Consider the following 55428-nt stretch of genomic DNA (forward strand, 5'->3'; position numbering starts at 1 on the left):
GCCGTATCCCATTCCATGGTGCGACCGAAGCGCGGATAAACGTCGGCCTCGGCGGCGGCGAGCAGGCAGAATTTCAGCGACGAGCCTATCGAGACGATTTCGGTGGCGCCGAGATCGCGAATGAAGGCTTCGGTTTCCGGCGTGTTGTGCGAGCGGCTGGCGACGACAGCGAGCGGCGTGCCGCCTGCCCGCACGGTGACTGGCCGACGGCCGGCGACACGATACTCGCCGTCAACGTCGATCGCTTCCGCCGTCCCCGGCCGACCGGAGAAGAAACGTCCTGTGCAAGGCGCGAACACGACGCCGACTTCCGGCACGCCGTGGCGCACCAGCGCAATGTTGACGGTGAAATCGGTGCGGCGGTTGACGAATTCCTTGGTGCCGTCGAGCGGATCGACGAGGAAGAAGGCGCCGTCGAGGTCGGGCGTGGCAATACCCGCCGCAACCTCCTCCTCGGCGACGCAAGGGATGTCCGGATAAGCGGCGCGCAGGCCGGCCAGGATAATCTTTTCGCTTTCGCGATCGGCTTCCGTCACCGGCGAAGAGTCGGACTTGCTGTCGACGGCGCAGCCTTCGTGGAAAACGCGCATCACCGCGCGGCCGGCATCGAGCGCGAGGCGCTCGAACACGCCAAGCATTGCCGCGTCGTCAGATGCCGCCGCCATCGTCATACTGCTCTTCGGCAACGTCGCGCTCCGTCAGCCAATGTTCCAACGCTTCCGCCATCTCCTCGGGCGTCCTGCCGAGAGTCTTGAGGTGGATCTCGGGGTTCTCCGGCGTCTCGTAGGGAGAATCGACGCCGGTGAAGTTCTTGATCTCGCCGCTCAAGGCGCGGGCGTAAAGGCCCTTCGGGTCGCGGCGGGCGCATTCCTCGAACGGCGTGTCGACGAACACCTCTACGAATTCCCCCTCGCCCATCAGCTCGCGCGCCATGCGCCGCTCGGCGCTGAAGGGCGAAATGAACGAGACGATGACGATCAGGCCCGCATCGGCCATCAGCTTGGCCACTTCGGCGACGCGGCGGATGTTTTCGACCCGATCCGCGTCGGTGAAGCCGAGATCGCGGTTGAGGCCGTGGCGGACATTGTCGCCGTCGAGGATGTAGGTGTGGCGGCCGGACGCGAACAGCTTCCTCTCGAAAAGATTTGCGATGGTCGACTTGCCGGAACCGGACAGACCGGTGAACCAGAACACCGCCGGGCGCTGGTTTTTCAGGTCGGAGCGGCCGCGCTTGCCGACGTCGAGCGATTGCCAATGAATATTTTCGGCGCGGCGCAGCGAATGCAGGATCATGCCGGCGCCGACGGTGGCGTTGCTGATGCGGTCGATCAGGATGAAGGCGCCGGTCGTGCGGTTCTCGGCGAAGGGATCGAAGGCGATCGGCGCCCGGGTCGACAGGTTGCACACCCCGACCTCGTTGAGGTCGAGAGACTTCGCAGCCTCATGCGCGAAATCGTTGACGTTGACGCGGTATTTCAGATCGGTGACGGTCGCGCTCACCTGATCGGTTTCGGTGCGCAGGATATAGGACCGGCCGGGCAGCAGGGCCTGCTCGTCGAACCAGACCAGATTGGCGGCGAACTGGTCGGCGACCTGCGGACGTGCGGCCGGCGATACCAGCATGTTGCCGCGCGAAACCTCGACCTCGTCCTCGAGGACGAGCGTGATGGCCTGGCCGGCAACAGCCTGCTCAAGGTCGCCGCCATGCGCGACGATGCGCTTGACCCGGGAGGCCCTGCCCGACTTGGCGACCACGACCTCGTCGCCTTTGGAAACGGAACCGGATGCAATGGTTCCGGCAAAGCCGCGAAAATCGAGGTTGGGACGGTTCACATACTGGACGGGAAAGCGGAACGGCAATTCGATCGCGGCCTCGTCGACGGACACGGTTTCCAGATGCTCGATAAGCGACGGCCCGGAATACCAGGGCGTGCGCTCCGAGCGGCCGGTGACATTGTCGCCGAAGCGCGCCGACATCGGAATCGGCACGATACTGTTGAAGCCCAGGCTTTGCGCGAAGTCGCCGTAGTCGGCGACGATCCGGTCGAACACGGTCTTGTCGAAGCCGACGAGGTCGATCTTGTTGACGGCAAGGACGATGTGACGAATGCCGAGCAGCGAGGCGATGATCGAATGGCGCCGCGTCTGGCGCAGCACGCCCTGGCGCGCATCGATGAGCACGATGGCGAGGTCGGCGGTCGAAGCGCCCGTCGCCATGTTGCGCGTGTATTGCTCATGGCCGGGTGTGTCGGCGACGATGAACTTGCGCTTCGGGGTGGCGAAGAAGCGGTAGGCGACGTCGATTGTGATGCCCTGCTCGCGCTCGGCCTCCAGCCCGTCGACGAGCAGCGCGAAGTCGATGTCGTCGCCGGTGGTGCCGTGCTTGCGAGAATCGTTCTCCAACGCGGCGAGCTGGTCCTCGAAAATCTGCTTGGTATCGGACAGCAGCCGGCCGATCAGCGTCGACTTGCCGTCGTCGACCGAGCCGCAGGTGAGAAAGCGCAGCAGCGACTTCTTCTCCTGCGCGGCCATGTAGTCGCGGATCGAATCGGTCGGGGCGAGGCTCTTGGCCAGGATGTGGCGCATGCTCAGAAATACCCCTCGCGCTTCTTCTTTTCCATGGAACCTGCCTCGTCGCGGTCGATGAGGCGGCCCTGGCGCTCGGAGGTGCGGGCGGTCAGCATCTCGCCGACGATGGCTTCGAGCGTGTCGGCATCCGATTCTATGGCGCCCGTCAGCGGATAGCAGCCCAGCGTGCGGAAGCGCACGAGACGGTTCTCGATCTTCTCGCCGGGGCGCAGTTGCATGCGGTCATCGTCCTTCATGATGAGCATGCCGTCGCGTTCGACGACCGGCCGCTCCTTGGCGAAATAGAGCGGCACGATCGGGATGTTCTCCTGCAAGATATACTGCCAAATGTCGAGCTCGGTCCAGTTGGACAGGGGAAAGACGCGGATCGATTCACCCGGCGCGATCCGGGTGTTGAAGATCTTCCACATTTCCGGCCGCTGGTTCTTGGGATCCCAGGCATGCTGGGCATTGCGGAAGGAAAAGATGCGCTCCTTGGCGCGCGACTTCTCCTCGTCGCGACGGGCGCCGCCGAAGGCCGCGTCGAAGCCGTATTTGTCGAGCGCCTGGCGCAGCGCCACCGTCTTCATCACATGGGTGTGGGTGTTCGAGCCGTGATCGAAGGGGTTGATGCCGTCGCGCACCCCGTCTTCGTTGACATGAACAAGCAGGTCGAAGCCGAGCTTCTGCGCCATCTGATCGCGAAAGGCGATCATCTCACGGAATTTCCAGGTCGTGTCGACATGCAGGAAGGGAAATGGCGGCTTGGCGGGATAGAAGGCCTTCATCGCCAGATGCATCAGCACCGAGGAATCCTTGCCGACCGAATAGAGCATCACCGGCTTGGCGAAAGAGGCCGCAACCTCACGGAAGATGTGGATGGATTCGGCCTCTAGCCGCTGCAGATGGGTGAGCGCGATGTTCATAAGCTATTGAGCGTTCTTTCATGCCGGCCAGGCCCTTGCAGCAGGCGATTGGCGCGGTTTGCTAAAACAGCCCGTCAAGCCCTGGACCCTTGTCGCGGGCGTTCTAGCAGATCGCCATCGCCCATAACAATGCAAGACCCGCGCCGGGCACAGCGCTTTGGGAATGAATTTTCCAAGTGAGCGTGATAAGTCGGAAAATTCTCCCAGACAAGCCGAGCAATTGAAAGGGGCCGAACAAACCTATTTGCTTCGATCGGCTAGGTTGACTTCCAAGAGCTTTCGTCCACGCCGCCGATTTTTGGCTGGACATCCTTCGGTCGCCCTATCGGAGATCGGAGCCAGCCGCTATACCGGCGCGGGAGCGGGCGAGGCGCGGCAGAACGGGATCGGTCAAGGCCAATTGTTCGGTACTCCGGCGGGTCTGCGCACAACCTGGAAGATTGCGAAGCAAGGCATTGAACCTGTTTACATCGCTTCGGCGCCATCTCACGCCGACACAGATCAACATCTATTTCTCGATCGTCTGCTTCTTCTCGCCGCCGGTGCTGGGGTCGGTGGTCAGCTTCGTTTTCAACGGCGGCGCGCTCTGGTCCGTGGTTCTGCTCGCCATCAAACGGCGGCAGTTCAACATCGACCGGCCGATGCTTGCCATGACGGTGGCGATCTGTGCCTATTGCGCGGCCATCGTCCTTGCTTCGATCGTCAACGGCACGCTGGCGGCGGATCTGCGGTTGTTCCTGCCGCTGATCACTTTCCTCTTCTTTCCGATCTCCTATTCGACCTGGAGCATCACGGAAAAGACAGTGCTTGTCCGCATCGTCGTGCTGGCGAGCGCCGCGGCATGTTTCGGCGCGCTGCTGCTCGCCGTCGTTCAGTATTACTGGATCGGCACCAGGGCCGAAGGCGGTGCCGGGAATGCCATCGTATTCGCGACGGTGACCTGCCTGGCCGCGGCGATGAGCCTCGCAGGCGCGCTGTCGGGGATCGAAAAGCGCTGGAAGCTGCTGACCTTCGCTGCGCTTGCGGGCAGCTTGGCTGTGCTTTATTCGGGCTCCCGCATCATCTGGCTGGCGCTGCTGCTGGCGGGCATCGCCGTGCTCTCGATCAACCGGCGCCGGCTCAGCGGGTTGAAACTCGCGCGCATTGCGCTGATTGCCGGCGGCGCCTGCCTGCTGCTCGCCGCGATCGCGTTTCCCGTCATTGCCAATCGCGCTGACTTCCTTTTCAGCGACTTGGATGCGCTCACCACCAAGAACGACCATACGACGGCGCTTGGACTGCGGGTGGCGATGTGGGAGATCGGCACGAAGGCGTTTCACGAGGCTCCGATTTTCGGACATGGCATCACAGGCAGCCGGGCGCTGATGAAACAGGGTTTTCACGATCAATTCGGCATGGACGCAGGCTACAACCATTACCACAACGGTTTTCTGACCGCGGCGGTGCAGGCCGGTTTGTTAGGGGCGTTCGCCTTGGCGGCGATCTTCGTCGTCGCGGCCTGGAACGCGGCAAGAGCGCTGCGCCGCAGCGCCGGCCCAGCGGAACGGTTCGGCGCAACGATGATCATCGTCACGGTCGTCACCTATCTCATAGGCGGGCTGACCGGTATCCTGGTCGGTCAGGACCTTCTCGATTCGGCGCTGATGGTGTTCCTGGTTTCGGGAACCTATCTGGCTTGCGGACGAACGGTGCCGCCGACCGGCAAGAGCGCAGCCATTCCTTCGGCCGCCGGCCGGCGAACATGAAGGTCTTGGTCACCGGAGCGACGGGGCTGATCGGACGCCAGGTGACCGGCCGGCTGCGTCAGGCCGGCTTCGACATACGCATTGCGTCCCGCCGGCCAGAACGACTGCAGGCTGCGGGCGAGGTCTTTGCGCTGCCCGGCGCCGATGCGCCGGACGACGCCTTCCTGGCATTGATGCGCGAGGTGAGCCATGTCGTCCACTGCGCGGCGCTGAACAACGATCGGACTTTCAGCGACGCCGACCACCAGGCCGCCAATGCGACGCTGACCGCGCGGCTGGCCAAGGCCGCGGCTGCAGGTTGCGGCGGGCGCTTCATCTATCTTTCCTCGATCCGGGCCGTGGCGGGTCCCGGCTTCAGCGGCACGATCAACGAGGCGATGGCCCCTGCCCCGCAATGCGCCTATGGCCGATCCAAACGCGAAGGCGAGATCAGGATGATCGCCGCTTACGCCGGACGCCCGGATGCCACGGCACTGCGCCTGCCGCCCGTCTATGGCGAGGGCATGAGGGGCAACATGGCGTCGCTGATGCGGCTTGCCGACACCGCCCTGCCGCTGCCGGCCGGCGTGCTGGCGGGTGTGCGCTCGCTGATCGCGTCCGACACGGCGGCGGGCGCGGTGCTGCACCTTGTCAGCCGTCCGGGACCGCTCCACCCGGCCTATGTCGCGGGCAACGCAGCTCCGCTGGCGATGTCCGAAATCCTCGCCGCGTTTCGGCGTGGTTTCGGCCGTCCGCCGCGGCTTTTTCCCATGCCCGCGATGCCGCTCCGGCTGGCGGCAAGGCTGCTCGGCAGGCAGGCATCATGGCAAGCCTTGACCGCGACCCAGATCTGCGATCCGTCGCTGCTGGCCGCGGAAGGTTGGATGCCGGAAGCCGATACGCTCGGCCGGCTTGAGGAATTGGCGCGAAAGAAGGCCGCTCAGGCCCGGTAGAATGTCCCCAGCAATATTCTGAGGTCGAGGCCGATCGAAGCGGCCTTCAGATAGGCAGCGTCGGTCTCGGCGCAGAGTTTCGGATCGGACATGTCGATGCCCTTGATCTGCGCCAGCCCGGTGATGCCCGGAAGTGCCGAAAGCACGCCCAGCCGCTGCCGGTGGCCGATCAGCTCCGTTTGCGTCGGCAGGCATGGACGGGGACCGACAAGGCTCATCTCGCCCTTGAGCACATTCCAGAGCTGCGGCAGCTCATCGATCTTGGTCGAGCGCAGCACCCTGCCCACCGCTGTGACCGACCCGGCAGGCGCCTCGTGCGTTGGCAAGGACGGGGTGTTGCGATGCATGGTGCGCAGCTTGTGGCAGGCAAAGACAGCGCCGCCCCGCCCGACGCGCGGCTGCGAAAAGATGGCCGGTCCGGACGACGTCGCCCTGACCGCCAGCATGGCGATCAGCACAACAGGCGACGTAACCGCCAGCATGACGGCCGCGATAGTCAGGTCGAAAGCCCGCTTTGCCGTCACGGCTCAGATCCGCCGCCAAAGAAAGGCAAGGTAGAGGCCGAGCGTGCCCATCAGGGTCTGCCGGTAGACGCCGCTTTTGCCGAGCAGGCTGAAGCGCCTGAGAGCACTGCCCTTGCGCGCCCTGATGAAGAGGCGAAGGCAGCGTGCTGCATCGCGTGTGACGAGGTCGCGGTTGACGGCAAGGCCTCTGAGATTGCTGTCCGTCCAGGTGGCGAACTGGCCCTGGAACAACCGCCCGAGCCTCGAAAGCCTCGCCTTCCACGAGACGTTGACGCCAACCAGGTTCGCCCCGTGCTGCCGGTATCTGACCAGCGGCCGCGGCTCGTAGCGGACCTTGCCGCCGGCGGCGGTGACCACGAGATAGGCCCACCAGTCATGGCTGACGAATTCGGTTCTTGCCGAGGCCTTCGCCAGAAGGTCGCGCGCCGCGCGGTTGAAGAGCATGGTGTTGCCGCCGGCGATGCTCTGCACCAGGGCGTTGCGGAAGGATGGCGGGCGGCGGAACAGCGGCGAATGGCCGGCCGGGACGCCGGTCTCCGAAATGGTCGCCGTGCGCGAGCAGAACAGGAGCGGCATTGCCATATCCTGTGTCTCCATCCAGCGAATGGCGCTCTCCAGCCGGTCCGGCTCCCAGACATCGTCCTGGTCGCAAAAGGCGTAGTAATCGGCATCGACGCGCGGATCGATGATCATCGAGCGGAAGTTGGCGGCGAAGCCGTTTCGCGGGCCCTGCACCAGCGTAAGGGAGCCCTTGTTCCAGCGGGACCGCCACGCCTCGAGGATCGCGAGCGTGGCGTCCGTCGAGCCGTCGTCGGAAACCCAGAGATCGACATGGGGCCATGATTGGTCGAGCAAGGATTGCAACTGCTCGCCGATAAAGGCGGCGCCATCCCTCGTGCCCATGAGAACGGCCACGCGCTGATCTTTCCCGGTCACTGTTTCAGAACCCGCAGGGCATTCGAACAGGCTTCAATAGCCAATTGCGGGAGGGCGGCACAGGGCTAACCGATCTGTCCGGCCGCTTTCGGCACCGCCCGCTCGGGCGCGCCGCCAATGCCTTGCCCTGCCCGGTTGAGCCCGGCCAGGATCGCGAGCGCCGCGGCCTTGTCCTGGTCCCGTATCGCGGCCACCAGCGCCGGCAGCGCGGCCTCGATCCTCCGCCACTCCACGACGTCGGTCCTGAGGCCGAAGATCTTGGCGATGTCGAGCTTGACGACCTCCTCGCCTTCGCCATGCAGCGCTTCGTGCAGCTTCTCGCCGGGCCTGATGCCGGTGAAGCGGATCGGAATGTCGGTATAGGGGCTTTTGCCGGCCATGCGGATCATGGTTTCGGCGACTTCGAGGATCGGCACGGGCTTGCCCATGTCGAGCATGTAGATGGCGTAGTCGTCCCTGCCCTGGCGCCGCTCGGCATCGGCGGCCGACATGATGACGAGATCTACGGCCTCGGCCACCGTCATGAAATAGCGCGTCATGCGCCGGTCGGTGATGGTGACCGGCCCGCCGGCCTCGATCTGCGCCTGGAAGATGGTCGCCACCGAGCCGTTGGAGCCGAAGACGTTGCCGAAGCGCACGGCTATGAATTTGGTGCCGGGACGACGCACAGTTGGGGTGCCGGCATGGTGGCCGTTCAGCCCGCCGGCATGGAAAGGCGACGGCTCGGCGTGCGTTTCATGCAGCGAGGAGACGATCTGCTCGGCCGCGCGCTTGGTGACGCCAAGCACCGAGCTCGGGTCGACGGCCTTGTCGCTGGAAATCAGCAGGAACTGCGGCACCCCGCATTCGGCCGCGACCTCGGCGCAGGCGAGCGTGCCGAAGACATTGGTCTCGATCGCCGCTTCCCAGTTCTCTTCCAGCAGCGGCACGTGCTTGAGCGCCGCGGCGTGAAAGATGATGGCGGGTTTGAACTCGCTGACGAGGCGCATCATGTGCGGCCGGTCGGTGACATCGACGATGCGGCTTGCCAGCCGGTCGCGGTCTTTCTCGTCGATGATCTGATCGAGCTGGAAGATGCCGAACTCGGAATTGTCGGCCACCAGCACCGCCTCGGCGCCGAGCTCCAGCGCGCGCTTGACCAGCACACGGCCGATGGAGCCGGCTCCGCCGGTGACCAGCACGCGCTTGCCGCCGACAAAGGCGCCGATGCGCGCGATGTCGGTGGCGACCGCCGAACGGCGCATGATGGTTTCCATCTCGACGGCATCGAGAACCAGCTTGCCGCCCTGCCCCAGCTCCGAAAGACCGGAGAACTGGACGACGGCGATGCCGCTGTGGCGGGCGACGCGCACCAGCTCGGCATAGTCCTCGATCTCGCGCTCGACCCCCTTGCCGAAGATCAGGAGGTCGAGGTTTTCCGTGCCCTTGACATACTCTTCCAGCACCTCGACCAGACGCGGCCGCAGCGCCACGACCGGAACGCCCTGGATCTGCGTGCCGAGCGGCGCGTCGCCTTCCGTGGCCATGATGCCGGCAATGGCATATTCGGCCGGCACCGCCGTGCGGGTGAAGCGGACGATCACGTCGGCCTCGCTCAGCCGGCCGATGAACAGCGCCTGCTTGATCGACGCATCGCCGGCGGCGCGGCGCAGGATGCGCCAGGACGCGCCGTCGCGCAGGAAGCGATAGTAGAGCCTGGGTGCCGAAATGATGGTGAAGGAGACCAGGAAGAAGACGATGAACTGACGCTCGTTGAGACCGGCGACCGGCTGGAAAAAGGAGCGGTAGGCAATCGAGGCCAGATAGAGAACCACCGTCAGGCTGCCGCAGCCCTTCAGGATGTTGAAGAAGTCGGGCGTTGAGGCAAAGCGCCAGACGGTGCTGTAGAGGCCGCAGGTGCGAAACAGGAGATGGGCGAGGAGCACGATGAGCGCCCAGCAGGCGAGCCCGCCGGAGGAGAACGCATCGAAGGAAAGCCGCGACTGCGAGAGCGTGAGGCTGAGCGCCACCGCGATCAGGACCATGACGAGGTCCTGGACCATGATGATGGCGCGCCGCATCTTCGGTCGCAGGCCCGATACGGCTTCTACATAGGCGGTCATAGGGTAGTACTGAACTCCAGGCGCGGGAAATATTACCAGAACGGCGCGGGACAGAACACCGTCCACCGCCACTCCAGATTGCAAATCCCCAACCCCGTCACCGGTTATGGCATTAGCGCGGAGTTGGGGGGAGAGCTAGGGGTTTTTTGGGCGAGCACCGATCCGCCAAGTGTCATGAACTCAGCGGGAAGTAAAATAGGAGACTCTTCATTGAAACCGAGCAGGATGGTGCACGGCCTTGTTGTTCAGTCTTTGCGGCTACCGAGCTGGCGGTAGAGCTCGGCATAGGATTTCCCCATCCTTTCCGCGGTGAACAGGCGGACGTAGCGATCGCGCGCGGCTCGTCCCCAGCTTGCGGCCTCGGTCGGCCAATCGACCAGCCGGTTGATGGCCTCGGCGAGGCGTATCGGGTCCGATGGCGGAACAACGAGCCCGGTCCGGCCGGCTTCATTAACATAGCTTGTGCCCGTTCCGATTTCGCAAGAAATCAACGGTTTGCCGCACATGGCTGCCTCGGCGAGTGAAAGGCCGTAAGCTTCGGACCTCTGATTCGACGGGAAAACGAAGCCGAGGCAGGTGCGTAGCAGAGCCATCTTGCGGGGTTCGGCTACCTCGCCAAGGAAAATCACATTATCGCGGCCCAGCGTCTCGGCCTGTTGCCTAAGGTCGCGCTCGACCGATCCCGAGCCGGCAATGACAATCTTGCACCGCGCCTGGCCGGCGGCATGGATCAGGACATCCAGCCCCTTATAGTAGCGCAGAACGCCGACGAACAGCACGAAGGGCTCCGCGACCGTCGATCGGCACCAGACCTCGTCGGCCGCGCTTGGCGTTGGATAGGCGCCTTCGTCGATGCCGATGGGGATGATCTTCGATTTGGCCCTGAATGTTCTGAGAACAGGACTCGACTCGAGATAGTTCGGCGATGTCGCCACGATAGCGTCGACAGCCCCGAGGAAGCGCATCATCAAGGGCCGGTAAAAAGGCAGGATAAGCCTCTGTTTGACGATGTCGGAGTGATAGGTGACGACAGCCGGCTTGCCGTGGCGGGAGTGAAAATGCACGACGTCCATGAACGGCCATGGAAAGTGGTAGTGGACCAGATCGGCTTGTCTGGCGAGCGCACCAAACTTGCGAAAGGCCTCGCGCGAAAATCCGGTGGACGCAAGCTCGAAATCCAGCCTGGCTTTGCGGGCCACATGGCCGTCAAGACGTCGCGTGTTTTCTTCCGGCGTGCGGCTCAACGAGAGCACCTGGGTTTCGACGCCGTGCCGGGCCGTGCTCTCGGCGATGGCATGGATGGTCCGCTCCACCCCGCCGAAGGTATCGGGCCAGTATGTCTTGAAGAAATGCAGGACTTTCACGCGAGGGTCTTCCGTCTTTGCCAATAGAAAATATGGCGTTCAGCCTTTCCTCGCGGCTATGGCCGATTCAAACACCGCCGCCATTTCCGAGGCACTTTTCTTCCAGCTGAACCGAAGTCCGTTGAGTCGCGCTTTTTCAGCCAGCAGCGAATGCAATGTGTTGTCGAGCGCCAATCGGCCCATGGCGGTGGAGATTTCCTGAACGTTGGTCGGATCAACAAGAAGGGCAGCCTCGCCAGCCACTTCAGGCATGGACGACACATTCGAAGTCAGTGCGGGCACCCCAACCGCATTGGCTTCGATAAGCGGAAAACCAAAACCTTCATATAGAGATGGCATGGCAAGAAGTCTGGCTCTGCGATAAAGGGCTGCAAGGTCGCCGTCTGCGACATATCCCGTAAGTCGTACATCCGGTTCGATCTCAAGACGCGCTATGCGCTCACGCAGGTCGCCAAGACGCCATCCCTGACCTCCCGCTATCACGAGCAACAGGTCTTTTCTTACGGATTTGGCAAGCAGCGCGTATGCCTCCAGGAGATTTCGTAGATTCTTTCGCGGCTCCAGCGTGCCGACAAAAAGGACGTAGTCGCGATCGATGCCGTTGTCTGCGAGCACATTGCTGGCAGCGCCATCGCTCAGGCTGGTCAGCCCAGGGTACACGACGCGCAACTTTTTTGAGACTGACGGATACAAGGTTCGAATGTCGTCAGCGGTAGAGCGCGAGACCGCGACGATCTCGTCTGATGAAAATATGGCCGGCCGCATAAGAAGGCGATCGCCGAGCCAACCCTGTAAACGCATCGTCGATGCCGCATGATGCCATACGAGGTCATGGACGGTGACGACGCGGGGGATATGCGGATCCAGATTGGAAGGCAGTCTGTGCGCAGGTCCCCAAAAGACGTCGATTCTATCGCGGGCAGCCTGTCCCGGTAGCGTGGTATGAGCCCAGATCAAGCGCCTGATATCACCGGCGTGGCTGGATATCCGAAACGTCGCGCCTGATAGCCGTGACAGATCCGGCATGGGCTTCTCGGGGAGGTAAAGGAAGATTTCATTCCCGGATTCGGCCAAGCCACGGCACATCTCCAGCACGTACCTGCCGATACCCGTGAGATTGCGGACGAGGTTACGGGCGTCGATGCCGATCTTCATGAACCGGGCCGTCTTTTCTTCTGCGCGAGCATGAACGGGATGTAGCCGCGCTGTTCAGCGCGTTCGACGAGCGGGCGTGCCTGTGTAGACGCCAGGCACTTGAATATCGCGGACGACCGTTGCGCCGGCGCCGACAATGACATTGTCACATATGCCGATACCGTCGATGATAGTGGCACCTGCGCCCACCATAACCTGCGCACCAATCCGGCAGCGTCCAGCAACTGTCGCATTAACGGAAACATGCGAAAAATCGCCCACTAGGCATTCATGGTCGACAACCGCGCCACTGTTGATGATGACACCCCGGCCAACCCTTGTAAGCGGTCCCAGATGGGCTTGGTGGCCGATAAATGAACCTTGTCCGATTTCACATTGTTTTCCAACAGAGGCAGTCGGCGCGACAAGTGTCGCAAGTGGAAGAAGGGCGGTCTCGCATTGCGCCCGTCGCCGCGCATTGTCACCCGAGCCCGGGAACATGAACCAGCCCGTCACGGCAGCATCGCTTGGGAGAACAGGGACAGCGCGAAACCCAGCAAATTCCTCACCCTCCCTTGCCTCCTCGTCAAGGAAAGTCAGAACGTCGAATCCTGACGATAAGGCAATATCTCCCACGCTACGCGCATGGCCGCCGAACCCCAGAATGAAAAGGCCATTGGTCATGAAGATGGCGTCATCCCTGATTAGGCCCGTTCCTGAAACTCAATCAGCTGGCCGTCCGGGAATGACCGAGATGACCCATTCGAACAGGCATTCAAGAAGGAGACCCAGCGTCCTTGATTTGATCCATCATTCGTCATAGGTCCACCGTCAAAAATGCGACGTGCTTATTCGCGCCCGGAGAAATTTATGTCAACACGCCCCAGGCGAGCAATGTGGCTGATGAACCACGCCACCCTCAGGAAGTTTGAGGTTCCCCTCCTTGAATCTCTTGGTTACGAAGTATTTCTGCCGAAGATCTTTCCCTATGACGAAGGAAATCTGAGCGCATCGATCGATTACAGCCGGGACGCTGGGCTTTCCATCCCATCGCAAGAACTGGATGTTCTCAACCGACACGACTTCTATTCCGGGCTCTCCCCCGAAGTAGCGGAAATCGCCAACCGTCATTTTGATATCGCATTCTTTGGCTTCTTCCCCCCTCAACTCGCAGGTCTTATCAGGCAATTTAAAAACGTTTGTGTAATGAGGCCGTTCGGGCTTGCAAATGGAGTCACTTACACGGACGTTACTGTCGCAAGTCTAAAGTACTTCTTCCTTGACGAACTGCAAAAGAACAAGTCACGGTTCTGGTTCGGGCAGGCCTATGACCATCTCGCGGAGATTGAGACCGGAGTATATCTTGAGAAGGCTATCACACTTCCTCTCGGACTCGACGATGCGCGCGTTACCGACGAGTGGACGGGTGAAGATGCTAAGATACTGTTCGTCTGCCCCCGCATCGGGTCATCTCCATACTTCAATTACATCTACCGAAATTTTCTGAGGACGTTTGGCGAGTATCCTTATATCATCGGAGGTGCACAGCCGATCGACATTCCCGACTCAAATGTGACCGGGATGTTACCTCGGGACGACTATGATCGGATGATGCGCCGCACCCGAGTGATGTTTTATCACAGCCAAGAAATGCGGCATCTCCACTACCATCCCCTTGAAGCAGTGCGGCTCGGCATGCCTTTGGTCTTCATGGCTGGTGGAATGCTCGACTTGCTTGGCGGAGCAAGTTTGCCTGGCCGCTGTAAAACAGAAGCGGAAGCGAAGAAGAAAATCAAGGCCATTCTCGATGGTGACAAAAAACTTATAGCTACTATCAAAGCTTCCCAAGGTGTCTTGTTGCGCTCGATGTCCAGAGAGTTCTGCGAGATTGGCTGGCGAAAGGAATTTCCGAAGATTGAAGCCAGTGTGGACCATTGCCGTGCACAGGCAATGGCCAACAGCAATAAGAGGAAAAAGGTCGCTGTCATTCTGCCGGCCGCATATCGCGGCGGCACTCTCAATATGGTTAAGCTCCTCGCAAAGATGCTGCGGCGCGGCAGTCTCGAGCACGAGTTAGGAGTAGACGTCGTCTTTGGTTATCCCGACAACCCAATTTACTCTGAGGCGGACTGGCGAGATTTATACGCCGAAGGTATCGAAACCCGCCCCTTCAGAACCGCTGAAATCGATGGAGTCGACCTAAGTGAGATTCAAGCGTGTTTGGGATATGAGCCGAAAACTCAGAAGACAAGGTTCACTCTCCACAAAGATGGAACCTACGATTTCCTTGACTGCGACTTCTGGCTCTTAGGCTCAGATCGATATGTTCATCCCATCGCCCCCCTTCGCCCATACTGCGTTTTTGCGCACGATTATCTTCAACGCTATTACATACCACTGATGGGAAACGATTATGAACGCGGCTTTATTGAAACCGCTAGGAATGGTATCGCCGTTCTAGCGAATACTCCACATACCATTGAAGACATCGTACATTATGTCGGAAAACCGAGAAATCAGACAATTCTTGTCCCGCACGTGGCAGAATTAGATCAGCTTGAGGACGATTCAAGAACAGTCAAAAAAGGATCGTACTTTATTTGGACGACGAACCTTGGGCCTCATAAGAATCATGTAAAAACCTTGAAGGCTCTCAACCAATACTACACTGGCTACGCTGGCAAGCTTGATTGCTATGTGACAGGCGTCGGGTCTGACCAACTTGACCCAAACTCAGAGGTTGATGACAGCAGATTACCCGACCACATCAAAGATGCTCGCGCTTTCATCCGCAAAAATCCGCAGCTTGCGAAACGATTGAACATCCTTGGCGACGTGTCGAGTTTGGAATACGCGGCGCAGATGAAAGGCGCCAGATTTCTCCTACACAACGTCATCATGGATAATGGCACCCTGTGTGCGGTTGAAGCGGCTTACGTTGGAACCCCCACCCTCAGTAGCGACTATCCGCCGATGCGCTACATTTCCGAACGATATTCACTGAATGCCGAATTCTTTGACTCATCCGACCCTATTTTCTTGGCAAAGAGACTGCAGGAGATGGAGATAATTTGGCAGTCCAAGCAAGCAGTCCTCCCATCCGTCGAGCACTTGAAGCAGTTTGGATGGAGGGGTGTCTCCTATGATTTCTTCAGCTCCATCAAAGGAATATTGGGTGTGAAATGAAAATTGGCATCTTCATTGCATATCCTCCCAAGAGCGAACTGTCCAATCAAGGACTTGGCCGACTCTTGCGGTCGATCGTAGCCGGCATAAATGAGAGCGAAAGCGGACAGGTAGTTCTACTTTGTCCTTCATGGCTACAAGAGGATGTTCGAAACCTCTTCCACGGCTTTCCAAGTGATCGGTTTCAAGTGATCAGCAAGTCTAAGATCCCCCTTATCGTCAGATTGTGGGAGAGGTTCTTTGCAAGGCGAACGAAAACAAAAAAGAGCGGCAGACTGACAAGGCTCAAAGCGGCTCTCTCTCGATTGCTCACGAAGCTGGTAATGGCGGTGGGCCGGAGCTTCGTTTGGATGATGTCTTCTGACAACGATTTTTGGTTTTTGGCCAGTTCTGTTATCCTCCTGACCATTGCGGCGACTCTTGCTCCCGTCGCGCTCTTGGCGGCTCTCGGAATCGCAGTGGTTTACACGACCGCTAGGTTCGCTATTGCCCATCGCGTACAGCAGCGGCTTGCGGCCTTTCGGTCCAGAGCCCGGAAAGCTATCGAACGCAAGGTTGGGTCTTTCTTGCAGCGAAAACTCCCTCCGTTTGGCCAAATCGTGTTGCGTGAGGTCACACGCCGCGAATCCCTTTATCTCGTGAGAAGGGCAAATTCCATGACGGACGTCGACGTTTGGTACAGCCCGACGGTCTTCTGGCCCGAGTTCAACGAGATACGCGCATCAAGGGTTCAGGCGTTTCCAGACATGCTTATCTCCCAATTTCCGACAGCTTTCGCGTTGACTATTAAAGATGCGCCCTACATTTACAAACGGGCGAAGGAAGCGATCGCGGGCGGGATCTACTTTACTGCTTATAGCACGCTTACAGCAGAAAGAGATTTGTCCGGTCAGTTTTCTATTCCTCTAGATAGAATCTCGGTAATCCCCCACGCTGCGATGGATTTAGCCCCGCATATAAGTATCAAAGGAACTCTCGACGACAAATATGCGCGCGATCAATTTGCTAAAAATCTTATAGATGGATACCGTTTGACGTCGTGGCAAAACAATGAATACCTTTCGAATATCGATTTAAAAGATGTGAGTTTCATTTTATATGCCTCGCAATTTCGGCCAAATAAGAATATTCTGAATCTTGTTAAGGGCTATGAAATCGCACTTCGAAAAAAGTTCGTCTATTCGAAGCTCATTTTAACCGGAAACATCTCACATGCGCCCGATGTGGAGGCTTACATCAAGGAACACCGCCTGCAGTATGATGTACTGTTCGCTTACGATGTTCCTGATCAAGTCCTAGCGGCACTGTACGCAAGAGCCAGCCTGGTGGTGAATCCCACTCTATATGAAGGCGGTTTCCCTTTCACTTTTAGCGAAGGGATGTCCGTTGGAACACCCAGCATCATGAGTCGAATTCCTCAGGTGACAGAGCTCGTGAGTTCTGATCTTGCCGGGGTGATGCTCTTTAATCCTCTAGCTCCGGAGGATATTGCTGCGAAAATCGCGTGGGGCTTAAAAAATCGGGATCGGCTTCGCGAGCTTCAGACGCCCCTCTACAACGAAATGCGCAACCGCTCGTGGAGCGATGTGGGGCGGGATCACGTGAACCTGTTCCGCAGGATAATCGCTGCAGCTTGATCAAAATCCGAAACTTCGGCTTGCCGCAGTGCGGGGGATACGCCTGTCGCCTCACACACTTTTTCTAAACGCACGCCGAATTCATCGATCAAGCGGCGACCCCATTTACCATCTTATACTTGGAGATAGCGCTATGGATGTCGCCATCAAAAATGATCTCGCCGTGATGAAATACGATTCCTCTTGCGCATATGGATTGCAGCGTCGCGAAATCATGCGAAGCTAGCAGCAAAATCTCCGCTTGCTCGACGAGAGCGAGGATGCGTTTGCGGGCTTTTCCCATGAAATTCGCGTCACCAGCGCCGATCACTTCATCAAGAAGCAGAATATCACCACCGACGGCTGTCGAAATCGCGAAGGCGAGGCGCACCTGCATACCGGCGGAGTAGGTCTTGATCGGATAGTCGATAAATTCCCCGATATCGGCAAAAGCGACAACCTCCTCCTCTATCGATCGCATGAATTTGGGCGAGAGGCCGAGGAGAAGTCCGCGATACAGGATGTTCTCCCGGCCGGTAGCATCAGGTTCGAACCCCAAGCTCAGATCGAACAATGACCGGACTGTTCCTTCGACCACGCGCTGCCCGGAGGATATTGGGTACAACCCTGCTACCATCTTGAGGAAGGTGCTCTTGCCTGCCCCGTTGTGGCCTAGAAGGCCGACCCGTTCGCCAGGGCCAATGTCGAGACTGACATTCTTTAGCGCATGGATATCGACGACCTTCTTTCCTGCTCCGCGTAGCGTTGCCAGCGACGCTAGCATGGATTTCAGCGAGCGCTCTCTGAAACCCACCGACGCGTAGTGAAGGTTTACAGCTTTGAGGTGGATCCGGTTCATAGATAGAAGATCACCCTCTTTTCAGCAGACCTGCCGACTAGTGCCGCTATCGTTGTGAGCACAACGATAGTCCCAATGCACCACAGGTAATTGGCAGCGATGGGCCATTCGCCGTGTAGAAGCGGAGCGCGTACGATCTGGAGAAGATGGTAGATCGGATTGTAGTCCAGGAGGACATGCAAATTGCCTCTACGGAATACGGAAGTCTCGAAGTAGATCGGTGAAACAAACCACACGGCTTGCAATATCAGGCCAAGCGCATGCGGCAGATCGCGAAAGCGGGCCGAAAAATACGCCATAATCGTCGCCCAAGGCCACGCAATCAGGCCGATGATTGGGAAAATTGTCAGCGCGGCCAGCCATGACCAACCGAGGTTCTGTGGCATGACGACGAGCACCCAACCGACGAGACTGATGCTCGCCATAGCCAGAACAACAAGTCCAGAAATGACGTTTCTAAGCGTATATATTGCCAGAGGATGCCGCGTTTGCTTTATATAAGCGTCCGCCTGAACGAATGCCAAGGCACCTCCGCTGACATTGAAAACAATATACTCCCAGATGATTACGCCGGACAGAATATATGGCGCATATTCCGAAATCGCCGTATCGAAGATATTGCTGAATACGATGGAGATAAGGATTGTCAGGCCGAGCGGCTGGATGATCGACCAAAGGACTCCGAAGAAAGACCTTCTCCAGCGCCCGCGCAAATCGGACATCGCGAGATGTATCCAGAAATAGCGGGCGGCCCAGATACCTCTAAGATACGCGTTCACAGACCACTTCCTTGACGCAAATCACCGCGCTCGAACTTCGAAATAGCCGGCGATCGAAGAGCATATACGGTTCAACTGTTGCTCAGTCAGTCCGGGATAGCTCGGCAGATTGATGCCACGCTTACTTACGCTTTCGCCGTTCGGAAAAATCTGGTCAGAATGACAATGCGGCATGTGGCTTGCTAAAGGGAAAAATGGGCGCGTCTCGATTTGGTCGTCCGCAAGATGCGCGCGCAGTCGATCACGATCCTCCATTCGGTCAACGATGATCGAACACATCCAGTGCGAATGGTCGACGTCTCCCATCGAGTCGTGCGTCCTCAATGGAAGTTGCGACAATCGGGTCCGATATATCTCCGCAATCTGCTGCTTACGCTGGATGATCTCTTCAGCCATCTCGATCTGAGCAAGACCGATCGCCGCCTGGATGTTGGTCATCCGATAATTGTAGGCGAGCATGTCATGCCAATATTCCCGGGTCGGGGAAACGCCCTGGCTCTTCAGGCGCCGGCACTTGTCCATCACGTCGGGCGATTTCGCGAGAACCATCCCCCCTTCGCCCGTCGTGATTGTCTTGTTTCCGAAGAAGCTGAAGGTGGCGACATCACCAAACGTGCCGACATGCTGGCCCTTCCAGCGGGTTCCGAAACCTTCCGCGCAATCCTCAACGAGCAACAGATCTTGATCGCGGCAAAGGGCCGTGATCGCATCCATGTCGCAAGGATGACCATACAAATGCACCGCCATGACCGCGCGGGTTCGACGGGTTATGGCGTTCCGTATCGCCTGCGGATCCACCTGCAGCGTGTCCTGCAACGAGTCGACGTAGACCGGCATCGCGCCGGTCTGCAAAATAGTGTTGACCGACGCTATGTAGGTGAAACTCGGGACGATGACTTCGTCGCCGGCGCCGACGCCCAGCGCCTCCAGCGCGAGATGAAGGGCGACAGTGCCATTTGCGACGCTGGTGGCGTGACTGGCACCAACGTACGCGGCAAAAGCATCTTCAAATCGCGAAATAAATGCGCCGCGCGAGGAAATCCAACCCGTTGTCAAACACTCATTGACATACGCGGATGCGTTTCCGCCAAGGTATGGCTCATAAACCGGAATACGTGACATGTTTTTATTCTGGGCGACCGAAGGGTTGATAACCATGCTCTGCAAGCAATTGCTCGCGCCGTGCGCCCTTGAAGTCCTCATGAATCATTTCTTTGACCAGCTCGGCGAACTTGATCTTAGGTTCCCAACCAAGCTTCTTTCTGGCCTTGCTGGCATCCCCAAGAAGTGTTCCAACCTCCGCTGGGCGGAAGTAGCGGGAATCAACAGCCACAACGCAGTTGCCGCTTTTGGCGTCGTATCCTTTTTCGTCGACGCCTTTTCCTTCCCATCGGATATCTATGTCCAATTCTGCAGCCGCAAGGATTACAAATTCTCGCACTGAGTGTTGCTCACCAGTAGCGATGACATAATCTTCGGGCGTCTCCTGCTGCAGCATCAGCCATTGCATCTCAACGTAGTCTTTGGCGTGTCCCCAATCGCGCAAAGAGTCGAGGTTGCCCAAGTAAAGTCTTTCTTGAATGCCTAGCTTGATACGAGCGAGAGCCCGCGTAATCTTGCGTGTCACAAACGTCTCGCCCCGCATCGGAGACTCGTGATTGAACAAAATGCCGTTGCACGCGTAGACACTGTACGCTTCACGGTAATTGACCGTAATCCAATACGCATACAATTTTGCGACAGCGTAGGGAGACCGCGGATAGAACGGCGTGGTTTCCTTTTGAGGCGTCTCTTGCACAAGTCCGTAAAGTTCAGACGTGGACGCCTGGTAGAAACGAACCTTCTTTTCCAGGCCAAGGATGCGAATGGCTTCCAAAATCCTCAAAGCGCCCAAAGCATCGGAATTTGCCGTGTATTCGGGCTCCTCAAAAGAAACGGCAACGTGGCTTTGCGCGGCCAGATTATATATCTCATCCGGCTGCACAAGTTGAATAACGCGCATAAGACTCGATGAATCAGTCAGGTCGCCGTGATGCAACGTCAAATCCACACCCTTTTCATGCGGATCATGGTACAAATGGTCGATGCGGTCCGTATTAAAAAGCGATGTCCGACGCCTTATGCCATGCACCGAATAGCCTTTTCCAAGCAAGAGTTCCGCCAGATAGGCACCGTCCTGCCCGGTGATGCCGGTTATCAAGGCTGTCTTTGTCATCAATGCTCTCGATATTATCTAATGATCCGCACTGCCAGCCGATGAACCCTCAGGCCCGACCATAAACGTCGTCGAACCGCACGATATCGTCTTCACCAAGATACTCCCCGCTTTGCACTTCGATCATCACAAGCGGAAGGACGCCCGGATTTTCCAGACGATGCTTGTGGCCGCAGGGAATGTAGGTGGACTGGTTGATCGTGAGCAGGATTTCGCTCTCGCCATTAACGACCCCGGCAGTTCCGCTCACCACCACCCAGTGCTCGGAGCGATGATGGTGCGCCTGGAGGCTCAGGCGGGCGCCTGGCTTCACTTCAATGCGCTTGATCTTGAAGCGGTGCCCTTCCTCCAGCACGGTATAGGTGCCCCACGGGCGATGCACCGTGCGGTGCAGTGTTGCCGTCTCGTGCCCCTCCGCCTTGAGGCGGTTATAGAGGTCCTTCACTTCCTGTGCTTTGTCCTTGCGCGCGACCAGAAGCGCGTCCGGCGTGTCCACGATCAAGAGATCCGAAACGCCGACAAGACCGACCAGCCGATCTTCGCTATGCACGTAGCAGTTCGCCGCGTCGTGCAGAATTGTTTCGCCGGTGGCGCGGTTGCCTTTGTCGTCGGCCGAAACAAGTTCCGACAGCACGGACCATGAGCCGATGTCCGACCAATCGAAACCGCAGGGCACGAAACCCACGTTCCTTGCCTTCTCCATCACGGCGTAGTCGATAGAAACAGCGGGAACAGCCGCGAAGCTGTCCCTATCCACCTCGACGGTGAGCCGGTCTGTGCCATCCGCTGTCCTGCCTTTCTCGAGGGCTGTGCGCGCACTGGCCAAGATGTCCGGGCACAGGTCCCGCATGGCTTCCAGCATCGAGCGGGCCGTGAAACAGAACATCCCTGAGTTCCAGAAGAAACGGCCGGTAGCGATAAATTGGGCCGCGGTGGCCGCGTTCGGTTTTTCCACGAACCGAAGAACTCTATCCCCCTCGGCCTCGACGTAGCCAAAGCCCGTTTCCGGGCGGTCGGGCTTCACGCCGAATGTGACAATCTGACCTGAGGCCGCAAGCGCCCCCGCTCTCGCGACACTCGCGCGGAAGCCGGCCTGATCCAGTATCAGATGATCAGCAGGGAGCACGACTAGGACGGCGTCCGGGTTCTCGTGCGCGACGTGCACTGCCGCGAGCGCAACTGCGGCCGCCGTGTCGCGGCCGAACGGCTCCAGCAGGAATGTGTTCTTCACGCCAGGAGCCCCCACCTCCGAATATTCATCGGCGGTAAGAAACAGCAGGTCGCGGTTGGTGACCGTCACGACATGATCGACTCCTTCGAGCTCCACGGCGCGCGCGTAAGTCTTTCGAATCAACGTCCCGCCCTCCGGCAGCGGGATGAAGGGCTTCGGATGCAATGCGCGGGAAATCGGCCAGAGCCGAGAGCCGACGCCGCCGCTTATGATGACAGGGACGATATTGGTCAACTTCAACTCTCTAAGATCTGAGCCCCGGCCAGAGCGAGACTCCAGCCGAGCAATTCGTCTGCGCGGGATTCCGCTTTTGCCTCGACGTAGCAGCGCAATTCGGGCGCGTTACCTGACGCACGAAAGTGCACAACTTCTCCGTTAGGGACGGTGATACGCACGCCGTCATGGTTGTCAATATTCCCGATGCCCCCGAGATCCGCGAAGATATTGTCGGCATAGGCTGCGTCAGCCGCCAACTTGCCAAGAAAGGAGGCGCTATTCTCGCTCGGGACTCCCTCGAGCCGACCGCTTGCGGCGGCAAGAAAGCGAAAGTCGGCCGCTATCTCGGCGAGTGGGCGACCATTCTTTGCGATGACTGCAAGCGTGCAGACAATTGGCAGTATTGAATCCCGCGTCTGCAAAGCCGGGAGGATGCGCCCACCTCGCTCGACGGACGAACCCAGGAGAACCCCGCCATTCGCCTCGAAGCCCACGACACATCTTGCGCTTTGGGCGAGAGCGGTGCCGATACCTTCGATGACATAGGGCGAGCCCACGCGTGTGCGGATCACCCTTGCGAAATGACCGCAGCGGTCCAGACCGGAATTGGAACTGACCGGTGTGACAACACAGTCGGCACCCAGGACATTTGCCGTGATTGCACCGACCAGATCGCCGCGCACGAAAGTACCGCTGGCGTCCGCAACGAGCGGCCTATCGCCATCGCCATCGGTAGACACGATCGCGTCGAACGATTCCGCTGCCGCCCAATCCTTGAGAAGCGCCACATCTTCCTGCCTGAGCGCCTCTGTATCGACCGGAATGAAATGTTCGGCCCTGCCCAGAGGTACCGTTTCAGCCCCCAGTCCGCGAAGAATATCGACGACAACGTCTCTTGCCACGGACGAGTGCTGGTAGACGCCGACGCGCAGGCCAGAAAGGCTGCCTTTTTCAAAGAAATCCAGGAAGCGGTCCATGTAGCCCTGGAACGGCTCGGGCCTCAGCCGCACGGGATCAACCGGCGACAGGAGCGGAACGGCATCCCCGATGGCTGCGTGGATTTCGACGATGTCGCGTTCATCGCGCTTATCGATCTCCCCGTCCGCCCGGTAAAATTTGAGCCCATTTCTGTCGTCGGGAATGTGACTGCCAGTGACCATTATTGCCGGAGCGTTCTCGCCGGTGGCGTAAAGCGCAAGCGCGGGCGTGGGTAATGCTCCACAATCGACCGGCACAAGTCGGGACGCGGCGATCGCTGAATGAACCAGCTGCGCGATCTGGGGACTGGAGGCGCGTAGGTCACGTCCGACAAAAACCTCCGAGCCTTCGTTCAACAAGTTCCGATTCTGGAGCATGCGCAGGAAAGCGACGGTGTAGCTAAATGCCGGCGCGCCTCGGAGCTCGCTGACTAGGCCGCGCAGTCCACTGGTACCAAACTTCACAGTCACCCTTTGCGACCCTTTCCGAAGAAATTTGGCTTGGTGCAAGTTAAGAAAACTGACATCGTTTTCGCGCGGGCCGGCCGAGCATTACGGCAGATGCGGAACATCAGATAACGCATCGCTACAGATCAGGGCCACCTGAGCGGCCTCCGTATATTTCCATTTAATATTAGATACTTCTAACATTATTGGACAGAAGAACGCTCTTCTGCCTTCTGCAAGGATAGCGCCTTTCAAGAAGGTCTCCTTGAATTGCCGAGCCCCCCGACCCCGCAAGCTGCTCGTGCTTATGTTTCGCGAAGTGGCTTGTCAATCTCTGGCTGAACCCACACACAGCGGCTTCGCCGTTTACACCAGATGCCAGAGAGCGAAGCCTCAACACGTCGAAACAATAAGCCGGCGCGTGAGCGCCGGCTTATGGTTGATCTGTTTGAACGGAATTTTCAGGACTGCTTCGGCAGCAGCGCCCAGACCGCCGGCACGAGGCTCGCGGCCAGCGCCACCTTGATCAGGTCGCCGGCGATGAACGGCGCGACGCCGAACTGCCAGGACTTTTCCGGTCCGATGAGCGCCGCCAGCCAGGCAAAGCCCATCGCCATCATGAGGATCTCGGCGGCAAGCATGGCGCCGAACAGCTTGAAGGGGTGGCGGTCCCAGCCGCGGTCGGCGGCCCAGCCGGCGATCGCCGCCATCACCACGAAGCCGGCAAGGTAGCCGCCGGTGGAGCCCAGCATATAAGCGATGCCGAGGCCCTTTTCCGGCGTGCCCTGGAACACCGGCAAACCAAAAGCGCCCTCGGCGAGGTAGAGAAGGAGCGTCGCGACGGCAAGACGCATGCCGAAGGCCGAGGCGATCAGCAGCACCGCAAGCGTCTGCAGCGAGATGTCGACCGGGCCCAACACCACTTTCGTCTTCGCCGACAGGGTGAGCAGGAGGGTTCCTGCAAGCGCCAGAAAGAGCTGGCTGGCAAGCCGGGCCGCGCCCTGGTCGGGCAGAGCGAGAGAAACGAGCGGGCGCATCGTGGTTGCAGTTGCCATGGTCTTCCCCATCGTGGCTGATTTGCTGTGTTTGAGGCGCGTCGCGGAGAAACGAGTTCAGGCGGCGCGCTTTGAGATTTCGTCCTGATGCGTGTCGTTCTCCCAAGACTGCTGCGCAGTTTTGGGCGACGTGCATTGATTTTCCTATATTGGCTTCCGCAAGATGCGGCAATCATTTTGCCGCAAGCAGCAGGACCCGGCATGACGCTTGAATTCGACACACGCTTCGATCCTGCCTATGGCCAGGCGGTCACGGTCGCTGCGGACATCCAGCGCGTCACAGCCCGGAACGCGAGCCCGTTCACCTTCCACGGCACCAACAGCTACCTCGTCGGCCGCGACACGCTGGCAGTGATCGATCCAGGGCCGGACGACGATGTGCACCTCGAAACACTGCTCACGGCGATCGACGGCAGGCCGGTCTGCCATATCTTCGTCAGTCATACCCACCGCGATCATTCGCCGCTCGCGGCGCGGCTGAAAGAACGCACGGGCGCTCCCGTGCTCGCCGAGGGCCCGCATCGGCCGGCGCGGCGGCTGCGCATCGGCGAGATCAATCCGCTGGATGCCAGCGCCGATTTGGGCTTCGTGCCCGACATTGCGCTGGCTGACGGCAGCCTTACCCATGGCGACGGCTGGGCGATCCGCACCGTGCTCACGCCAGGACATACCGCCAACCACGCGGCCTTTGCGCTGGAGGGCACAGGCATCCTGTTTTCGGCCGACCATGTCATGGCCTGGGCCACATCCATCGTGGCGCCGCCCGACGGGGCGATGGCCGACTATATGAAATCGCTCGACCGGCTGATCGAGCGCGACGACCGCCTGCTGTTGCCCGGCCATGGCGGGCCGGTGACCGCGCCGCGCAGCTTCATGCGCGGGCTGAAGATGCATCGCAAGATGCGCGAGCAGGCGATCCTGGAACGCATCCTGAGCGGCGACCGAACCATCAAGGAGATGGTCGCCGCGATCTATCGCGGCACCGACCAGCGGCTGCACGGCGCAGCCGGCCTTTCGGTTCTCGCGCATCTCGAGGACCTGGTGGCCCGCGGTCTCGTCGCCAGCGAAGGCGACCCGGCGATCGACGGCATTTTCAGGCCTGCCGGTTGACTCACTCGGCCGGCGCCGCGCCGACCTGGCCGGCGACCTCCTGATCGAGCTCGGCGAGGAAATCGGTGATACGGGCGGCATTGTCGCCCAAGTCATGACGCCCGTAGCGCGAGGCCGAACGCATGTCGACGACGACCGAATCGCCGTCGTCGGCGACGCGGATGGCCACATCTGCCGGCAGACCGAGCACGAAGCCTCTCGCGACCGCGGTGATCGTCGCCTCGCTCTGGCTGTTGATGTCGGGATAGGGCGCGGTCAGCTGCCAGTCCCGCCGGTCGAGCACGGTCTCGACAGCATCGACCACGGTTTCGAAGGGCAGGTTGTAGCTGCGCCCGCTAACCAGCGGATATGCTTCCGCCTGCAGGCTCTGCTCGCCGGGCGTCGGCGGCGACAGCGCGTTCATGTCGCTTGTCCGGTCGCTGGTGTCGAGCGCCGGCGGGTCGTCGACGTCGGTCGAAATGTCGCGCAGCGGCGGATAGACGGTCGCCCAGTAGGCGGCGATGCCGAAAGGCGCAAGCACCAGCACTGCCAGCAGGGCGCCGACGCTGAGATCGCGGCCGCCGCGGTCGCCGAAATTCCACAGCCTCGACAGTGCAAGCCCGGCGAGCAGCAGCGCGAGCGCCGCAAGCAGCGCAACGAGCGCCAGCACCCACAGGAAAGGCGGGGTGTCGACAAGGTCGAGCCGGTAGCCGGCAACGACGGTCAGCAAAAGGACGAGCGAGAATGCCCCGATCCGCCGCGACCAGCCGGCCGCCCTCGACGTCTGCCGTTCAGGAATTGTAGCCATCGTCTGCCGCATTACCCCAGTCGGCATCGAGACTTAGAGCTTTTTGCGCCGGCCTTGAAGCCGAAAGATTTAACAATCCTCAATCCGTCGGCAGCCGATACTCCTTGAATTGCTGGCGCAAGGTGGTCTTCTGGATCTTGCCCGTCGCCGTGTGGGGAATCTCGCCGACGAAGGCGACGTCGTCGGGCATCCACCACTTGGCCACCTTGCCGCTCATGAAGGTCAGGATATCGCTCTTGCTCGGCTCCTTGCCCGGCTTGCGCACGACCACCAGCAGGGGGCGCTCGCCCCATTTGGAGTGCGGCACGCCGATGGCCGCCGCCTCCGCCACATCGGGATGGCCGACGGCCAGGTTCTCCAGATCGATGGTGGAGATCCACTCGCCGCCCGATTTGATGACATCCTTGGCGCGGTCGGTGATCTGCATATAGCCGCTGGCGTCGATATGGGCGACGTCGCCGGTGTCGAACCAGCCCTCGGCGTCGAACTGCTCGGCGCCGACGCCGCCGTAATAGGCGCGCGCGACCGCAGGGCCGCGAACTTTCAGACGCCCGAAGGTCTTGCCGTCCCAGGGCAGCGCGTTGTTCTCGTCGTCTGTCACCTTCATTTCAACGCCGAAGGGCGGGTGGCCCTGCTTGCCCTGGATATCGAGCCTGGCATCGCCGGTCAGCCCTTCATATTCCGGCTTCATGGTGCACAACGTGCCGAGTGGCGACATTTCGGTCATGCCCCAGGCATGCACCACCTGAACCTCGTATTTGTCCTGGAACTTGGCGGTGATGGCGCGCGGGCAGGAGGAACCGCCGATGACGACCTTATTGAGATAAGGCAGCTTCCTGCCGGTCTCCTCGAGATACTGCAGCAGCATCATCCATACCGTCGGCACAGCGGCGCTGAAAGTTACCTTTTCGATGTCGAGCAATTCGTAGATCGAGGCGCCGTCCATCTTGCAGCCTGGCATCACCAGCTTGGCCCCGATCATCGGCGCGGCCTGGCCGAGCCCCCAGGCATTGGCATGGAACATCGGCACCACGGGCAGGACGACGTCGCGCGTCGAAACGCCCATGGCATCGGGCATGGCGGCCATCATGGCGTGCAGCACGTTCGAGCGATGGCTGTAGACGACGCCCTTCGGATCGCCGGTCGTGCCCGACGTGTAGCACATGCCGGCAGCCGTGTTCTCGTCGAATGTCTTCCAGGCGAAGGCGCCGTCCGCCTCGGCAAGCCATTCCTCATAGGCGACAGCGTTCGGCAACGAGGTTTGCGGCATATGCGCCTGGTCGGTCAGCACGATCACCTGCCTGAGCGACCTGACCTGGCCGGCGATCTTTTCCAGCAGCGGCACGAAGGTCAGGTCGACGAAGATCGCCTTGTCCTCGGCGTCGTTCATGATCCAGGCGATCTGTTCGGGAAACAGGCGCGGATTGAGCGTGTGGTAGATCGCGCCGATCCCCATGATGCCGTACCAGGCCTCGATGTGGCGGGCGGTGTTCCAGGCAAGCGTTGCGATGCGGTCGCCGAGCCCGAAGCTGTCACGCTCCAGCCGCTGCGCTACTTTGAGCGCCCGATGACGGATGTCGGCAAAGGTGGTGCGCACGATCGGGCCTTCGATCGAGCGCGACACGACCTCGCGCCCGCCGTGCTGGCGTTCGGCGTGATCGATCAGCTTATGGCAGAGCAGCGGCCATTCCTGCATCAGTCCGAGCATCTCGGCTCCTCCCCTTTTTCGCGCTTTCGCGTCATTGTTTCACGCATTGTGGAATGATCCGGCGGATTGTCCAGCCACCATAAGTCCAAGGCGGTCGGATGGGCGGATGACCCGTGAAACCCGCCATAATCCGGCCATCGTCGCCGTTAAGATTCATTAATGGGCTGGGTGAGATTGGCGAATGGAGAGATTCGCATGGACGTGCAGCTCGATGAAAAAGCCCTCGAAAGCACGCTTGCCGAAAGTCTGGACGATCTGACGCCGGACTCCAAAACCGTTTCCGACGATGAATTTGCCGAAGTCGTCGGCGGCGCGCTGGAGGCCGTCGGCGGAACGCTGCTGTTCAAGATGTGCGTCGAGAATGACGGCGAAGGCCAGCATGTCGCTGCCGCAAGCGTCGGCGACGGCGGCAACCGCCAGTTCCTGCTGCTCACGCTGCCGACCGCCGGCGGCGCGCTGAAGGTCGAGACAGCGGCGAGAAGCAGCAATCCGGTCGCCGGCATCGCTGCCGCCTATGCCGGCCTCATGGACGCATTCCAGGCCGCCGCCTGACTGTCGGCGCCGGTTAGAACATTATTTCGCCTGCACGCGATTTTGCGTCATGGCGCTGCCTTGCGCGAGGCGTCGGGCCGACCCACCTTTGACGGACGAGAGCGGTTCCGAACGGAAAAACCGCCACGCACCTTCCTCAGACTGCTGAAGGAGACCCGTCTTGGACAAGCGCGCCAACCCCGCCCCCGGCTTTCAGCGCAATCCCGACAAGGTGATAACGATCGAGCCTTATCGCGGCGCCGTCACGGTCAGCGCCGGCGACGTCGTCATCGCCAGGTCAACCCGGGCCAGGCTCTTGTCGGAACCGCCCTACCCAGCGGTTTTTTACATCCCGTTCGACGATATCGACTTCAGCAAGCTCGCCAGGACCGAGCATTCGACGCATTGTCCCTACAAGGGCGACGCGAGCTATTGGAGCGTGCTGCCGGCCGGCGACAGCGGCAGGGACGCGATGTGGGCCTATGAGCAACCTTTCGACGAAATGGTCGACATCCGCGATCACGGCGCGTTCTATACGAGCAAGGTGACGGTCGAGACTAAGCCGGAGTGATAGACTGCGGCGGAAAGCATCGCGGATCTCCGAGGTCGCTGAGCCTCCCAACCGTCGTCATCAACCCCCCGCGGATCAATCCGTGGTGCCGTCGTTGCCGACGTCGTCGGCATCGTCCAGCCGAACGAAGGTCAGGCCCTTCTGCTTCAGGGCGAGCAGGCCCTGGACGACACCCTCGCCCGCGGCATGGGTCGGCTGGTTGATGTGAGCGATGATGACGTCGCCATCCTTGGCTGCGGCGATGCGCCGGGCGGTTTCCTTGGCGCCGAGCAGTGAGCCGCCGTCGCCATTGACGGAAAAGCCCGCGACCTTGAAGCCCAGCTTGCGGATCATGGCGATCGCCGACGGGCTGTATTCGGCGGTGGCGCCGCGAAACCATTTCGGCGGCGGGCCGCCGGCGCTCGCAAGCGCCGCGGCACCCGACTCGACCTCGGCCTGAACGGCATCTGGACTGCCGGCACTGCTGATGCCGTAGATCTCGCGGGGCGTGTCGACCGCCGGAATGTGGCGGCCACCGTGGTTTTCCAGTTCGAACAGATCAGGATGCGCGCGCATGATCCCGACAGCGGCGGCGTTGCGCTTCAGCCAGATGCCGGTGACGAAGATAGTCGCGGGAATTTTGTTTTCTACCAGGGCCGAAAGAATGCGCGTATCGGTCTTCCCGCCGCAGGCGTCCAGCGTGAGCGCGACACGGCCACCGCCGCCTTGCGGCGTCAGATGCAACGTCGGTTCGACCAGCGTCCCGGCATTGCCAGCCGAGACCACGACAAGCGATAGCGCGATCGCGCAAAGAGATTTTTGAAGCAAACCCGTCATTCCCATGCCCGGCCCGTCAAGCCGCTCAACCGCAAGATGGCGTCAACAAGACGCGCATCTAGGCGAAAATCGGAACGGTTCGCATCCGAAAAGCCACCGCGCGACAATTTGCATGGAGAGTAGCTGCAAAAGCTCAACACGCCTTTAGCAGACTTGAGCTAGACCGCCTGCTCAAGCGCCACGTCGGTACGCGCCAAAAGTTCGCGCACCGCCTCGACCACGGAATCCACTTCAAGGCGCCAGACACAGCATGCCTTGCTCGAATCGGTCCGACGGCACAGGTCCCCGCCGACGCAATCGCAGGGCATGGAGGGGCGCAACGAGATGCTGGGGACGCCGACCGGGCCCCATCGAACCGGATTGGTCCGGCCGAACAGACCGACGACCGGAGTGCCGGCTGCGGCCGCCATATGCATCGGGCCGCTCTCATTGCCGAGGAATAACCTGGCCTCCTTGAGCAGCGCCAGCAACGTTTCGAGCGAGAGCGTGCCGACCAGATTGACGACCGGCGTTTTCGCTGCCGCCATGATCTTGTCCGCCGCCTCGTGCTCATCAGGGCCGCCGATCAGCACAGCGTCCAGGCCAGTTTCGGACGATATCCGTTCGATCGCGGCCGCAAAGCGCTCCGGCTGCCAGCGACGCCCGATGAAGCTCGCCCCCGCATGCACCGCCACGAAGGCATTTGGCCGCAAATGATGCTTGCTCAGCAAGGCGAGCGCTTGCGTCGTTTCGAAGGGCAGCGGGCGGATAGCCGGTGCCCTGACGCGCAGGTCGACGCCGAGCACCTCGAGCGGCGACAAATAGCGGAAGAGATAATGCTTTTCGCCGAATCCGTACGGCTTCATCCTGACATTGGCAGGCTGACGCTCAAGCCAGCGCAGAGGTCGCTCCGTCGGATAGTGGCCGACACGAATCGGGGCACGGACCAATCCGGACACCAGCCGCGAAGTCTTCGAATCGGTGATGTCGATGACCATGTCGAAGCGGTGCCGCCGCAAGGTTCGCACAACCCGTACAAGCTCGCGCCCGCGCTGGAGCGGCGTGCCGCGCATGCCGGCACGGCTAAACGAAACGACCTCCGCTGCGATCCCATGCGCTGTTAGAAATCCAGCAAACCTGGCATCGCACAGGAACACGACCTTCACACCTGGATATTCGAGCTGAAGGTTCTTCGCCAAGGCAGAGGCAAGCACGATGTCGCCTATGAACTTGGTCTGCATGATCAGGATCGATCGGAAAGAGGTGGGGGAAATCTGCAACATCTGTTTCACGCCCCGAGTAATTCGGAACCAGAAACTGCCCAGGAACGATGTCGAGATTGAGAACCAGCGCGCGCACGTTCGCGTGAGTTTCCATACGAAATCGTAAGATGGAGCGCGCCGTTCAGGCGCGCTTTGCTCTTCCCTTCGCGGCCTCCACGGCCGCCTGGGCCGCAGCCAGCCGGGCAATCGGTACACGGTAAGGCGAGCATGACACATAGTCGAGGCCGACCTCTTCGCAGAAGCGGATCGAGGCCGGGTCGCCGCCATGCTCGCCGCAAATGCCGAGCTTGATGTCGGGTCGTGTTCCCTTGCCCTTTTCCGCCGCAATCCGCACCAGTTCGCCGACACCGTCGATGTCCAGCGAAACGAACGGATCCTGTTCGATGATACCTTTCTGCCGATAGGTTTCAAGGAAGGAGGCCGCATCGTCGCGCGAGATGCCGAAAGTCGTCTGGGTCAGATCGTTGGTGCCGAAGGAGAAGAACTCGGCCGCTTCGGCAATGACATGGGCGCGGATGGCTGCGCGCGGCAGCTCGATCATGGTGCCGGTAAGATAGTCGATCTTGGTGCCGGTCTCCTGCATGACGCTTTGCGCGACGGCATCGATGCGCGCCTTGACGTATTGCAGCTCCTTCACGAGGCCGACCAGCGGCACCATGATTTCGGGCACCACCAGCGCGCCGGCCTTGTGGCCGGCCTCGACCGCCGCCTCGAAAATGGCGCGTGCCTGCATCTCGGCGATCTCGGGATAAGAGACCGCCAGCCGGCAGCCGCGATGCCCGAGCATCGGATTGAACTCATGCAGCGCCTCGGTACGCTGCCTGAGCTTGTCCGCCGGCACATTCATGGCGGTCGCGACCTCGGCGAGCTCGGCGTCGGTCTTGGGCAGGAATTCGTGCAAGGGCGGGTCAAGCAGCCGGATCGTCACCGGCAAGCCCGCCATGATCTCGAACAGCTCTAGGAAATCCGAACGCTGCATCGGCAGAAGCTTGTCGAGCGCCGAGCGCCTGTCCTTCTCGGTGTCGGCCAGGATCATCTCGCGCATGGCGACGATGCGGTCGCCTTCGAAGAACATGTGCTCGGTGCGGCAAAGGCCAATGCCTTCGGCGCCGAAGGAGCGCGCCATGCGCGCGTCGAGCGGCGTCTCGGCATTTGTGCGCACCTTCATGCGGCGCGCGGCATCGGCCCATTCCATGATGGCGGCGAAGTCGCCGGACAGCTCCGGCTGCAGCATGGCGACGGCGCCCTTCAGCACCTGGCCGTTGCCGCCGTCGATGGTGATGATATCACCCTTGCGGAAGGTCTGGCCCATCGAGATCAGCGTGCCGGCCTTGTAGTCGACACGCAGCGAGCCGGCACCCGAGACGCAGGGCTTGCCCATGCCGCGCGCCACCACGGCGGCATGACTGGTCATGCCGCCGCGCGTGGTGAGGATGCCTTCGGCGGCATGCATGCCGTGGATGTCCTCCGGGCTGGTCTCGACGCGCACGAGAATGACCTTGCGGCCTTGCGCCTTGGCATCCTCGGCCTCACCGGAGGAGAAGACGATCTCGCCGGTGGCTGCGCCCGGCGAGGCCGGCAGGCCGACGCCGATCACGTCGCGCGCCGCCTTGGGATCGATGGTTGGATGCAGGAGCTGGTCGAGCGAGGCCGGGTCGATGCGGGCGACCGCCTCCTCTTTCGTGATCAGCCCGTCTTTGGCCATCTCGACGGCAATCCTGAGCGCCGCCTTGGCGGTGCGCTTGCCGGAGCGGGTCTGCAGCATCCACAATTTGCCGCGCTCGATGGTGAATTCGAGGTCCTGCATGTCGCGGTAATGCTTCTCCAGCCGGTCGGAAATATCGACGAAGGACTGGAAAGCTTCCGGCATCAGTTTCTGCAGCGAGGGCTTGTCAGAGCCCGCAGCGATGCGCGCGGCCTCGGTTATGTTCTGCGGCGTGCGGATGCCGGCCACCACGTCCTCGCCCTGCGCATTGACCAGGAATTCGCCATAGAGCTGCTTTTCGCCGGTCGAGGGATTGCGGGTGAAGGCAACGCCGGTGGCGGAGGTGTCGCCCATATTGCCGAACACCATGGCCTGGACGTTGACCGCCGTGCCCCAGCTTTCCGGGATGTCGTGCAGGCGACGGTAGGTGATGGCGCGGTTGTTCATCCAGCTCGAAAACACGGCGCCGATGGCGCCCCAGAGCTGCTCGCGCGGGTCCTGCGGGAACGGCTTGCCGAGCTCCTCCTCGACCTTGGCCTTGTAGAGCGCGATCACACCCTGCCATTCGATGGCCGTCAGTTCGGTGTCGAGCTCATGGCCGAGGCTCGCCTTCTGGTCCTCGAGAATTTCCTCGAAAACCTCGTGATCGAGGCCCATGACGACGTCGGAATACATCTGGATGAAGCGGCGGTAACTGTCATAGGCAAAGCGGGCATCGCCGGAATCGGCGGCAAGCGCCTCGACCGTCTCGTCGTTGAGGCCGAGATTGAGCACGGTATCCATCATGCCTGGCATCGAAGCGCGGGCGCCGGAGCGCACCGAGACCAGAAGCAGCTTCGACGGATCGCCGAAATTGCGGCCGGTGAGCCTGCCGATATGGTTGAGCGCCGCCAGGACATCCGCTTCAAGCGATGTCGGATAGGTGCGGCCGTTGGCGTAATAGGCATTGCAGACTTCAGTGGTGATGGTGAAGCCCGGCGGCACCGGCAGGCCGAGGCTGCACATCTCGGCAAGGTTGGCGCCCTTGCCGCCGAGCAGGTTGCGATCACCGGCTCGGCCTTCAGCGGCACCGTCGCCGAAGGTGTAAACCCACTTGGTCATGCATGCCCTCCAGGTCCTTTGGAAGATAGACAACACCCGGGCCAAGGCCCCGGTCCCCGCCCTTCCGATCCGAGCGATAAGATGCTGCATTGCGAAAGGCAAGCGCCGGCAAAGCAAGCGCCGCGACTACAATCGATTAAGCAAAAGCTGCGTCAAAAAGACTTGCCGGTGTGAGTTGCGCGAGATAGAACACAACAAGAACAAAGTGGAGTAGCGCGATGAAACTCGAGGGAAAACTCGACTATCTGGAACTTCCGGCCACCGGCGGCACGCTAGACAGCGTCAAATCCTTCTACAGCGCGGCGTTTTCCTGGTCTTTCACCGATTACGGGCCAACTTACTCCGCTTTTGCCGAGGGGCTCGACGGCGGCTTCCAGGCCGATGCGGGCGAAGCGCCCGCCAGACCGCTGCCCGTGCTCTATTCCGAAAACCTGGAGGAGACGCTGGAGGCCGTTGAGAATGCCGGAGGCAGCATCATCAAGCCGATCTTTTCCTTCCCAGGCGGCAGGCGGTTCCACTTCACCGACCCGGCCGGCAACGAGTTGGCCGTGTGGGGCGAATAGCCCGCAATTCCGGTCGCCGGATCGATCTCCCCTCCAGATTACGCCCGAACGCGGCGGCAATCCGCCGGCGCAGACATGCGGCAAGATTACTTTGGATGTCAGCGGTCCAAGCATTGAGCTTTCGACCGGCTCGTCCTATAAGGCCGCGCGCAGCGGGCACCGCCCGGCTGCTGGGGCGTCGCCAAGTGGTAAGGCATCGGTTTTTGGTACCGACATTCCCAGGTTCGAATCCTGGCGCCCCAGCCAACCATTTTTTATCTTTTATTCAATGATTTAGCTAAATCGATCAGGTCTTCGTCTAGGGCACTCGGCTAGGGCCTTGGATGCGTGGACCGGCAGCAAGAATCTGGCGTCCGGAACTGGACTTAAGAGAAGCGGCGCCGTTTAGGACCGCTTCGAATTCACGATAGCATGTGCGGTATGGTGCCAAGGGCCGTAGCCCCTGTTGGCCGCTTTTCGCGATCGAGAGCACGCGGAGCAATTGTTCACGGTAGCTCAGTCAGCCGGGCTGCGAGGAAAAAAGCGTGGCCGATTGACATACCGATTGGAATTCCAATACCTATAGTATTTAAACGCCCAGTGCTGAATACCGGCGGGAGGAGCCAATGGCCGAAAACACGACAGCTGATCCTTCCACGCCTGCCCAGCTTCGCCTCGCGGGCGGAGCGCAGGGGTTCAATTGGCTTCCGGTCTTCCTTGCAGACGAGTTGGGATTATTCGGCAAGCACGGCATTGCCATCGAATACAAGCGCTTCGGCAGCGTCGACAAGGCAACAGGAGCTGTCCTTGAGGGTGAGGCCGACCTTGCGATTACGCCGCCAGAAGGAGCAGTCGCGGACTTCGTGAACGGTGGAGAACTGCGCATTGTTGCGGCCAATGCAGTGCGGCTGCCGATGTCTCTCGTGGCGCGGCCAGAAATCGCCACCCTGGCGGACCTTCGAGGAAAGAGGATCGGCACGTCCTCGCTCACCGAGGGTACTGCGATTTACACGCAGATTGTGCTGGCTTCCCAAGGACTGCACTACCCCGCCGACTACGAATTCGTGCTTGCGGGTATTCATACCAAACGGTGGGAGGCGCTGCAGGCCGGGCAAGTCGACTGTGCTCCCCAGCCCGCGCCGTGGAACTTCCTAGCCGAGGACCAAGGCTACAAGCTGATCGGCGAGGTCAATGAGTTCATACCCGAGATCCTCTTCACCGCGGTCATCGGCCGATCATCGTGGCTGCAAGCCAATCGAGATGTGGTCATACGCTTCATCAACGCCCTGATTGAGGCCCATGCGATCACCAATGAACCGGCACGGCAGGACGTAACATTGCCGATCTTCCAACGCATCACCACACCGGAAAGCTCCACCCTGGCCAATCGTGGTCTAGGATACATGCGTGACATGGGCATGTGGCCGGACAAGCTGGCCGTGCCGGCAAACGCGTTGCGCACGACGATTGACCTGATGATCCGCGCGCATTTGCTCGATGAGGCCCTTCGGAGCCAAGCGCTGCACGCCTTCGATGCTTCTTACCTCGACGCGGCTTGCACCACTGTCGGCTGAACCCATCCTGCCGTGCACCAAAGCAATCCCGCAACTGACCCCTCACCTTCGCTTGCCCTTGGAGGTCGACGACCCTAAGTTGCTTGCTCAGATACGCTGGGTATCCCGATACGTTCATTGGATGATCAAAGATGGCGCGACTGACCCGTGAACAAAGCCAAGCCTTGACGCGCGAAAAGCTTTTGGCTTCGGCCAGCGAGATGGTGGCCCGAGACGGCTATTCCGGCGCATCGATCGAGCGGATCGCAGAGGAGGCCGGCTTCTCGAAGGGGGCCTTCTACTCCAATTTCACGAACAAGGAAGACATCTTCCTGCAACTGCTGGAGCGCAACGCCGGCGGAGATGTGGTCGAACTGACCGAAAGGCTTCGCAGCGTTGACGAGCCGAAGGATGTCATCGAATCCATTTGCGAATGGGCCAACCAACGCGCCAAGGACAAGCGCTGGGGAACGCTGGCCATCGACCTGCTGCGCATCGCGCGCCGCGACAACACGCTGGAGGATCGGCACCTGCGCCTGTTCAGGGACCAGTGGGAAGGGCTGGGCAGGCTGTTGTCGGAGAAGCTGTTTCCGTATGGGGATGCGGAACCCCGGCCACTCTATGTCGGCGGTATCGTCCTCGAACTCGTCTATGGCGGCATGTCGAGTTTTATGGACGACAGGGCGCCCGGCGAAATGGTGCGGGTCGCGCTGACGTCGATGCACGAGGCTCATCTTTTTAGGCATAAGAACGGAAAGGCCGTGCGCAAGCGGACTGCAGCGTCCTGACGCGAACCATGCCACGCCACGTTGGAAGGCCGACCGATTCTCCTTCGTGGACGTCGGGTGCCTATTCGTAGACAAGTCCCTTCAAGCGCAGCCGTTCGCGCATTGAGTTGACGTCCAGGCTGAGCTTGCCTGCAGCGTAGAGGCGACGTTTGTCTTCCTCGGCCGCCTCCCGCTCTCGTGCCGTTCTCGCAACCAACTCGGCATTGGCACGGGGCACCACGCAGACGCCATCATCATCGGCGACGATCACGTCGCCAGGGCAGATGCGGGCACCGGCGCAGATGATCGGAACCTGGCAATCGCACAGCGTCTCCTTTACCGTTCCCTGAGCGAAGATCGCCTTCGACCAGACCGGGAACTTCATCGCTCGCAAAGCAGCCACATCGCGCACGCCGGCATCGATCACGAAGCCTCGGATGCCGAGCGCCATCGCCGATTCAGCCAGAAGGTCGCCGAAAAATCCGTCTTCGCATGGAGAGATCGGAGTCACGACGAGCACATCGCCCGGCCGCGCCTGCTCCAATGCAACATGAATGGTCCAGTTGTCGCCCGGCGCCACCTCGCAGGTAAGCGCATTGCCGCCGATCCTGGCGCCGTCATAGATGGGACGCAGCCGCGAGGCCAGCAGCCCCTTGCGTCCCTGGGCCTCGTGAACGGTTGCCACCCCCAGCGCGCCCAGTGCGTCGCACACTTCGATCGGCGTACGTTCGGTGTTTGTCACGACTTTTGCCATTGATATCTCCAGAGATTCGTGCTGACCGGACCTCGCTAGCGACCCTGTCGCTTGAGCCTCTCGTCCAGCCGCGGGTAGACTTTGCGCGCATTGCCCTCGAACACCGCCGCGCGGTCGGCTTCGTCGAGGCCCAAAGCATCGATGTAACGGCGCGTGTCGTCGAAGTTGAAGCCGGTCAGCGGGTCAACCACCTTGACCGCGCCCAGCAGTTCCGAGCCGAAGAGGATGTGGTCCGGACCGATCACGCGAAACAGCGTGTCGATCCCCGCCTGGTGGTAGACGCAGGTGTCGAAATAGACGTTGCGCATCAGGTGCGTGGCGAGATCCGGCTTTTCCATCATGATTGCCAGCCCGCGATAGCGGCCCCAGTGATAGGGAACCGCGCCGCCGCCGTGGGGAATGATTAGCTTGAGGTCTGGGAAAGCGCGAAACAGGTCGCCCTGGATCAGCTGCATGAACACCGTGGTGTCGGCATTGATGTAGTGCGCACCGGTGGTGTGCAGGCAGGCCGAGCACGCGCCCGAGACATGGATCATGGCCGGCACCTGGAGCTCGACCATCCTCTCGAAGAGCGGATACCAGTAGCGGTCATAGATTGGCGGCGCGGACCAGAAGCCGCCGGACGGATCGGGGTTGAGATTGCAGCCGACGAAGCCGAGCTCGTCCACACAGCGCTCGAGTTCAGCCAGCACAGGAGCCAGGTCACCGCTCATCGACTGCGGCAGCTGGCAGACACCGGCAAAGTTCAGCGGGAACAGGTCCACGATGCGCGCAATGAGATCATTGGAGACACGGGACCATTCGGCATTCAGCGCAGCGCTGCCGACATGATGACCCATGCCCGAGGCCCGGGGCGACAAAATTGTCACGTCCGAGCCGCGCTCCCGCTGAAGACGAAGCTGGTTGTCTTCGACGGTCGCGCGAAGCGTCTCGTCGCTTGTGGCGGGATAGACCGGACCTGCGTCGCGCTGGCCCTCGGCAAACGCCACCTGGGCCTTGCGATAGGCATGATGCGCCGGGGGCTCGGTGGTGTAGTGACCGTGGCAGTCGATTATCATGGCATTCTCCAACCGCAGCTCAGGGCTCCAGCACATAGTTGGTGAAGCCACCGTCGCCCGAGGCTACGCCGTTGATCGCCTCATTGATCTGGCCCAGCGGATAGGTGCGGGCTTCCAGCACGGACAGGTCGACCGCGCCGGACCGGACCAGCTCCGCTATCTCGATGCCCTCCGCGGTGCTGAGCCAGGCCGAACCGGTGAGCACCATCGAATTGTCCATCCACCATTTGGTGTTGAACAGCATGTCGGCGCCCGTACCGCCGATGTTCACGATGGTGCCGCCGCGTTTGACGCCCATCATCGCGTCCCTCATGGCGTTGACGTCAGCCACCGCGCCAAGGCTGTCGAGCATGAAATCCGCGCCGGAGTGGTGCTTGGAGCGCACCCAGTCCGCGACCTTGCCGTCCAGGCTGGAAAAAATCTCGATCCGGTTCGGCGCGAGGCGCTTCAGCTTTTCCAGCAATGGCTTGCCGCGCGCGACCGCATAGATGGTGGAAATCCCCATGGCGAGCGCGAACATGGTGGCGCCGACACCCAGCGTGCCGGTCGCGCCGTTGATGATCAGCGACTTGCCCGCAAGGTTGCCCAGCTTCTTGAGCGCCGAATAGGACGTGCCGAGATAGCCCATGCGGGCAGCCTGCGGAAACGTCATATTGTCGGGTATCTTGACGATGGCGCTCTGGGGCGCGCGCATGAATTGAGCGAAGCCGCCGCCGGGATAGCGCTTGTAGATTTCGAGGCTGTTGCGATTGAACCCGAAATATCCGGCGAAGGTGAAGTAGTCGCACTTCATCTGGTTGCCGCTGGCGCAGGCGTGGCAGGCACCGCACGAACGCAACGGATTGACGTAGACACGGTCTCCGGGCTTCAAGGCAACGACCTGCTCGCCCACTTCGTGCACGATGCCGGCGGGGTCAAGGCCAAACGTCGCGGGCTTGGGAGGCAGCGGCTGGTGAGGATACCAGTTCTCCCAGTTGTTCAGCACGTTGGCGAGGTTCGGGACCATACCGCAGGCTTTGACCTCGACCACGACATCTGTTCCGCACGCTCGAGGCTTGGCGATCTCCTCGATCCGCATTGGTTCGTTTACCGCATGCAACCGTGCGGCGCGCATCATCACTGTCACGATGTTCCTCCTCAAATACCGCCAACCGGATCGAGTTGACATTCCGATTGGACTGTTGATACCGTATAGTATCTGAATTGGGTGACGCAAGACCCGATTTGCGGTGTCGGTACCAACCATCGCTGCTGCCCTCGGGCCTACGCTCGATTTCGCAGGGTGGCTGGCGGCCAAAACGGGGCCCGCTCACAACGGCTGCAGCCGTCACGCTGCTGGGAGGAAACGTACAATGCCGTTCGAGTTGCAGCCTCAGGACTGCCTGAGGATCCTATGTGGAGTCTGGTTCCTGCCGCATCTGATCGGGAAGGTCAGGAACTTCGATAAGGCGCCGGTTACATTTGAGAAGGCCGGTCTGAAGCCCGGCAAGGCATTCCTCGTCCTGACAATCGTCCTCGAGGTGCTTGCCGCGCTCGGCATGATTTTCAACGTCTATTCGAAAGCAGCAACCGGTTGCGCGATCGTCGTGCTGCTCGGAGCAGCCTACGCAGTGGTGAAGATCAACGGCGCCAAATGGCGCTGGCAGCAGATGGGAACGGAATTCCCGCTTTTTTGGGCGCTCGCTTGCCTCATCTCGGCACTGTGACTTTGAACATCTACCTGGGAGGTGTGATATGCAGGTTCGGCGCGTCGTCACTGGCAGGGACAACGCCGGTAAGTCAGTGGTCGTCAGTGACGGCCCCTCCCCTGGGGAAATGGTCCTGCGCCACACGCCGGGTTTCGTATCGTCGCCCCAGTGGAAAATCGAGGGGGCGCCAGAGCTGGGGAGCATCGACAACAAGGACCCCATGGAGACAACCGGCACCATGGTCATGCCGGCAGGCGGATCATCGTTCTGGATCATTACTTTCCCTCCCGACAGCGTCTACACGTCATCGGAATGGAATCCCGCGGTGGCCGGTCCCGAACTCATCAAGGCATCACCTGGCATTGCCGAGCGGATGGAGCCGGACAGCCCTGGCATGCACCAGACCCCGACCGTCGACTACGTGACGGTGGTGAAGGGGAGACTGATCCTGGAACTCGATGACGGCAGGACTGTCGAGCTAAATGCCGGCGACACCGTGGTCCAGCAGGGCACTCGTCACGCATGGCGCAATCCAGGCGACCAGCCGGCGACGATCTCCGTGATCATGCTCGGCGCCACTGTCTGACGCAGCGGTTACCATCCCAGAGAGACCACACCAGCCTCGGCTGGGCTTCGGACCGCTCAGATCGTTGCCGCCACGTCGGCGAGGATCTGGCGCGTCCACGCATGCAGGCCCGAATAGTGAGAACGCTCGGTCCAATACATGTCGATCTGGATCAGCACCTCGAGAGGAAATGGCTTCAACGTCAACTTGTCCGAAAGCCGGCGAGCCAGGCGATAGGGAATGGTCGCGACCAGCTCCGTGCCCCGGATCAATGCTTCGAGATTGTCGTGACTCGGCACGATCACGCTCGGCGTAATCCTGACGTCGATTGCCCGAAGCGCCGCGAAGTACAACGCCTCCCACTGGCCATTGTGGGTCACGGCGATATGCCGCGTCTGCCGGTAGCGATCCATCGTCAGTTCGCCGGCCGCAAGCGGATGGCTGGAATCCATGATGCAAGCGTAGCGGTCGGTGAAGAGTTTACGCCGGTAGTAGATATCGCCGAAAATCGCCACCGGGCCGAGCACGATATCGCAAATGTTTTCCTTGAGCTGCTGCTTGCCGTGCACGGCGGATTCAAAAATGTTGACCGCGATCTGGGGCGCCTGCTGCTGGACCTGGCGCACGAAGGCCGGCATCAGGAACATACGCTCGTGATGGTTACAGGAGATCGTCACGCTGCCCGTGGACGTAGCGGGATCAAAACCTTGCAGAGAGGACAACGCCTGCATGCGCTCGAGGACATCGCGCGCTTCCTGGGCGAGTTGACGGCATTTGTCGGTCGACAGGATCGAGTTGCCCTGCCGAACGAACATCGGGTCGTTGAAGGCCTTTCGAAGCCGCTTGATCGAATAGCTGATCGTCGACTGATTGACGCCGAGGCGCTCCGACGCCTCTGAAAAGGACCGGCAGTCGTTGACCATGACCAATGCCTGCAAGGCATTCAGGTCGATCTGGGCAAGCTCCTCCGACAGCATGACGCCTACTCTCTATGCAAAATTTCGATCACCTGTATCGAACCTATTGGGTTGTTAGATGTCCTGCAAGGGCTTAGCCGGAAAGGAGCTGCACAGGAGGATTGAAAATGGCTGCTAATCTCGAACAGAAGATCGCTGACGCTGGAAGCGCCCAAACCATGCTCTGGGAATCGCAGAGCCCGCCGATCGTCAGCACGCCGGTGACGCCGGAATTCACCAACTGGCGCGACGAACAGCTCGCTTGGCGCAGCAACGCCGTGCTCTATGACCAGTCGCACCATCTCGCCGACCTGAACATCCGCGGCAAGGATGCGCTGAAGCTCATCCGCGACACGGCGATCAACAGCGTTGAATACTTTCCCGTCAACGCCGCGAAGCAGTATGTAGCGGTCAACGACGAAGGCCAGCTCATCGGCGACAACATCCTGTTCCGCTATGAGGAAGACGAATTCCAGGCGGTGGGCATTCCGCCGACGATCAACTGGCTTCAGTATCATGCCGAGACCGGCGGTTACGACGTCCAGCTTGTGCGGGATAACCCGTCCTATGCCCGCAAGGGAAATCCGCTGTGCTACCGCTACGAGGTCCAGGGACCTGGCGCGTTCAACGTGATCCGGGAACTCATCGGCGGCGAGCCGCCGGATGTGAAGTTCTTCCACGGCACCCGCTTCACGATCGCCGGCAAGATGGTCCGCGCGCTTCGCCACGGCATGGCGGGCGAACCCGGCTTCGAGTTCGTCGGGCCCTGGGCCGATCATGAGGTCGTTCGGGCCGCTCTGCTCGAGGCGGGCAAAAAGCACAACATGATTCAGGTCGGCGGCCGGGCGTACCTGACCAACTCGCTCGAGTCCGGATGGCTTCCGCGCCCGTTGCCGGCATTCTACTCGGGCAAGAGCACGGCGGGCTTCCGCAAGTGGCTTGCCGCGGACGAGATCGATGCCAATGTGTCTCTCGGCGGAAGCTTCTTTTCCGAGAACATCGAGGACTATTACTTCTCGCCCTACGACGTGGGCTACGGAAAAATCGTCAAATTCGACCATGACTTCATCGGCCGCAAGGCCCTCGAGGCCCAGGTCGCCGACGGCCAGACCAGGGCCAACCGCAAGGTGACGCTGCAGTGGAACGGCGACGACGTCGCCAAGGCCTGGGCCTCGATGTACCAGCCAGGTGTCGGAGCGAAGTTCATCAACCTTCCGATCGCCCACTACGCGACCTATCACTACGACCGGGTCGAGGCGCCAAACGGAAACTTGGCCGGACGTTCGCTTCATACCGGATACTCGGCCAACTACCGTTCGATGATGTCGATCGCGGTCGTGGATGCGGCAGTGGCAGAGCCTGGCACCGAACTGGTGGTGGTGTGGGGCGAGCCCAAGCCATCCTCCAAGGTGCAGGTTGAAGACCACGTGCAGTTCAAGATCCGCGCCACCGTCCACCCGGCGCCGATCGACGCGCACGCGCGCACCAGCTATCGCAAGAACGCCTAAGCCGCACGCCTGAACAGAGGGCGGCCTGCCGGCCGCCCTCCCCTCACGGCAACCGCACCCGACGACAACAAACTGGCGGGACCTCCTGCCGGTGTCGCTTTGCGACGCGAGAAACTGCCTTGTCCTTCAGCTCGGCCGTCAACCCGGAGACCGGGTATGCAAAAGTCCTATCTGCTTACGCTCCAATGCAAGAACCGGCCGGGCATCGTCGCCGGCGTCGCGAGCCGTTTGGCCGCACATGGCGCCAACATTACCGCGGCCCAGCAATTCGACGACCCCGAGACGGATCGGTTCTTCATGAGGGTAGCGTTCGATTTGCCTTCGCCCCTCAATGATCTCGCCGGGCGTTTTTCCGAGGAGGTCAACCGCTTCGGCCTGCAATGGACATTGCGGCCCCAGAACCTGCCCCGCAAGGTTCTGCTGCTTGTCTCGAAATTCGACCACTGCCTGGTAGACCTGCTTTACCGCCAACGACTGGGCGAGTTGCCCATGCAGGTTGTCGCCATCGTCTCCAACCATCCGCGAGAAGGTCTCAACCTCGCCTCCGACGACGCCATTCCCTTCCACCACTTCCCGATCAGCCATGAGACCAAAGCCACCCAGGAGGCGAGGATCAAGCGCGTGATCGAAGATAGCGGCGCCGAGCTTATCGTGCTGGCCCGCTATATGCAGATCCTATCCGACGACTTCTCAGCCTATCTCTCCGCCCGCTGCATCAACATCCACCATTCTTTCCTGCCGGGTTTCAAGGGCGCCAAGCCCTATCACCAGGCGCATGAGCGCGGCGTGAAGATGATCGGAGCAACGGCGCACTACGTCACCGAAGACTTGGACGAGGGTCCGATCATCGCCCAGGACGTCGAACATGTGACCCATGCCGACACGCCCGAGGACCTCGTTCGCAAGGGTCGGGACATCGAACGCCGCGTGCTGGCCCGCGCGGTCGCCTTCCACCTTCAGGATCGGGTCTTGCTCAATGGACGCAAGACCGTCGTCTTCGCCTAACAACGGAGCCACGCGCATGGAAAAAGCTGCTATCCGCCCCTCCTCTATCGACGCCTCGATCGAGATGGCGCCAAGCCAGGTGATCGACTCCCCTGACTTGCCGGGCCTTTTCCCGTCGGGGGTCCGGGTCTACATCACCGATATCGGCCTGGCGGACACGCCTACCCTGGTCAAGGCAGCGCGTCGCGTCGCGGACCTAGGCTACACCGCGGTTCCCCATATGGCCGCTCGCCGACTGACCACGCGCCAAGCGCTGGAAACGCGGGTGAAGGCTTTGGCTGAGGAAGCGGGTGTCCGCGACTTGCTCATCATCGGCGGCGACGTGGCTACCCCAGCCGGTTCATTTTCCTCCTCTTTCGAGGTGCTCGAGACTGGTTTCGTTGACAAGTACGGCATCGCCGAGGTCGGTGTAGCCGGCCATCCGGAAGGCAGTCGCGACTTTGGCGACGAGGCGGCGATTGCAGCGCTCCAGATGAAGAGCGCCTGGGCCGAGCGGACCGGGGCAAAGATGCGTGTCGTCACCCAATTTGGCTTCGACGCGGACAAGTTCATCGCCTGGGCGGACGGCCTGGCGCTTTCCGGGGTGGACCTGCCGATCCATCTTGGCGTGGCCGGTCCCGCCAAGATCACGACCTTGCTAAAATACGCCGCCTTGTGCGGCGTCGGCAATTCGCTGAATTTCTTGAAAAAGCGCAGCGCCTCGCTTGCCGCCCTTGCCACCAGTCACTCGCCGGAGAGCTTCGTCGGCCCGATCGAGCACCATCTGCGGGCAAAGCCGGATTCGGCAATCGCGCAGCTGCATGTCTTTCCGTTTGGCGGCATCAAGAATACGGCCAGGTGGCTCTACGAGCGTGGCTCGTGGCAAGACCTCGAAGCCGACGATCGCTCGTCGATCGCTTAAGCGCGTAGCTGCCTCCCGAGAGCCGAGCCAGACCATCGCGCGCCGATCGTCGGCGCGCCATGGTCTCTCGTTGCCGCGACATGGGCGAATGTTGCGGCACGATTGCTACGCGCAGCCTCTCAGTCAGCTCCGCCGGACATCCGCGAGGACGTCCGGCGCGCTCAGGACAGCGCGAAGCCGCCGTCAGCTGCGGCCGCGCCCCTCCGTTTCGATGCGCAGCGTGACCTCGTCCCCGATCAGGGGAAGATTGGCCGTCATACCGAAGTCGCTGCGCTTCAACTTGGCAGTCGCGCTGAAGCCGGCCTCAAGACTGCCGTCCCACGGGTTCTTGCCTTGGCCGTTGAAGGTCACGTCGAGCGTCACCGGCTTGGTCACACCGGCGATGGTGAGATCGCCCGTGATGGTGCCCTGCTTGTCGCTCGACTTGGTGAATTTGGTGCCGACGAAGGTGATGTCCGGAAACTCGGTGGCATTGAACCAGTCGGCGCCCTGGATGTCGCTATCGCGCTGGGCATTGTTGGTGGAGATGCTGGACACCTTGACCTTGGCCTGCAGCTTGCTGGCCTCAGGCGCGTCCTTGTCGAAGGTGAATTCCCCGGAGAACTCTTTTGCAACGCCGATGACGTTGGAGAAGCCGAGATGATTGATGAAGAACACGATGCCGGAATGAACCGGATCGATGTCGAACGTGATCGGCTGTGCGGTTGCCGGCCCGATTGGCGCCGATGCGAGTGCAGCTAGCAAAGCTAGTTTCAGTCTGTAGTTCATTCCATCCTCCTTTGTTGATGCACGAAAAGCGAATTCACAGCGGAAGGCTGAACCCCTTCCGTGCCAGCATCACTGCGACTGCCGCGACGGCCGGCACCAGGCAGAACCCTGCGAAGACGAACGTGGCGAGTGCAGGGCTTTTCTGATCGAGACGATCGAGGATCACGCGGCAGGCCGAAGGGACCAGGAAAAGCAGCAGGAGCACCGCAAGGGCGAGAAGGTCGATCTTGCGGGTGATCAGCGCGACGGTCTGCGCCACAGCCATCATGCCCGCCGCTCCGCCGAGCAAGGATGCCCATCCGAAGCGGTAATTCGGCCGGGACAGGTGCCAAACCACGATGCCGGCGATGCCAAAGGCGACGCCAAGCGACAACTGCAGGCTGGATGATGACGCTCCCATGAAGGCAACGGGAGCAAAGCCTGCGCTGGCAACCGCGAGCATGATCGCAGGGCGCAGATCTGATCCCTCATCGGGATCGCCAGCTTCCCGATGAAGCGCATATAGCGCTGCCGCTCCGGCCAGAGCGGCGACGACCGGGTCGAGAGGCTGCGCCCGGGCAATCGTATCGCCGATGTAAGCTGCTGAGGCGACCGGCAGTGCCGCCAACAGCAACTGTCCGAGCCTGCGGCTGCCTGTCCATTCCGCCGCCACGCCCAGGATCGATCCAACCGCCGCCAGGTAGAACACCTTGTTGACGGCGCCGACCGGAGGGAAGGAGGGAAGGCGATTGTAGGTCAACCAGTAGGACAGGAAGAAGCCGAGCGGGATCAAGAAATCGTACCAACGGCGATCGACGCGCCCCCATCGCATCAGGCCGCTCAAGGCGAACAACAAAAGGCCGCAAATGGCGACCGCCAGCATAACGGCCTCCTGCGGCGATCGGGCAACGCCAATCACGTCGCATTACCGTTGTTGGCTATAGGATAGCGGGCACACGCTCGCGGCACCTTGCGGCAGGATGAAGTCACACCGTCCTCCCCGGTCTGAGTTCTCCATGACCGGCCCCTTCCGGATACCGATCAGATTTCAAATACCAAAGCGTATCTCACTAACCTTGTCAATCCGCCTGGGCAGCTGGCCGGAACCCGCCTCGCCTTAGTGCAGATGCAACGGCTAAGCCGGTTGACATACGACTTAGACTTCAAATACTATATGGTATCTAAAGTGGGACAGACGCGGAAGCGCCGGTTCCGCTGACACGCCTGGGAGGAGTGCGTGGCTGTGCAGGAACATATCAACGCCTATCTGCCGGTGCTCGCGGCGGATGGCGTATCGGTCAGCTTCGGAGGCGTGCAGGCGCTCGACAATGTCTCGCTCGACGTCGGCGATGGCGAGATTTGCGGCTTGATCGGCCCGAATGGCGCGGGCAAGACCACCTTCCTGAATGCCATCACCTGCCTGACCCGCCTTCAACGCGGCACCATCGAACTGTCAGGCCGGACAATCTCCAATTCGGCGGTGCGCGACATTATCGGCCTCGGGATCGCTCGGACGTTCCAAAATGTCGGCGTGTACGGCTCGCTGAGCGTCCTGGAGAACGTCATGCTCGGCGCACACCACAAGATGGGTGGAAAAGTCGCGCGTGCCCTTCTCAATCCCTTCGGTGCGTGGGCCGAGGAGAAGACGGTCCGCCGCCAGGCTGAATCAATTCTGGATGAGTTGGGAATGGCCGCATTATCGAGCGTGCGCGCCGACTCCCTGCCCTATCCCTTGCAAAAGCGGATGGAGATCGCACGCGCCCTGGCGGCCGAGCCCAAGCTCTTGTTGCTGGATGAGCCGGCCGGCGGACTGACCCATGGCGAGGTCACCGAATTCGGCACCCTCGTCAATACGATCCGGCATAGCCGCAGGCTCTCGATCCTCCTGATCGAGCATCACATGGGTTTGGTCATGAGCCTGTGCGACCGGATCCATGTGTTCCACCTCGGTCGAAATCTGGCGTCAGGACGCCCCGAAGAAATCAGGACCAATGAAGCCGTCATCGGCGCCTACCTCGGGAGGAGCACGTGAGACTGCTTGACGTCCGCAATCTCTCGGCCTCCTACGGCAAGGTACGGGCGCTTTTTGACTGCTCGCTCGCAATCGCGCAGAACGAATTCGTTGTCCTGCTCGGCGCCAATGGCGCGGGAAAAACCACTTTGCTGCGCGCGCTTTCGGGCACGATCCGCTCGGCCGGCGAGATCGCCTATATGGGAAGCGACTTGCAAAAGATGGCGCCGGAACGGCGTCTGCAACGCGGCTTAGCGCAGATTCCCCAGGGCAGAGGCACTTTCACGGAATTCACCGTCGACGAGAATCTGACGCTGGGCGCCACAATCGTCTCCGATGCCCGCCAGGTCCGACAGGACAAGGAGCGGTGGTACGATCGCTTTCCGCGATTGCGCGAACGCCGCTCCCAACTGGCCGGCAATCTGAGCGGAGGCGAGCAGCAGATGCTCGCGGTTGCGCGAGCGCTCATGTCGCGGCCAAAACTGTTGCTATGCGACGAGCCGTCATTGGGTCTCGCGCCCGTCATCACGCGCGAAATATTCGCGATCTTCAAGGAACTCCGCGACATCGATGGATTGACGCTCCTGGTCGTGGAGCAGAACGCGGACCTGTCGCTCAAGTTCGCCGACCGCGCCTATGTCATCGAGGCCGGGCATATCGTGGCCGGCGGCTCAGCCGGCGCGATACTTGCAAATGAGCATATCCAGAAATCTTACCTTGGGGACTAACGTGGCGACGTTTCACCAGATCATTGTTTGCGGCATTGCCCCAGGCGCTGTCTACGCCGTGCTGGTGATTGCCCTCGTGCTGGTCTCGCGTCTTACAAGGCGGGCGTCGGCCGACCGCCTCGATGCAGCCTCCTTCATCGACATTCACGATACCGCCGGACTGCCATTCCTGATCGTGGTAACCGCCATTTCCCCGTCCTCAAACGCCAGGGTTCCCTTGGCCAAGGCTCTCGGATCGAAGGCGCGCAGGTCGACGGCCTCGGCGTTGCAGTTGGGAGGCTGGGCTTGACCCTTTTCGTGCAAATCGTCCTCAGCGGTCTTGCCACCGGCGCGATCTATGCGGCTCTTGCCCTTGCACTGGTGTTGATCTTTCGCGCCACCAACGTCGTCAATTTCGGTCAAGGCGAAATGGCGACTTTCTCGGCATACTGCACCTGGCAGCTATGCCTGTGGGGCCTGCCATTATGGCTTTCGATTGCAATCGGCCTGGCCGGTTCCTTTGTGCTGGGTATCTTGGCGTTTCGGGTCTTCGTCCGCCCGCTCCTGGCAGCACCAGTCGAGGCGACAGTGGTCGTCACGCTCGGCATGTTTGTGCTCTTCCAGGCGATGGTGACGTGGCTCTGGGGCGCCGAGCAGAAGCCGTTCCCCAGCCTTTTTCCCGAAGGCAGCTTCAGCCTCGGTGAGGTACGGGTGCTGGCTTCGTCGGCCGGTACCTTGCTGATCCTCATTATCCTGGCCGCGGCCATCGCCTCCCTCTTCGCCTTCACAAGGCTTGGGCTTTCCATGCGCGCCGCGGCCTTCGACCGCGTTCGCAGCGTTCTGGTGGGCATCAACGTCGAGCGCATGCTGATGCTCGGCTGGGGTTTCGCCGCGGCGATCGGAATGATCGCGGCGGTGCTGGTCGCGCCACGGCTGTTTTTGAGCCCGACCATGATGACCCCGATCCTTTTCTACGGCCTTGCCGCGGCAACCGTTGGCGGCTGGGACAGTCCGCTCGGCGCGATAGCCGGAGGCCTTCTGGTGGGCGTCAGCGAGAGCCTTGGCGCCAACTACATCGGCTTTCTGGGTGCGGACATGCGCATCGCGGTCCCGATCGGGCTCACCCTTTTCGTCCTGCTGGTCAAGCCGGTCGGTCTGTTCGGCTCACAGAAGGTCACCAAGCTATGAGCAACGACATTCGGCGCACGGTCGCGGCAACCGTTGGGTTTGTGCTGGTCGCCGCATTGCTGCCGGCCACTTTGTCAGGCTTCCAGTTGCAGCAGGTGAGCATCGCCATCTCCTATGCGGTCGCCATTCTTGGCCTCAACCTGCTTATGGGGTTTGCCGGGCAGATCTGCCTCGCCCAGGGGACGCTGTTCGGCATCGGCGCCTACGTCACCGCCATCTTGAACGCGACCTACGGCGTCCACCCGTTGGCGACCCTGCCCGCGGCAGCTGTTTTTACCGCGCTGGCCGGTCTCGTCGTCGGACTGCCGGCCCTGCGTCTGCAGGGGCTGCAGCTTGCGATCATCACGTTTGGTGTCGCGGCGGCCTTTCCGCAGCTTCTGTTGAAGCTCGGCAGTTGGACGGGCGGAGTCTCCGGCTTGCCGATCGATTCCCTGGAGCCGCCTGCGTTCCTGGCCGATTACTCCGAGCTCTGGCTCTATCTGGTGTCGCTGGGGTGCGCCTGCGTCGCGGCATTCATCGTCTATCTCGTTCTCCTCGGCGACGTCGGCCGCGCGCTCCAGGCGCAACGGGACAGTCCGCAGATCGCGGAGGCTCTCGGCGTCAACCTGACCAAGACCAAGCTGTGGGCGTTCGCCATCAGCTCTGCGCTCGCTGGGCTTGGCGGCGGCGTCTTCGCGATCCTCAACGGCTTCATCAGTCCGCAGTCCTTTCTCGCCCCACTTTCCATCACCATCGTGATCGGGAGCATCGTCGGCGGCTCGACAAGCATTGTCGGCGCCTTCATCGGCGGGCTGTTCATCACCTTCGTCCCGACATGGACGTCCAACATCAATCTCGCACTCGGCAACGTCATCTACGCGCTGGCACTGATCGGCATCATGCTTCTGGCGCGCGGAGGGGTTGCCGGTCTGCTGGAGAGACTCGCCGCTGCCTTGAAGGCGCGGTCGAACGCCAACGGCAAAGCCGGATCAATGAGCCAATCAGGGAGGAAGTTATGAGACCATGTATACCAAGAATGCTTGCGACGGCGGCAATACTTGCGCTGGCCGTCGGTGTCGCTCCGGCGAAAGCTGACGAGACACCGGGCATCACCGACAGCACCGTCAAGATCGGCATCACCGGTCCGCTCACCGGTCCCGTCGCCGTCGTCGGCGCGGTCGCAGAAGGCATCCGCGCCCGGGTCGAGGCCGCCAATTCCCACGGCGGCGTCAAGATGTCCGACGGCAAGACCCGCAAGATCGAGCTCGTGATCAAGGACGACATGCTCGATCCGCAGCGAACGCTTGCGAACGTGCGCGAGATGGTGGAGCAGGACAAAGTCTTCGCCCTTGTCGGCACGGCTGCCACGCCGAACAATGTCGCCATCGGACGCTATATCGAACAACGCAAAGTGCCCAATGTCTTCATGTATTCAGGCGTCCACAAGCTGAACGCGCCGCACGAGGAAATAGGGTTCGTCCCGGCCTTCTCGACCGAGGCGGCGTCGTTCGCCACTTATCTGAAGGACAACAAGCCCGAGGCAAAGGTCGCGCTCCTCTATCTCAACACCGAGACCGGCGAAACCTTCATGAAGGCCTTCGACCAGGCCATCGACGGCTCAGGCGTCAAGGTCGTCGATCGGCAACCGGTGACTTCGCAGGATCCGACCGTCGAAACGCAACTGACAGCGCTCAAGGCTTCCGGCGCCGATACGCTGGTGATCATCGCCGCGCCGCAACAAGGCGGTGAAGCAATCCGCTTCCAGGCCGAGAGCGGCTGGAAGCCGCTGACGCTCGTCACCAACCTTTCCTCGGCCTACCCGATCCTGCAGGCGGTGGGGCTCGAGAACGCCAAGGGCATCATCACCTCGAATTTCCTGAAACCGATCGTTAGCCCGGAAAAAACCGGTGACGCGGGTATCGACCAGTATCTGGACGATATCGCCGCGGCCAAGGTCAACTTCGTCTTCGCCAACACCATCGGACAGGTCGGCTACGCGACCGGCGATGCTCTTGTGAAGGCGCTCGAGCACATGAAGAAGCCGACCCGGGCTGAGCTCCTCGACACCGTCTTCAACATGCAGAAGTGGGACGATCCACTGTTGCTGGACGGGATCAAGCTGAACACCAAAGCCGGCTCCGATATTTTCCCGATTGAGGCACTGCAGCTCTATCAGTTCGACGGGCAGAAGTACGTGCCTGTTGGCAAGCTTCTGGATTTCGAGGGCAAGACGGAAGAGTAACGGACGATCGACACAGGTTGCTGCCGGCTGCGAGCGTCCGCGTTTTGCGGGCGCCTTTCTCGCCAGGGCGAAGTTCGATTTGTTTGAGCGATTCGTGAGCCGACAATATCGTCGGCAGTCCTATCTGCGATCCGTTTTTGCCGGAAGTCATTCGGCAGAAGATGCTGGCGAAGGCGAATCCGGATTCCGTTGCGCGTGACGGCAGATCCAGCTTCAGGCAGTTTGCAAATGCTCTGCGTACCGGACGCAACTTCCCCATTCTAGCCAGTATGGTAGAGATTGGGGCTGGTGCAAATTCCGGTACGAACGGCAATGAACCTTCAAACCAGAGCCCGGTCCATTCTCGATAGCGAAGTCGTCTGGGACGCCCATTCCGGCTTCATGCCGGATCCTGCCGCGGACTTGAACAACCTGCGGATCTGGCGAGACGCCGGTGTCGACTATCTGTCCATCGATGTCGGGTTCGATCTGCTGCCCTGGGAAATGACGGTAACCAATCTCAGCTGCTTCCGCCACTGGATCCTGGCGCGTCCCGCCGACTACGTGCTCGTCTCGTCGGCCGACGAAATCCTCGCTGCTAAGGCGCAAGGCAAGCTGGCGGTCACCTTTGACATCGAAGGCATGAATGCCCTGGACGGCCGGATTGAGATGGTCGAGTTCTATCATGGCCTTGGCGTGCGCCAGATGCTTTTCGCCTATAACCGCAACAACCTTGCCGGCGGCGGATGCCATGACGAAGACCCGGGTCTGACCGCGTTCGGTCGGCAGGTGATCGACGAGATGAACCGCCTCGGCATGTTCGTGGATGTGAGCCACACCGGCTACCGCACCACCATGGACGTGATGGAGTACACGGACCGGCCAGTCATCTTCTCGCACTCCAATCCGAAAGCGCTCTGCGCCCACGGTCGCAACATCACGGACGAGCAGATCAAGGCCTGCGCCCGCACCGGCGGCATCGTCGGCGTCGTCGGGCTCAGCCGTTTCCTTGGCGAGGCGCGCACCGATTCCGAACGGCTGGCCGACCATGTCGAATATCTGATCGATCTCGCTGGCCCACGCCATGTTGGCATCGGCCTCGACCATGCTTTCCCGGTCGAGATCGAAGGCATCGACGACATCATCGCCAGCAATCCGCATTTCTGGCCGAAGAGGGAATATGCGGGAGAAACGACCTATTCGGCACCAGCCCAAATGAAAGAGCTGACCGAGATCCTGCTTCGTCGCGGTCAGCCGGAAGGAGCGGTCCGCGACGTCATAGGCGGCAACTTCATGCGCCTTGCCCGGGAAATCTGGAAATAGCCACCGGAGCAGCTGTCGAGCGCTCCGTGGGACCTTCTTTTGGTCAGGCGGGTTGGTCCGCGCCAAGAAGGACGCGCAGCTTCGCGACGGCCGCATCCGGACTGGTCGATACGGGGATGTTCGTCGCCGCTTTGACCGCATCCCGCGCGCGCGCCATGGAGAACTGTGCCAAGACGATCGCATCGAAATCCTTCAGCTTGGCGGCTTCAGCCGCGATCAGCCGGTTGTGGGTTTCCACGTCTCCTGCACGCACCGCCTCGATCGCGCCCGGCACGAAATAGCTCGTGATGGTGGCAGCTTGGCCCATACGGGCGGCTTCGTCCCGGAACTCCTGCTCCATTCCTTCCCTGGACGGCGGGAAAGTGTAGAGCATTGCGGTGCGGCCGCCACGGCGGATCGCCATTTGAAACATGGCCTCGTTCGGTTTCAGGACCGGAACGTCCAGCTTCGCCGCGGCCTGTTCGATCGCTTGCCCGAACGCCGAGCAGGTGAACAGCACGGCATCGCTTCCAATCGAACGGGCATAGCTGGCCAAGGCCTCGATGCGCCGGATCATGTCGCTCGTCAGGTCAGCGGTTTTGGCGCGGTCCACTGCCAGGCTGTCCTCGAGGATATTGACGGTTTCGACGCCAGGCCATCGCGTTTCGAACGCCGATCTGATCGACTCCATCGAGATGGGCGTGGCATGGATCAGGGCAATGCGAGGCTGTGACGTCATTGTGCGAGACCGAATGTTAAACGAGGCCGCCCCGAGAGCAAGCGGCGTTGGTACCAATGAATATTTCGCGGCTGCCGCCGCGAAGACCCATACGCTCTCGGCAGGGATCCGCGCCCATACATTGCGCGAGGCAAGTTGCCGCGCGCCGTGCGCTTTGGCGACGAAGTCGCCACGGCGCAGACGGTACTCCCACTTGTCGCCGGGATAGATGCTGTCATCGAGATGCATCTCGATGCCGTCCGGGTGCAAGGGACCGCGGCTGTTGAAACTGACTTCGAGATCGAGACTCTGGCGATGGGCGGGATCATCCCGCTTATCCTTTCGAGACCAGCTCACCATGGCAAGGAAGGAGGAAGGCGACCGCAGCCCAATAGGTGATGGTCCTTGCCTCGATCACGTGGCGAGACAGCCACTACAAAGCCCGTCGCCTCGAGCGCTACGAGCGTGCGACGTTTTGGCCGTGAAAACCGAGGACCGTGACTGGCCGAACCACGGTTGCGCATAATCCGGCGGAAGAGTTCCACTTCGGGTAATGTTGAAGGCCGCAGGAGGCAGGATCGGGCCTATCTTTCCCGAAACGCGCGCTGGAACGAGTCCACTAGTGGCTTGGTCAGATAGCTCAGAAACGTTCGCTCGCCGGTTGAAATGAAGGTTTCGACCGGCATGCCTGGGTAGATCTGCTCGGGCTTGACCTGCGGTGGCAGCTTGTCGGCCATCTTGAGCCGCACGGTGTAATAGGGCTGTCCAGTGCTGGGAGTGGTCAGCCGGTCCGCCGAAATGTAGAACACCTTTCCCGGCACTTTTGGTGTGGTCCGCGCGTTCAGGGCTGTGAAC

General features: G+C 60.9%; 50 protein-coding genes, 1 tRNA gene and 1 pseudogene. 23 read left to right on the forward strand and 29 right to left on the reverse strand.

The window, feature by feature from the left end; genetic code table 11:
- The 3 genes from cysQ to cysD all read right to left on the reverse strand — a co-directional run.
- Positions 1 to 638: 3'(2'),5'-bisphosphate nucleotidase CysQ (cysQ, locus tag EOA32_RS02255; RefSeq protein ID WP_189406833.1), on the reverse strand; the 638-nt coding region annotated here is incomplete at its 3' end.
- Between the two features lie 10 nt (positions 639 to 648).
- A complete protein-coding gene (gene cysN / locus EOA32_RS02260) occupies positions 649 to 2586 on the reverse strand; it encodes a sulfate adenylyltransferase subunit CysN (protein WP_189406826.1) in 1938 nt (645 codons plus the stop codon).
- 2 nt (positions 2587 to 2588) lie between these two features.
- A complete protein-coding gene (gene cysD / locus EOA32_RS02265; protein WP_066997810.1) occupies positions 2589 to 3494 on the reverse strand; it encodes a sulfate adenylyltransferase subunit CysD in 906 nt (301 codons plus the stop codon).
- Between the two features lie 455 nt (positions 3495 to 3949).
- On the opposite strand from cysD, the gene EOA32_RS02270 reads away from it, so the two are divergent.
- Both EOA32_RS02270 and EOA32_RS02275 read left to right on the forward strand, forming a co-directional pair.
- Entirely contained in the window at positions 3950 to 5239 is a 1290-nt protein-coding gene (locus tag EOA32_RS02270) for an O-antigen ligase (RefSeq protein WP_128370724.1), read from the forward strand.
- Complete coding sequence (locus tag EOA32_RS02275) at positions 5236 to 6171, forward strand: NAD-dependent epimerase/dehydratase family protein (protein ID WP_128370725.1); 936 nt, start codon at positions 5236 to 5238, stop codon at positions 6169 to 6171. Before EOA32_RS02270 ends, EOA32_RS02275 begins: the two co-directional genes overlap by 4 nt.
- Here the strand turns inward: EOA32_RS02275 and EOA32_RS02280 are convergent.
- The 6 genes from EOA32_RS02280 to EOA32_RS02305 form a co-directional block, all read right to left on the reverse strand.
- Positions 6159 to 6653, reverse strand: coding sequence for a sugar transferase (locus EOA32_RS02280; RefSeq protein ID WP_128370756.1), 495 nt, complete (start codon positions 6651 to 6653; stop codon positions 6159 to 6161). The genes EOA32_RS02275 and EOA32_RS02280 overlap by 13 nt on opposite strands.
- Positions 6654 to 6698: 45 nt before the next feature.
- Positions 6699 to 7610, reverse strand: coding sequence for a glycosyltransferase family 2 protein (locus EOA32_RS02285; RefSeq protein WP_245499122.1), 912 nt, complete (start codon positions 7608 to 7610; stop codon positions 6699 to 6701).
- Positions 7611 to 7696: 86 nt separating this feature from the next.
- On the reverse strand, positions 7697 to 9733 hold the full coding sequence (locus EOA32_RS02290) for a nucleoside-diphosphate sugar epimerase/dehydratase (RefSeq protein ID WP_189406829.1): 2037 nt from the start codon (positions 9731 to 9733) through the stop codon (positions 7697 to 7699).
- Between the two features lie 245 nt (positions 9734 to 9978).
- Entirely contained in the window at positions 9979 to 11097 is a 1119-nt protein-coding gene (locus EOA32_RS02295) for a glycosyltransferase (RefSeq protein WP_128370727.1), read from the reverse strand.
- Between the two features lie 39 nt (positions 11098 to 11136).
- Positions 11137 to 12252, reverse strand: a complete 1116-nt coding sequence (locus EOA32_RS02300) for a glycosyltransferase family 1 protein (RefSeq protein WP_128370728.1) — start codon at positions 12250 to 12252, stop codon at positions 11137 to 11139.
- A gap of 54 nt (positions 12253 to 12306) precedes the next feature.
- A complete protein-coding gene (locus tag EOA32_RS02305; RefSeq protein ID WP_128370729.1) occupies positions 12307 to 12915 on the reverse strand; it encodes an acetyltransferase in 609 nt (202 codons plus the stop codon).
- A gap of 219 nt (positions 12916 to 13134) precedes the next feature.
- On the opposite strand from EOA32_RS02305, the gene EOA32_RS02310 reads away from it, so the two are divergent.
- The gene (locus EOA32_RS02310) at positions 13135 to 15417 is read left to right on the forward strand and encodes a glycosyltransferase family 1 protein (RefSeq protein ID WP_128370730.1); all 2283 of its coding nucleotides are present in this window, start codon (positions 13135 to 13137) and stop codon (positions 15415 to 15417) included.
- Complete coding sequence (locus EOA32_RS02315) at positions 15414 to 17054, forward strand: glycosyltransferase (protein ID WP_128370731.1); 1641 nt, start codon at positions 15414 to 15416, stop codon at positions 17052 to 17054. The genes EOA32_RS02310 and EOA32_RS02315 overlap by 4 nt, the downstream gene beginning before the upstream one ends.
- An 88-nt stretch (positions 17055 to 17142) precedes the next feature.
- Here the strand turns inward: EOA32_RS02315 and EOA32_RS02320 are convergent, their stop codons facing one another.
- The 7 genes from EOA32_RS02320 to EOA32_RS02350 form a co-directional block, all read right to left on the reverse strand.
- Positions 17143 to 17892, reverse strand: coding sequence for an ABC transporter ATP-binding protein (locus tag EOA32_RS02320; protein WP_128370732.1), 750 nt, complete (start codon positions 17890 to 17892; stop codon positions 17143 to 17145).
- Positions 17889 to 18671 carry an ABC transporter permease gene (locus EOA32_RS02325; protein ID WP_128370733.1) on the reverse strand — a complete coding sequence of 261 codons (783 nt, stop codon included), beginning with the start codon at positions 18669 to 18671 and terminating at the stop codon, positions 17889 to 17891. The genes EOA32_RS02320 and EOA32_RS02325 overlap by 4 nt, the downstream gene beginning before the upstream one ends.
- A gap of 21 nt (positions 18672 to 18692) precedes the next feature.
- Positions 18693 to 19793 carry a DegT/DnrJ/EryC1/StrS aminotransferase family protein gene (locus tag EOA32_RS02330; protein WP_128370758.1) on the reverse strand — a complete coding sequence of 367 codons (1101 nt, stop codon included), beginning with the start codon at positions 19791 to 19793 and terminating at the stop codon, positions 18693 to 18695.
- A gap of 4 nt (positions 19794 to 19797) precedes the next feature.
- A complete protein-coding gene (gene gmd / locus EOA32_RS02335) occupies positions 19798 to 20886 on the reverse strand; it encodes a GDP-mannose 4,6-dehydratase (RefSeq protein ID WP_128370734.1) in 1089 nt (362 codons plus the stop codon).
- Between the two features lie 49 nt (positions 20887 to 20935).
- Entirely contained in the window at positions 20936 to 22351 is a 1416-nt protein-coding gene (locus EOA32_RS02340; protein WP_210214797.1) for a mannose-1-phosphate guanylyltransferase/mannose-6-phosphate isomerase, read from the reverse strand.
- Positions 22352 to 22353: 2 nt separating this feature from the next.
- On the reverse strand, positions 22354 to 23781 hold the full coding sequence (locus tag EOA32_RS02345; RefSeq protein WP_128370735.1) for a phosphomannomutase: 1428 nt from the start codon (positions 23779 to 23781) through the stop codon (positions 22354 to 22356).
- Between the two features lie 437 nt (positions 23782 to 24218).
- The gene (locus tag EOA32_RS02350; protein WP_128370736.1) at positions 24219 to 24812 is read right to left on the reverse strand and encodes a biotin transporter BioY; all 594 of its coding nucleotides are present in this window, start codon (positions 24810 to 24812) and stop codon (positions 24219 to 24221) included.
- 201 nt (positions 24813 to 25013) lie between these two features.
- On the opposite strand from EOA32_RS02350, the gene EOA32_RS02355 reads away from it, so the two are divergent.
- A complete protein-coding gene (locus EOA32_RS02355; protein WP_128370737.1) occupies positions 25014 to 25922 on the forward strand; it encodes an MBL fold metallo-hydrolase in 909 nt (302 codons plus the stop codon).
- Between the two features lies 1 nt (position 25923).
- Here EOA32_RS02355 and EOA32_RS02360 read toward each other — a convergent pair whose 3' ends face one another.
- Entirely contained in the window at positions 25924 to 26709 is a 786-nt protein-coding gene (locus EOA32_RS02360) for a DUF1499 domain-containing protein (RefSeq protein WP_095781961.1), read from the reverse strand.
- Between the two features lie 79 nt (positions 26710 to 26788).
- On the reverse strand, positions 26789 to 28417 hold the full coding sequence (locus EOA32_RS02365; protein ID WP_095830404.1) for a fatty-acid--CoA ligase: 1629 nt from the start codon (positions 28415 to 28417) through the stop codon (positions 26789 to 26791).
- A 195-nt stretch (positions 28418 to 28612) separates the two neighbouring features.
- Here EOA32_RS02365 and EOA32_RS02370 point away from each other — a divergent pair, with 195 nt between their 5' ends.
- A complete protein-coding gene (locus EOA32_RS02370) occupies positions 28613 to 28969 on the forward strand; it encodes a hypothetical protein (protein ID WP_066997860.1) in 357 nt (118 codons plus the stop codon).
- A 160-nt stretch (positions 28970 to 29129) separates the two neighbouring features.
- Positions 29130 to 29519 (forward strand): DUF427 domain-containing protein, encoded by a 390-nt coding sequence (locus EOA32_RS02375; protein WP_095830405.1) that lies wholly within the window; start codon positions 29130 to 29132, stop codon positions 29517 to 29519.
- Positions 29520 to 29594: 75 nt separating this feature from the next.
- On the opposite strand, the gene EOA32_RS02380 is transcribed toward EOA32_RS02375, so the two are convergent.
- From EOA32_RS02380 to ppdK, 3 genes are all read right to left on the reverse strand, one after another.
- On the reverse strand, positions 29595 to 30341 hold the full coding sequence (locus EOA32_RS02380) for a polysaccharide deacetylase family protein (protein WP_189406831.1): 747 nt from the start codon (positions 30339 to 30341) through the stop codon (positions 29595 to 29597).
- A 152-nt stretch (positions 30342 to 30493) separates the two neighbouring features.
- Positions 30494 to 31597, reverse strand: a complete 1104-nt coding sequence (locus EOA32_RS02385) for a glycosyltransferase family 9 protein (RefSeq protein WP_066997866.1) — start codon at positions 31595 to 31597, stop codon at positions 30494 to 30496.
- A gap of 121 nt (positions 31598 to 31718) precedes the next feature.
- Positions 31719 to 34403, reverse strand: coding sequence for a pyruvate, phosphate dikinase (ppdK, locus tag EOA32_RS02390; RefSeq protein ID WP_095830407.1), 2685 nt, complete (start codon positions 34401 to 34403; stop codon positions 31719 to 31721).
- Positions 34404 to 34621: 218 nt separating this feature from the next.
- Here ppdK and EOA32_RS02395 point away from each other — a divergent pair, with 218 nt between their 5' ends.
- The 4 genes from EOA32_RS02395 (at position 34622) to EOA32_RS02410 (ending at position 37286) form a co-directional block, all read left to right on the forward strand.
- On the forward strand, positions 34622 to 34966 hold the full coding sequence (locus tag EOA32_RS02395) for a VOC family protein (protein WP_066997872.1): 345 nt from the start codon (positions 34622 to 34624) through the stop codon (positions 34964 to 34966).
- Positions 34967 to 35137: 171 nt separating this feature from the next.
- Positions 35138 to 35212, forward strand: a tRNA-Gln gene (locus EOA32_RS02400).
- A gap of 359 nt (positions 35213 to 35571) precedes the next feature.
- Entirely contained in the window at positions 35572 to 36519 is a 948-nt protein-coding gene (locus EOA32_RS02405; protein WP_128370739.1) for an ABC transporter substrate-binding protein, read from the forward strand.
- A 131-nt stretch (positions 36520 to 36650) separates the two neighbouring features.
- Positions 36651 to 37286, forward strand: a complete 636-nt coding sequence (locus tag EOA32_RS02410) for a TetR/AcrR family transcriptional regulator (RefSeq protein ID WP_066997878.1) — start codon at positions 36651 to 36653, stop codon at positions 37284 to 37286.
- Positions 37287 to 37347: 61 nt separating this feature from the next.
- On the opposite strand, the gene EOA32_RS02415 is transcribed toward EOA32_RS02410, so the two are convergent.
- The 3 genes from EOA32_RS02415 to EOA32_RS02425 are packed head-to-tail and all read right to left on the reverse strand — an operon-like array spanning position 37348 to position 40194.
- Positions 37348 to 38019, reverse strand: a complete 672-nt coding sequence (locus EOA32_RS02415) for a 4-carboxy-4-hydroxy-2-oxoadipate aldolase/oxaloacetate decarboxylase (RefSeq protein WP_128370740.1) — start codon at positions 38017 to 38019, stop codon at positions 37348 to 37350.
- 35 nt (positions 38020 to 38054) lie between these two features.
- On the reverse strand, positions 38055 to 39077 hold the full coding sequence (locus EOA32_RS02420) for an amidohydrolase family protein (protein ID WP_128370741.1): 1023 nt from the start codon (positions 39075 to 39077) through the stop codon (positions 38055 to 38057).
- A gap of 19 nt (positions 39078 to 39096) precedes the next feature.
- A complete protein-coding gene (locus EOA32_RS02425; protein WP_245499126.1) occupies positions 39097 to 40194 on the reverse strand; it encodes an alcohol dehydrogenase catalytic domain-containing protein in 1098 nt (365 codons plus the stop codon).
- Between the two features lie 235 nt (positions 40195 to 40429).
- Between EOA32_RS02425 and EOA32_RS02430 the strand changes: the two genes are divergently transcribed.
- On the forward strand, positions 40430 to 40783 hold the full coding sequence (locus tag EOA32_RS02430; RefSeq protein ID WP_128370743.1) for a DoxX family membrane protein: 354 nt from the start codon (positions 40430 to 40432) through the stop codon (positions 40781 to 40783).
- A gap of 28 nt (positions 40784 to 40811) precedes the next feature.
- Positions 40812 to 41351: a cupin domain-containing protein gene (locus tag EOA32_RS02435; RefSeq protein WP_128370744.1), complete on the forward strand. Its 540-nt coding sequence runs from the start codon at positions 40812 to 40814 to the stop codon at positions 41349 to 41351.
- Positions 41352 to 41407: 56 nt separating this feature from the next.
- On the opposite strand, the gene EOA32_RS02440 is transcribed toward EOA32_RS02435, so the two are convergent.
- On the reverse strand, positions 41408 to 42307 hold the full coding sequence (locus EOA32_RS02440) for a LysR family transcriptional regulator (protein ID WP_128370745.1): 900 nt from the start codon (positions 42305 to 42307) through the stop codon (positions 41408 to 41410).
- 107 nt (positions 42308 to 42414) lie between these two features.
- Between EOA32_RS02440 and EOA32_RS02445 the strand changes: the two genes are divergently transcribed.
- From EOA32_RS02445 to EOA32_RS02455, 3 genes are all read left to right on the forward strand, one after another.
- Positions 42415 to 43794 carry an aminomethyltransferase family protein gene (locus tag EOA32_RS02445; protein ID WP_128370746.1) on the forward strand — a complete coding sequence of 460 codons (1380 nt, stop codon included), beginning with the start codon at positions 42415 to 42417 and terminating at the stop codon, positions 43792 to 43794.
- Between the two features lie 156 nt (positions 43795 to 43950).
- A complete protein-coding gene (gene purU / locus EOA32_RS02450) occupies positions 43951 to 44799 on the forward strand; it encodes a formyltetrahydrofolate deformylase (RefSeq protein WP_128370747.1) in 849 nt (282 codons plus the stop codon).
- 16 nt (positions 44800 to 44815) lie between these two features.
- Positions 44816 to 45700 carry a methylenetetrahydrofolate reductase gene (locus tag EOA32_RS02455; protein WP_128370748.1) on the forward strand — a complete coding sequence of 295 codons (885 nt, stop codon included), beginning with the start codon at positions 44816 to 44818 and terminating at the stop codon, positions 45698 to 45700.
- A 183-nt stretch (positions 45701 to 45883) separates the two neighbouring features.
- Here the strand turns inward: EOA32_RS02455 and EOA32_RS02460 are convergent, their stop codons facing one another.
- Together EOA32_RS02460 and EOA32_RS02465 are read right to left on the reverse strand one after the other, a co-directional pair.
- Complete coding sequence (locus tag EOA32_RS02460) at positions 45884 to 46468, reverse strand: YceI family protein (RefSeq protein ID WP_095827120.1); 585 nt, start codon at positions 46466 to 46468, stop codon at positions 45884 to 45886.
- A 34-nt stretch (positions 46469 to 46502) separates the two neighbouring features.
- Positions 46503 to 47330, reverse strand: a complete 828-nt coding sequence (locus tag EOA32_RS02465) for a hypothetical protein (protein ID WP_128370749.1) — start codon at positions 47328 to 47330, stop codon at positions 46503 to 46505.
- Positions 47331 to 47684: 354 nt separating this feature from the next.
- Between EOA32_RS02465 and EOA32_RS02470 the strand changes: the two genes are divergently transcribed.
- The 7 genes from EOA32_RS02470 to EOA32_RS02500 all read left to right on the forward strand — a co-directional run bounded on the left by EOA32_RS02470 (position 47685) and on the right by EOA32_RS02500 (position 53876).
- Positions 47685 to 48479 carry an ABC transporter ATP-binding protein gene (locus EOA32_RS02470; RefSeq protein WP_245499123.1) on the forward strand — a complete coding sequence of 265 codons (795 nt, stop codon included), beginning with the start codon at positions 47685 to 47687 and terminating at the stop codon, positions 48477 to 48479.
- A complete protein-coding gene (locus tag EOA32_RS02475; protein ID WP_128370750.1) occupies positions 48476 to 49186 on the forward strand; it encodes an ABC transporter ATP-binding protein in 711 nt (236 codons plus the stop codon). Before EOA32_RS02470 ends, EOA32_RS02475 begins: the two co-directional genes overlap by 4 nt.
- A 1-nt stretch (position 49187) precedes the next feature.
- A complete protein-coding gene (locus EOA32_RS02480; protein ID WP_128370751.1) occupies positions 49188 to 49475 on the forward strand; it encodes a hypothetical protein in 288 nt (95 codons plus the stop codon).
- The gene (locus EOA32_RS02485) at positions 49472 to 50353 is read left to right on the forward strand and encodes a branched-chain amino acid ABC transporter permease (RefSeq protein ID WP_128370752.1); all 882 of its coding nucleotides are present in this window, start codon (positions 49472 to 49474) and stop codon (positions 50351 to 50353) included. Before EOA32_RS02480 ends, EOA32_RS02485 begins: the two co-directional genes overlap by 4 nt.
- Positions 50350 to 51351 carry a branched-chain amino acid ABC transporter permease gene (locus EOA32_RS02490; protein ID WP_128370753.1) on the forward strand — a complete coding sequence of 334 codons (1002 nt, stop codon included), beginning with the start codon at positions 50350 to 50352 and terminating at the stop codon, positions 51349 to 51351. The genes EOA32_RS02485 and EOA32_RS02490 overlap by 4 nt, the downstream gene beginning before the upstream one ends.
- Positions 51352 to 51368: 17 nt before the next feature.
- Positions 51369 to 52574, forward strand: a complete 1206-nt coding sequence (locus tag EOA32_RS02495; RefSeq protein ID WP_245499124.1) for an ABC transporter substrate-binding protein — start codon at positions 51369 to 51371, stop codon at positions 52572 to 52574.
- Positions 52575 to 52886: 312 nt separating this feature from the next.
- A complete protein-coding gene (locus tag EOA32_RS02500; RefSeq protein WP_128370755.1) occupies positions 52887 to 53876 on the forward strand; it encodes a membrane dipeptidase in 990 nt (329 codons plus the stop codon).
- A gap of 43 nt (positions 53877 to 53919) precedes the next feature.
- Here the strand turns inward: EOA32_RS02500 and EOA32_RS02505 are convergent, their stop codons facing one another.
- Positions 53920 to 54822 carry an aspartate/glutamate racemase family protein gene (locus EOA32_RS02505; RefSeq protein WP_245499125.1) on the reverse strand — a complete coding sequence of 301 codons (903 nt, stop codon included), beginning with the start codon at positions 54820 to 54822 and terminating at the stop codon, positions 53920 to 53922.
- 335 nt (positions 54823 to 55157) lie between these two features.
- Positions 55158 to 55428 (reverse strand): annotated as a pseudogene (locus EOA32_RS38335) (HlyD family type I secretion periplasmic adaptor subunit); the annotation flags it as partial.

The sequence above is a fragment of the Mesorhizobium sp. M1A.F.Ca.ET.072.01.1.1 genome, from assembly GCF_004023325.1.
GTDB lineage: Bacteria > Pseudomonadota > Alphaproteobacteria > Rhizobiales > Rhizobiaceae > Mesorhizobium.

Bases quoted from the DNA above. Each gene is read 5' to 3' on its own strand.
- purU (WP_128370747.1), top strand. From the start codon at position 43,951: ATGCAAAAGTCCTATCTGCTTACGCTCCAATGCAAGAACCGGCCGGGC.
- EOA32_RS02425 (WP_245499126.1), bottom strand. From the start codon at position 40,194: ATGATGCGCGCCGCACGGTTGCATGCGGTAAACGAACCAATGCGGATC.
- EOA32_RS02320 (WP_128370732.1), bottom strand. From the start codon at position 17,892: ATGAACCGGATCCACCTCAAAGCTGTAAACCTTCACTACGCGTCGGTG.
- EOA32_RS02310 (WP_128370730.1), top strand. From the start codon at position 13,135: ATGAACCACGCCACCCTCAGGAAGTTTGAGGTTCCCCTCCTTGAATCT.
- EOA32_RS02305 (WP_128370729.1), bottom strand. From the start codon at position 12,915: ATGACCAATGGCCTTTTCATTCTGGGGTTCGGCGGCCATGCGCGTAGC.
- ppdK (WP_095830407.1), bottom strand. From the start codon at position 34,403: ATGACCAAGTGGGTTTACACCTTCGGCGACGGTGCCGCTGAAGGCCGA.
- EOA32_RS02360 (WP_095781961.1), bottom strand. From the start codon at position 26,709: ATGGCTACAATTCCTGAACGGCAGACGTCGAGGGCGGCCGGCTGGTCG.
- EOA32_RS02440 (WP_128370745.1), bottom strand. From the start codon at position 42,307: ATGCTGTCGGAGGAGCTTGCCCAGATCGACCTGAATGCCTTGCAGGCA.
- EOA32_RS02505 (WP_245499125.1), bottom strand. From the start codon at position 54,822: ATGCATCTCGATGACAGCATCTATCCCGGCGACAAGTGGGAGTACCGT.
- EOA32_RS02445 (WP_128370746.1), top strand. From the start codon at position 42,415: ATGGCTGCTAATCTCGAACAGAAGATCGCTGACGCTGGAAGCGCCCAA.
- cysD (WP_066997810.1), bottom strand. From the start codon at position 3,494: ATGAACATCGCGCTCACCCATCTGCAGCGGCTAGAGGCCGAATCCATC.
- EOA32_RS02410 (WP_066997878.1), top strand. From the start codon at position 36,651: ATGGCGCGACTGACCCGTGAACAAAGCCAAGCCTTGACGCGCGAAAAG.
- EOA32_RS02430 (WP_128370743.1), top strand. From the start codon at position 40,430: ATGCCGTTCGAGTTGCAGCCTCAGGACTGCCTGAGGATCCTATGTGGA.
- EOA32_RS02365 (WP_095830404.1), bottom strand. From the start codon at position 28,417: ATGCTCGGACTGATGCAGGAATGGCCGCTGCTCTGCCATAAGCTGATC.
- EOA32_RS02420 (WP_128370741.1), bottom strand. From the start codon at position 39,077: ATGATAATCGACTGCCACGGTCACTACACCACCGAGCCCCCGGCGCAT.
- EOA32_RS02300 (WP_128370728.1), bottom strand. From the start codon at position 12,252: ATGAAGATCGGCATCGACGCCCGTAACCTCGTCCGCAATCTCACGGGT.
- EOA32_RS02405 (WP_128370739.1), top strand. From the start codon at position 35,572: ATGGCCGAAAACACGACAGCTGATCCTTCCACGCCTGCCCAGCTTCGC.
- EOA32_RS02415 (WP_128370740.1), bottom strand. From the start codon at position 38,019: ATGGCAAAAGTCGTGACAAACACCGAACGTACGCCGATCGAAGTGTGC.
- cysN (WP_189406826.1), bottom strand. From the start codon at position 2,586: ATGCGCCACATCCTGGCCAAGAGCCTCGCCCCGACCGATTCGATCCGC.
- EOA32_RS02290 (WP_189406829.1), bottom strand. From the start codon at position 9,733: ATGACCGCCTATGTAGAAGCCGTATCGGGCCTGCGACCGAAGATGCGG.
- EOA32_RS02350 (WP_128370736.1), bottom strand. From the start codon at position 24,812: ATGGCAACTGCAACCACGATGCGCCCGCTCGTTTCTCTCGCTCTGCCC.
- EOA32_RS02275 (WP_128370725.1), top strand. From the start codon at position 5,236: ATGAAGGTCTTGGTCACCGGAGCGACGGGGCTGATCGGACGCCAGGTG.
- EOA32_RS02465 (WP_128370749.1), bottom strand. From the start codon at position 47,330: ATGCTGGCGGTCGCCATTTGCGGCCTTTTGTTGTTCGCCTTGAGCGGC.
- EOA32_RS02280 (WP_128370756.1), bottom strand. From the start codon at position 6,653: ATGCTGGCGGTTACGTCGCCTGTTGTGCTGATCGCCATGCTGGCGGTC.
- EOA32_RS02495 (WP_245499124.1), top strand. From the start codon at position 51,369: ATGCTTGCGACGGCGGCAATACTTGCGCTGGCCGTCGGTGTCGCTCCG.
- EOA32_RS02315 (WP_128370731.1), top strand. From the start codon at position 15,414: ATGAAAATTGGCATCTTCATTGCATATCCTCCCAAGAGCGAACTGTCC.
- EOA32_RS02380 (WP_189406831.1), bottom strand. From the start codon at position 30,341: ATGGGAATGACGGGTTTGCTTCAAAAATCTCTTTGCGCGATCGCGCTA.
- EOA32_RS02500 (WP_128370755.1), top strand. From the start codon at position 52,887: ATGAACCTTCAAACCAGAGCCCGGTCCATTCTCGATAGCGAAGTCGTC.
- EOA32_RS02395 (WP_066997872.1), top strand. From the start codon at position 34,622: ATGAAACTCGAGGGAAAACTCGACTATCTGGAACTTCCGGCCACCGGC.
- EOA32_RS02435 (WP_128370744.1), top strand. From the start codon at position 40,812: ATGCAGGTTCGGCGCGTCGTCACTGGCAGGGACAACGCCGGTAAGTCA.
- gmd (WP_128370734.1), bottom strand. From the start codon at position 20,886: ATGACAAAGACAGCCTTGATAACCGGCATCACCGGGCAGGACGGTGCC.
- EOA32_RS02490 (WP_128370753.1), top strand. From the start codon at position 50,350: ATGAGCAACGACATTCGGCGCACGGTCGCGGCAACCGTTGGGTTTGTG.
- EOA32_RS02460 (WP_095827120.1), bottom strand. From the start codon at position 46,468: ATGAACTACAGACTGAAACTAGCTTTGCTAGCTGCACTCGCATCGGCG.
- EOA32_RS02330 (WP_128370758.1), bottom strand. From the start codon at position 19,793: ATGTCACGTATTCCGGTTTATGAGCCATACCTTGGCGGAAACGCATCC.
- EOA32_RS02355 (WP_128370737.1), top strand. From the start codon at position 25,014: ATGACGCTTGAATTCGACACACGCTTCGATCCTGCCTATGGCCAGGCG.
- EOA32_RS02370 (WP_066997860.1), top strand. From the start codon at position 28,613: ATGGACGTGCAGCTCGATGAAAAAGCCCTCGAAAGCACGCTTGCCGAA.
- EOA32_RS02455 (WP_128370748.1), top strand. From the start codon at position 44,816: ATGGAAAAAGCTGCTATCCGCCCCTCCTCTATCGACGCCTCGATCGAG.
- EOA32_RS02385 (WP_066997866.1), bottom strand. From the start codon at position 31,597: ATGTTGCAGATTTCCCCCACCTCTTTCCGATCGATCCTGATCATGCAG.